This window comes from Mesorhizobium sp. B2-4-17 (genome assembly GCF_006441275.1).
GTDB lineage: Bacteria > Pseudomonadota > Alphaproteobacteria > Rhizobiales > Rhizobiaceae > Mesorhizobium.
On the sequence record NZ_VFUX01000008.1, the window covers coordinates 1 to 54,057 of the forward strand.

At 63.5% G+C, this 54,057-nt stretch carries 57 protein-coding genes and 2 pseudogenes (1 of these 59 only partly in view); 24 read left to right on the plus strand and 35 right to left on the minus strand.

The genetic code is table 11. From position 1 onward, the window contains the following. Both FJ548_RS08120 and FJ548_RS08125 read right to left on the minus strand, forming a co-directional pair. The coding region (locus FJ548_RS08120; protein WP_140777610.1) for a cation:proton antiporter at window positions 1–1,343 on the minus strand (1,343 nt) is incomplete at its 3' end. 216 nt (window positions 1,344–1,559) lie between these two features. Beyond that, complete coding sequence (locus tag FJ548_RS08125) at window positions 1,560–2,009, minus strand: host attachment family protein (protein ID WP_140609217.1); 450 nt, start codon at window positions 2,007–2,009, stop codon at window positions 1,560–1,562. A gap of 370 nt (window positions 2,010–2,379) precedes the next feature. Here FJ548_RS08125 and cysG point away from each other — a divergent pair, with 370 nt between their 5' ends. The 6 genes from cysG (at window position 2,380) to FJ548_RS08155 (ending at window position 8,115) form a co-directional block, all read left to right on the plus strand. Then, window positions 2,380–3,825, plus strand: a complete 1,446-nt coding sequence (gene cysG, locus FJ548_RS08130; protein WP_140764667.1) for a siroheme synthase CysG — start codon at window positions 2,380–2,382, stop codon at window positions 3,823–3,825. Next, window positions 3,822–4,115 (plus strand): DUF2849 domain-containing protein, encoded by a 294-nt coding sequence (locus FJ548_RS08135; RefSeq protein WP_140777611.1) that lies wholly within the window; start codon window positions 3,822–3,824, stop codon window positions 4,113–4,115. The genes cysG and FJ548_RS08135 overlap by 4 nt, the downstream gene beginning before the upstream one ends. 47 nt (window positions 4,116–4,162) lie before the next feature. Beyond that, window positions 4,163–5,833, plus strand: a complete 1,671-nt coding sequence (locus FJ548_RS08140) for a nitrite/sulfite reductase (RefSeq protein ID WP_140777612.1) — start codon at window positions 4,163–4,165, stop codon at window positions 5,831–5,833. Continuing rightward, a complete protein-coding gene (locus tag FJ548_RS08145; RefSeq protein ID WP_140777613.1) occupies window positions 5,808–6,572 on the plus strand; it encodes a phosphoadenylyl-sulfate reductase in 765 nt (254 codons plus the stop codon). The genes FJ548_RS08140 and FJ548_RS08145 overlap by 26 nt, the downstream gene beginning before the upstream one ends. A gap of 169 nt (window positions 6,573–6,741) precedes the next feature. After that, window positions 6,742–7,275 carry a DUF934 domain-containing protein gene (locus FJ548_RS08150; RefSeq protein WP_140695496.1) on the plus strand — a complete coding sequence of 178 codons (534 nt, stop codon included), beginning with the start codon at window positions 6,742–6,744 and terminating at the stop codon, window positions 7,273–7,275. 219 nt (window positions 7,276–7,494) lie between these two features. Continuing rightward, window positions 7,495–8,115, plus strand: a complete 621-nt coding sequence (locus FJ548_RS08155) for a DJ-1/PfpI family protein (RefSeq protein ID WP_140695498.1) — start codon at window positions 7,495–7,497, stop codon at window positions 8,113–8,115. 216 nt (window positions 8,116–8,331) lie between these two features. Here the strand turns inward: FJ548_RS08155 and FJ548_RS08160 are convergent, their stop codons facing one another. Continuing rightward, window positions 8,332–9,354 (minus strand): fatty acid desaturase, encoded by a 1,023-nt coding sequence (locus tag FJ548_RS08160; RefSeq protein WP_140777614.1) that lies wholly within the window; start codon window positions 9,352–9,354, stop codon window positions 8,332–8,334. A 93-nt stretch (window positions 9,355–9,447) separates the two neighbouring features. Further along, window positions 9,448–9,648 (minus strand): hypothetical protein, encoded by a 201-nt coding sequence (locus FJ548_RS08165; protein ID WP_140777615.1) that lies wholly within the window; start codon window positions 9,646–9,648, stop codon window positions 9,448–9,450. 236 nt (window positions 9,649–9,884) lie between these two features. Here FJ548_RS08165 and grpE point away from each other — a divergent pair, with 236 nt between their 5' ends. Beyond that, the gene (grpE, locus tag FJ548_RS08170; RefSeq protein ID WP_140777616.1) at window positions 9,885–10,517 is read left to right on the plus strand and encodes a nucleotide exchange factor GrpE; all 633 of its coding nucleotides are present in this window, start codon (window positions 9,885–9,887) and stop codon (window positions 10,515–10,517) included. Window positions 10,518–10,625: 108 nt separating this feature from the next. Further along, window positions 10,626–11,258, plus strand: coding sequence for a trimeric intracellular cation channel family protein (locus FJ548_RS08175; protein WP_140609342.1), 633 nt, complete (start codon window positions 10,626–10,628; stop codon window positions 11,256–11,258). 47 nt (window positions 11,259–11,305) lie between these two features. Here FJ548_RS08175 and FJ548_RS08180 read toward each other — a convergent pair whose 3' ends face one another. The 10 genes from FJ548_RS08180 to sppA form a co-directional block, all read right to left on the minus strand. After that, window positions 11,306–12,181: a GNAT family N-acetyltransferase gene (locus FJ548_RS08180; protein WP_181168741.1), complete on the minus strand. Its 876-nt coding sequence runs from the start codon at window positions 12,179–12,181 to the stop codon at window positions 11,306–11,308. 287 nt (window positions 12,182–12,468) lie between these two features. After that, the gene (locus tag FJ548_RS08185; protein ID WP_140777618.1) at window positions 12,469–14,763 is read right to left on the minus strand and encodes a PAS domain-containing hybrid sensor histidine kinase/response regulator; all 2,295 of its coding nucleotides are present in this window, start codon (window positions 14,761–14,763) and stop codon (window positions 12,469–12,471) included. A 143-nt stretch (window positions 14,764–14,906) separates the two neighbouring features. After that, window positions 14,907–15,896, minus strand: coding sequence for an MDR family oxidoreductase (locus FJ548_RS08190; RefSeq protein WP_140777619.1), 990 nt, complete (start codon window positions 15,894–15,896; stop codon window positions 14,907–14,909). A gap of 56 nt (window positions 15,897–15,952) precedes the next feature. Then, the gene (lspA, locus tag FJ548_RS08195) at window positions 15,953–16,435 is read right to left on the minus strand and encodes a signal peptidase II (protein WP_140777620.1); all 483 of its coding nucleotides are present in this window, start codon (window positions 16,433–16,435) and stop codon (window positions 15,953–15,955) included. Window positions 16,436–16,448: 13 nt separating this feature from the next. Continuing rightward, complete coding sequence (locus tag FJ548_RS08200; protein ID WP_140777621.1) at window positions 16,449–17,306, minus strand: RNA methyltransferase; 858 nt, start codon at window positions 17,304–17,306, stop codon at window positions 16,449–16,451. Next, entirely contained in the window at window positions 17,307–18,398 is a 1,092-nt protein-coding gene (locus tag FJ548_RS08205; protein ID WP_140777622.1) for a class I SAM-dependent rRNA methyltransferase, read from the minus strand. 113 nt (window positions 18,399–18,511) lie between these two features. Continuing rightward, entirely contained in the window at window positions 18,512–19,477 is a 966-nt protein-coding gene (locus FJ548_RS08210) for an ornithine cyclodeaminase family protein (protein ID WP_140777623.1), read from the minus strand. Window positions 19,478–19,514: 37 nt separating this feature from the next. Beyond that, window positions 19,515–19,847: a DUF1049 domain-containing protein gene (locus FJ548_RS08215; RefSeq protein WP_140609183.1), complete on the minus strand. Its 333-nt coding sequence runs from the start codon at window positions 19,845–19,847 to the stop codon at window positions 19,515–19,517. A 54-nt stretch (window positions 19,848–19,901) separates the two neighbouring features. Then, window positions 19,902–20,186: an integration host factor subunit beta gene (locus tag FJ548_RS08220; protein ID WP_006200394.1), complete on the minus strand. Its 285-nt coding sequence runs from the start codon at window positions 20,184–20,186 to the stop codon at window positions 19,902–19,904. A gap of 78 nt (window positions 20,187–20,264) precedes the next feature. Beyond that, entirely contained in the window at window positions 20,265–21,221 is a 957-nt protein-coding gene (gene sppA / locus FJ548_RS08225) for a signal peptide peptidase SppA (protein WP_140777624.1), read from the minus strand. A gap of 357 nt (window positions 21,222–21,578) precedes the next feature. On the opposite strand from sppA, the gene lptC reads away from it, so the two are divergent. The 6 genes from lptC to ptsN all read left to right on the plus strand — a co-directional run bounded on the left by lptC (window position 21,579) and on the right by ptsN (window position 26,803). Beyond that, complete coding sequence (gene lptC / locus FJ548_RS08230) at window positions 21,579–22,274, plus strand: LPS export ABC transporter periplasmic protein LptC (protein ID WP_140777625.1); 696 nt, start codon at window positions 21,579–21,581, stop codon at window positions 22,272–22,274. Window positions 22,275–22,278: 4 nt separating this feature from the next. After that, window positions 22,279–22,869, plus strand: coding sequence for an LptA/OstA family protein (locus tag FJ548_RS08235; RefSeq protein WP_140609177.1), 591 nt, complete (start codon window positions 22,279–22,281; stop codon window positions 22,867–22,869). Then, a complete protein-coding gene (lptB, locus tag FJ548_RS08240) occupies window positions 22,869–23,687 on the plus strand; it encodes an LPS export ABC transporter ATP-binding protein (protein ID WP_140609175.1) in 819 nt (272 codons plus the stop codon). Before FJ548_RS08235 ends, lptB begins: the two co-directional genes overlap by 1 nt. A 216-nt stretch (window positions 23,688–23,903) precedes the next feature. Then, window positions 23,904–25,430: an RNA polymerase factor sigma-54 gene (rpoN, locus tag FJ548_RS08245; RefSeq protein ID WP_140777626.1), complete on the plus strand. Its 1,527-nt coding sequence runs from the start codon at window positions 23,904–23,906 to the stop codon at window positions 25,428–25,430. 266 nt (window positions 25,431–25,696) lie between these two features. Then, window positions 25,697–26,281: a ribosome-associated translation inhibitor RaiA gene (raiA, locus tag FJ548_RS08250; protein ID WP_127279801.1), complete on the plus strand. Its 585-nt coding sequence runs from the start codon at window positions 25,697–25,699 to the stop codon at window positions 26,279–26,281. A 57-nt stretch (window positions 26,282–26,338) separates the two neighbouring features. Beyond that, on the plus strand, window positions 26,339–26,803 hold the full coding sequence (gene ptsN / locus FJ548_RS08255) for a PTS IIA-like nitrogen regulatory protein PtsN (RefSeq protein WP_010911486.1): 465 nt from the start codon (window positions 26,339–26,341) through the stop codon (window positions 26,801–26,803). A 51-nt stretch (window positions 26,804–26,854) separates the two neighbouring features. Here the strand turns inward: ptsN and FJ548_RS08260 are convergent, their stop codons facing one another. Then, a complete protein-coding gene (locus FJ548_RS08260) occupies window positions 26,855–27,112 on the minus strand; it encodes a DUF1150 family protein (RefSeq protein ID WP_140609171.1) in 258 nt (85 codons plus the stop codon). 121 nt (window positions 27,113–27,233) lie between these two features. Then, window positions 27,234–27,659: an Hsp20 family protein gene (locus tag FJ548_RS08265; RefSeq protein WP_096450220.1), complete on the minus strand. Its 426-nt coding sequence runs from the start codon at window positions 27,657–27,659 to the stop codon at window positions 27,234–27,236. A 338-nt stretch (window positions 27,660–27,997) separates the two neighbouring features. Here FJ548_RS08265 and FJ548_RS08270 point away from each other — a divergent pair, with 338 nt between their 5' ends. Then, window positions 27,998–28,942 carry a nucleoside hydrolase gene (locus tag FJ548_RS08270; protein ID WP_140777627.1) on the plus strand — a complete coding sequence of 315 codons (945 nt, stop codon included), beginning with the start codon at window positions 27,998–28,000 and terminating at the stop codon, window positions 28,940–28,942. Between the two features lie 29 nt (window positions 28,943–28,971). Here the strand turns inward: FJ548_RS08270 and FJ548_RS08275 are convergent, their stop codons facing one another. From FJ548_RS08275 to FJ548_RS08295, 5 genes and pseudogenes are all read right to left on the minus strand, one after another. Continuing rightward, window positions 28,972–29,286 carry a hypothetical protein gene (locus tag FJ548_RS08275; RefSeq protein ID WP_181168738.1) on the minus strand — a complete coding sequence of 105 codons (315 nt, stop codon included), beginning with the start codon at window positions 29,284–29,286 and terminating at the stop codon, window positions 28,972–28,974. Window positions 29,287–29,427: 141 nt separating this feature from the next. After that, window positions 29,428–30,042: pseudogene (locus FJ548_RS08280) on the minus strand (LysE family translocator). An 84-nt stretch (window positions 30,043–30,126) separates the two neighbouring features. Next, the gene (locus tag FJ548_RS08285; RefSeq protein ID WP_140777629.1) at window positions 30,127–31,569 is read right to left on the minus strand and encodes an amidase; all 1,443 of its coding nucleotides are present in this window, start codon (window positions 31,567–31,569) and stop codon (window positions 30,127–30,129) included. Between the two features lie 10 nt (window positions 31,570–31,579). After that, on the minus strand, window positions 31,580–32,482 hold the full coding sequence (locus FJ548_RS08290; protein ID WP_140777630.1) for a ribokinase: 903 nt from the start codon (window positions 32,480–32,482) through the stop codon (window positions 31,580–31,582). Window positions 32,483–32,750: 268 nt separating this feature from the next. Beyond that, a complete protein-coding gene (locus FJ548_RS08295; protein WP_140777631.1) occupies window positions 32,751–33,629 on the minus strand; it encodes a bifunctional helix-turn-helix domain-containing protein/methylated-DNA--[protein]-cysteine S-methyltransferase in 879 nt (292 codons plus the stop codon). Window positions 33,630–33,744: 115 nt separating this feature from the next. Here FJ548_RS08295 and FJ548_RS08300 point away from each other — a divergent pair, with 115 nt between their 5' ends. After that, complete coding sequence (locus FJ548_RS08300) at window positions 33,745–34,560, plus strand: class I SAM-dependent methyltransferase (protein ID WP_140699919.1); 816 nt, start codon at window positions 33,745–33,747, stop codon at window positions 34,558–34,560. A gap of 44 nt (window positions 34,561–34,604) precedes the next feature. Here the strand turns inward: FJ548_RS08300 and FJ548_RS08305 are convergent, their stop codons facing one another. Further along, the gene (locus tag FJ548_RS08305) at window positions 34,605–35,099 is read right to left on the minus strand and encodes a DUF2244 domain-containing protein (protein ID WP_140699917.1); all 495 of its coding nucleotides are present in this window, start codon (window positions 35,097–35,099) and stop codon (window positions 34,605–34,607) included. Window positions 35,100–35,121: 22 nt separating this feature from the next. Here FJ548_RS08305 and nth point away from each other — a divergent pair, with 22 nt between their 5' ends. Continuing rightward, complete coding sequence (nth, locus tag FJ548_RS08310; protein WP_140777632.1) at window positions 35,122–35,928, plus strand: endonuclease III; 807 nt, start codon at window positions 35,122–35,124, stop codon at window positions 35,926–35,928. On the opposite strand, the gene FJ548_RS08315 is transcribed toward nth, so the two are convergent. Next, window positions 35,922–36,377: a DUF2214 family protein gene (locus tag FJ548_RS08315; RefSeq protein WP_140764724.1), complete on the minus strand. Its 456-nt coding sequence runs from the start codon at window positions 36,375–36,377 to the stop codon at window positions 35,922–35,924. The genes nth and FJ548_RS08315 overlap by 7 nt on opposite strands. Window positions 36,378–36,663: 286 nt before the next feature. Here FJ548_RS08315 and FJ548_RS08320 point away from each other — a divergent pair, with 286 nt between their 5' ends. After that, a complete protein-coding gene (locus tag FJ548_RS08320; RefSeq protein ID WP_140764727.1) occupies window positions 36,664–37,203 on the plus strand; it encodes a GNAT family N-acetyltransferase in 540 nt (179 codons plus the stop codon). A 7-nt stretch (window positions 37,204–37,210) separates the two neighbouring features. Here the strand turns inward: FJ548_RS08320 and FJ548_RS08325 are convergent, their stop codons facing one another. Together FJ548_RS08325 and FJ548_RS08330 are read right to left on the minus strand one after the other, a co-directional pair. Then, the gene (locus FJ548_RS08325; RefSeq protein ID WP_140764729.1) at window positions 37,211–39,703 is read right to left on the minus strand and encodes an EAL domain-containing protein; all 2,493 of its coding nucleotides are present in this window, start codon (window positions 39,701–39,703) and stop codon (window positions 37,211–37,213) included. A gap of 266 nt (window positions 39,704–39,969) precedes the next feature. Further along, window positions 39,970–40,302 (minus strand): IclR family transcriptional regulator C-terminal domain-containing protein, encoded by a 333-nt coding sequence (locus tag FJ548_RS08330; protein WP_246678597.1) that lies wholly within the window; start codon window positions 40,300–40,302, stop codon window positions 39,970–39,972. A gap of 71 nt (window positions 40,303–40,373) precedes the next feature. On the opposite strand from FJ548_RS08330, the pseudogene FJ548_RS29790 reads away from it, so the two are divergent. Together FJ548_RS29790 and FJ548_RS08335 are read left to right on the plus strand one after the other, a co-directional pair. Beyond that, window positions 40,374–40,920, plus strand: a pseudogene (locus FJ548_RS29790) (tripartite tricarboxylate transporter permease); the annotation flags it as partial. Beyond that, a complete protein-coding gene (locus tag FJ548_RS08335) occupies window positions 40,806–41,180 on the plus strand; it encodes a citrate/2-methylcitrate synthase (RefSeq protein ID WP_246678589.1) in 375 nt (124 codons plus the stop codon). The pseudogene FJ548_RS29790 and the gene FJ548_RS08335, both read left to right, overlap by 115 nt. Window positions 41,181–41,282: 102 nt before the next feature. Here the strand turns inward: FJ548_RS08335 and FJ548_RS08340 are convergent, their stop codons facing one another. Next, the gene (locus FJ548_RS08340; RefSeq protein ID WP_140609145.1) at window positions 41,283–41,759 is read right to left on the minus strand and encodes an NUDIX hydrolase; all 477 of its coding nucleotides are present in this window, start codon (window positions 41,757–41,759) and stop codon (window positions 41,283–41,285) included. Window positions 41,760–41,887: 128 nt separating this feature from the next. Continuing rightward, window positions 41,888–42,175, minus strand: a complete 288-nt coding sequence (locus tag FJ548_RS08345) for a hypothetical protein (RefSeq protein ID WP_246678590.1) — start codon at window positions 42,173–42,175, stop codon at window positions 41,888–41,890. A gap of 2 nt (window positions 42,176–42,177) precedes the next feature. On the opposite strand from FJ548_RS08345, the gene FJ548_RS30340 reads away from it, so the two are divergent. Further along, window positions 42,178–43,122, plus strand: a complete 945-nt coding sequence (locus FJ548_RS30340) for an invasion associated locus B family protein (protein ID WP_246678592.1) — start codon at window positions 42,178–42,180, stop codon at window positions 43,120–43,122. Window positions 43,123–43,208: 86 nt separating this feature from the next. On the opposite strand, the gene coaBC is transcribed toward FJ548_RS30340, so the two are convergent. The 3 genes from coaBC to ubiE form a co-directional block, all read right to left on the minus strand. Continuing rightward, a complete protein-coding gene (coaBC, locus tag FJ548_RS08355; protein WP_210242654.1) occupies window positions 43,209–44,681 on the minus strand; it encodes a bifunctional phosphopantothenoylcysteine decarboxylase/phosphopantothenate--cysteine ligase CoaBC in 1,473 nt (490 codons plus the stop codon). A gap of 87 nt (window positions 44,682–44,768) precedes the next feature. Beyond that, entirely contained in the window at window positions 44,769–46,343 is a 1,575-nt protein-coding gene (gene ubiB, locus FJ548_RS08360; protein ID WP_140609572.1) for a 2-polyprenylphenol 6-hydroxylase, read from the minus strand. A gap of 70 nt (window positions 46,344–46,413) precedes the next feature. Then, entirely contained in the window at window positions 46,414–47,190 is a 777-nt protein-coding gene (gene ubiE / locus FJ548_RS08365) for a bifunctional demethylmenaquinone methyltransferase/2-methoxy-6-polyprenyl-1,4-benzoquinol methylase UbiE (protein ID WP_140766723.1), read from the minus strand. A 134-nt stretch (window positions 47,191–47,324) separates the two neighbouring features. Here ubiE and FJ548_RS08370 point away from each other — a divergent pair, with 134 nt between their 5' ends. The 3 genes from FJ548_RS08370 (at window position 47,325) to FJ548_RS08380 (ending at window position 49,866) form a co-directional block, all read left to right on the plus strand. Further along, the gene (locus FJ548_RS08370) at window positions 47,325–48,299 is read left to right on the plus strand and encodes an adenosine deaminase (protein WP_140777634.1); all 975 of its coding nucleotides are present in this window, start codon (window positions 47,325–47,327) and stop codon (window positions 48,297–48,299) included. A 157-nt stretch (window positions 48,300–48,456) separates the two neighbouring features. After that, the gene (gene upp, locus FJ548_RS08375; RefSeq protein ID WP_095199484.1) at window positions 48,457–49,086 is read left to right on the plus strand and encodes a uracil phosphoribosyltransferase; all 630 of its coding nucleotides are present in this window, start codon (window positions 48,457–48,459) and stop codon (window positions 49,084–49,086) included. A gap of 216 nt (window positions 49,087–49,302) precedes the next feature. Next, window positions 49,303–49,866, plus strand: a complete 564-nt coding sequence (locus FJ548_RS08380) for a TIGR02281 family clan AA aspartic protease (RefSeq protein ID WP_140777635.1) — start codon at window positions 49,303–49,305, stop codon at window positions 49,864–49,866. On the opposite strand, the gene deoA is transcribed toward FJ548_RS08380, so the two are convergent. The 5 genes in view from deoA to FJ548_RS08405 are tightly spaced (at most 58 nt apart) and all read right to left on the minus strand, a layout consistent with a single transcriptional unit that may run on beyond the window. Further along, the gene (gene deoA / locus FJ548_RS08385; RefSeq protein ID WP_140777636.1) at window positions 49,867–51,186 is read right to left on the minus strand and encodes a thymidine phosphorylase; all 1,320 of its coding nucleotides are present in this window, start codon (window positions 51,184–51,186) and stop codon (window positions 49,867–49,869) included. After that, window positions 51,186–51,995 carry a purine-nucleoside phosphorylase gene (locus FJ548_RS08390; protein ID WP_140777678.1) on the minus strand — a complete coding sequence of 270 codons (810 nt, stop codon included), beginning with the start codon at window positions 51,993–51,995 and terminating at the stop codon, window positions 51,186–51,188. The genes deoA and FJ548_RS08390 overlap by 1 nt, the downstream gene beginning before the upstream one ends. 46 nt (window positions 51,996–52,041) lie before the next feature. Next, window positions 52,042–52,434: a cytidine deaminase gene (gene cdd, locus FJ548_RS08395; protein WP_140690614.1), complete on the minus strand. Its 393-nt coding sequence runs from the start codon at window positions 52,432–52,434 to the stop codon at window positions 52,042–52,044. Window positions 52,435–52,492: 58 nt separating this feature from the next. Next, window positions 52,493–53,464, minus strand: coding sequence for an ABC transporter permease (locus FJ548_RS08400; protein ID WP_140609586.1), 972 nt, complete (start codon window positions 53,462–53,464; stop codon window positions 52,493–52,495). Window position 53,465: 1 nt separating this feature from the next. Then, window positions 53,466–54,057: the 3' portion of an ABC transporter permease gene (locus FJ548_RS08405; RefSeq protein ID WP_140766716.1), read on the minus strand. The gene runs 548 nt beyond the window's last position; 592 of the gene's 1,140 nt are visible here — the last part of the coding sequence; the start codon falls outside the window, past its right edge; the stop codon is at window positions 53,466–53,468.

Below are 54,057 nucleotides of genomic sequence, written 5' to 3' on the forward strand. Positions count from 1 at the left end.
GTCTTCGGTGGTGGGCCGTCTTCCTTTTGAAAAGTCGAGGCAACCGAGGCCACCTGGCCTGGTTCGGTCGCCGGACCGACCGGCTTTGTGTCCGCCGGCTCTGTCGTCCTGGCGGCACGAGCCTCCAGCCACGGCTTCATCCAGTCGATGACCAGGAACATCAGCGGATTGAGCACGATCGATAGGATCGCACCGGCCAGGATCAGGTCGCGCCCTTGTTCGGGCAACAGTTTCAGCCCGACGCCGAGTTCCGCCAGGATGAAGGAGAATTCGCCGATCTGGGCAAGGCTGGCCGAAATCATCAAGGCTGTGGCCAGGGGATAGCCGAAGGCGACGACGATGACGAACGCCGCCAGCGACTTGCCGATGACGATGATGGCGAGCGTGGCCAGGATCGGCAGTCCGTTGCTAATGAGGCTGAACGGATCGAACAGCATGCCGACGGAGACGAAGAACAGCACTGAAAAGGCATCGCGCAGCGGCAGCGATTCTTCCGCCGCACGGTGGCTGAGCTCCGATTCGCTCATGATCATGCCGGCGAAGAAGGCGCCCAATGCGAGCGACACACCGAACAGCTTGGCCGCGCCGAAGGCGACGCCGAGCGCAATGGCCAGCACCGAGAGACGGAACAGTTCGCGCGACCCGGTATGGGCGACATAGTGCAGGATCCAGGGAATGACCCGGCGGCCGACCACCAGCATGACGATGACGAAGGCGGCGACCTTGGCCAGCGTGATGCCAACGACGCCCCAGATGCCGTAGCTGGCCGGCAGCGACAGCAGGCCGCTCGAGTGCACATCCGCCTGCTCCTGGCCACCCAGTATACCGGCAAGGGCCGGCAGCAGCACCAGCGCCAGCACCATGGCCAGATCCTCGACGATCAGCCAGCCGACGGCGATGCGGCCGCGCTCGGTCTCGATCAGGCGGCGCTCCTGCAGGGCACGCAGCAGCACCACGGTGGAGGCCACCGACAGCGCCAGGCCGAACACCACACCCGCGCCCATCGGCCAGCCGAGCATCCAGGCAAGCCCGATGCCGAGCAGCGTGGCAAAGCCGATCTGAACGATCGCGCCCGGCACGGCGATGGCGCGGACCGACAAAAGATCCTTCAGCGAGAAGTGCAGGCCGACGCCGAACATCAGCAGGATGACGCCGATTTCGGCCAGTTCGTTGGCAAGACTGGCATCGGCGACGAAGCCGGGCGTGTTCGGCCCGACCAGCACACCGGCTACGAGATAGCCGACCAGCGGCGGAATGCGGAAACGGTTGGCGAGAGCGCCAAAGATGAAAGCGAGCCCCAGACCGGCGACGATGGTGGCGATAAGGGGCGTGTCATGCGGCATTGTGTTTTGCGCGCCTTTCAAGCTGACGATGTCGGATATGCGCCGCCCGGAGCCGCCGCCTCATGCGCAATATGGTGGAAGGGGCGACGGTGACGCAACCCGCAAGGGCGCGAAAAACGGCGGTGGGGCGACAAATACTCGAGCGGGCCGAAAGGCTGCCGGTCCGGTCGAATGCCAGCGCGGTGCGCGCCTCCCTGGCCGACGGACCGTCCGCGGTCAGACTGCCTGCAACAGAGCCTCGATCTCAGGGATGGCGTGGTTGGTCATCGTCTTTGGAATTTCCCCCGCGACCTTGTCCTCGACTTCCTTGTGCAGCTTCTTGCGCATGGCGCCGAGCACTATCGGCGGAGCGACGAGAACGATGCTGTCGAAGGCGCCGCCATGGGCGAGCTTGTAAAGCCGGCCGGCGATCTCGTCGGCGAAGCGTTCCTTGCCTATGCGGTGCCAGTCGGTATCCTCGACCGCGCTGCGGTGCACGGAGGGGCCGTCATTGTATCGGCCGGGGCTGTCGGTCCCTTGCTCGCGCGTGGGCGGGTTTTCCTGCTCCACCACCTGTATGACTTCAAGGTTGGGATACTTGCTGTCGCCGACATTCTTGAGGAAGAGCGCCTTTTCGCCGTCGGCCACCAAAACCCAGATACCGTGCTTCAACCTGATCGTATTCATGATAGCGCTCCTTCTTGAGTATGAGACTATTCGGAACGCGTTCCAGCCCGGCAACGTTCCAACCCAAGGTGAACCGAAAGCCGTGGCGGCGGACCCCAAGGATCGGCGGACATCTTTAATCTACAAAAATAGTAGAAATTGAAAAAAAGCTGTTTTGCGAGGCAGGACGCCGACGGCTAAAATCCGCTAAAATGAAGGCTCGAACCGGCTACTTGACGCCGCCCACGCCCACCGTGCGGAATATTTTTCTCCTGCCTTTCGCCGTTGCGGAAAAGCGATTGCCTGCCATCACCGGATGCGCGAGTGCTTTGCTTCTGGTTTTTCGCGCCCGGGCGTAAAACCGCGACACTGTTCCTGGATTGCGTTTCACATGCCGCAGGTCGATGCCAAGCTCAACGCCTTTCCCGTCTTCGTGCGGGTCGAGGGTGAAGCTGTGGCCGTTGTCGGCGGCGGTGATCAGGCGCTGGCCAAGGCGCGGCTGATCGGACAGTCGAGCGCGGTCCTGCGCATCATCGCCCAAAATGCCGAACCGGATCTGCTTGCCTTCATCGCCCAGTCCGGTGCCAGCCATATCGCGGCGGCCTACGATGTCTCACAACTTGACGGTGCGGTCATGGTGTTTGCCGCCAGCGGCGATGGGGAGCTTGACCGCCGCGTCGCAGCGGACGCGCGCCGGCTGGGTATTCCGGTCAATGCCGTCGACCGGCCGGAACTCTGCGATTTCTTCACCCCTGCGCTGGTCAATCGCGCGCCGGTCGCCATCGCCATCGGCACCGAAGGGGCAGGCCCGGTGCTTGCCCAGATGCTGCGCAGCCGCATCGACCGCATGCTGTCGCCGTCGTTCGGTGGGCTGGCGGCGCTCGCTGCTTCGTTCCGCGCCGCCGCCGAGAGACTGCCCAAAGGCAATATTCGTCGCCGGTTCTGGAGCGACTTCTTCGGCGGTGCGCCGGCGCGTGCCATAGAGGCTGGCGAGCTTTCGCGAGCGTATGAGGCGGCGACTGATCTGCTCCTGTCGAACGCGCCGGCATCAGGTCACATCGCGCTGGTTGGCGCCGGCCCGGGCGCCGAGGATCTGCTGACGCTGCGGGCGCATCGCCTGCTGATGGAGGCCGATGTCATCGTCCATGACGCGCTGGTGCCGGAGGCGGTTATCGCCATGGGCCGACGTGATGCCGAGCGCCTGGCGGTCGGAAAACGCAAGGGCTGCCATACCAAGAGCCAGGCCGAAATCAATGCGCTGCTGGTGGAACTTGGCCGCCAGGGCAAGCGGGTGGTGCGGCTGAAGTCGGGCGATCCGCTGGTGTTCGGCCGCGCCGGCGAGGAGATGGCGGCACTGCGTGACGCCGGCATCGCCTATGAGGTGGTTCCGGGTGTCACTGCGGCCTTTGCCGCCGCCGCCGATTTCGAGCTGCCGCTCACCTTGCGCGGTGTCTCCTCGTCGATGGTTTTCACCACCGGCCACGATCTGAAGGGCAATTCGCTGCCGGACTGGGCCAGGCTCGCCATTTCCGGCGCCACGGTCGCCGTCTATATGGGCCGCTCGGTCGCCGCCGAGGTTGCCGGCCGGCTGATCGAAGCCGGTCTTTCGCCGGATACGGCGGTCGCCGTGGTCGAGAATGCCAGCCTTGCCAACCGCCGCCGTTTCCATGGCACGCTGGCCGATCTGCCGTCGCTGGAAGCACGGGCCGATCTTTCCGGCCCGGTCATGACCATTATCGGCGATGCCGTCGCTGGGGCCAATTTCGAGCGATCCGAGCCGCTCGCGGCACACAGGGTTACAGGTGCGTCCGTCGCTGCCGAAGGAGTTCAGCCATGAAGATATTGACCGCCAATCGCCTCGGCGACGGCATTGCCGTCTGGTACGCCGATGGCGGCTGGGCCGAGACGGTGGATCAGGCGGACCTTGCCCACGACAAAGCTGCCGAGGATCGCCTGGAGGCGATCGGCGCCAGGGCGTTTGCCGCCAACGAGGTGGTCGACGTCAACCTGATCGACGCGGAAGTCGTTGACGGCGTGGTCGAGCCCGTGCGGCTGCGTGAGAAGATCCGCGCCGCGGGCCCGACGATCCGTGGCGACCTCGGCAAGCAGGCCGAGCGGACAGCCTAGCCAGAAATACCAAGTGAAACGGGCGGACGCGCCCTGAAAGACGAAGCATGTACCGTTACGATGAGTTCGACCACGATTTTGTCCAGGCCCGCGTCGCCGAGTTCAGCGACCAGGTCCAGCGCCGGCTGTCCGGCGAGATCACCGAGGACCAGTTCCGGCCGCTTCGGCTGATGAACGGCGTCTATCTGCAACTGCACGCCTATATGCTGCGCATCGCGGTGCCCTATGGCACGCTGAACGGCAAGCAGTTGCGCATGCTCGGCCACATCGCCCGCAAATACGACAAGGGCTACGGCCATTTCACCACGCGTCAGAACATCCAGTTCAACTGGCCGGCCCTGTCGGACATTCCGGCGATCCTGGGTGATCTGGCAAGCGTGGAGATGCACGCCATCCAGACCAGCGGCAATTGCATTCGCAACGTTACCGCCGACCATTTTGCCGGGGCTGCCGCCGACGAGGCCGCCGATCCGCGCCCCTATGCGGAGATCCTGCGGCAATGGTCGTCGGTGCATCCGGAATTCTCGTTCCTGCCCAGGAAATTCAAGATCGCGGTGACCGGTGCCGAGCGCGACCGCGCCGCCATCCAGACGCACGACATCGGCCTCCATTTGAAGAAGAATGCCGCCGGCGAACTCGGCTTTGCCGTCTATATCGGCGGTGGCCAGGGCCGCACGCCGATGGTGGCGCGAAAAATCCGTGACTTCCTGCCGGAAGCTGACCTTCTGTCCTACTGCACGGCGATCCTGCGCGTTTACAACCTCTACGGCCGCCGCGACAACAAGTACAAGGCGCGCATCAAGATTCTCGTCCATGAGACCGGCGTTGAGGAAATCACCCGGCAAGTCGAGGCCGAGTGGCAGGAGTTGAAGGACGCCGACCTTAAACTGCCGGATGCCGACATCCGCGCCATTGAGGCCTATTTCGCGCCGCCGGCACTGACCGGGCGGCCGGGTGGCGACGAGGCCGTGAAGCTGGCCCGCCTCGATTCCAGGGGCTTCTCGGAGTGGCTCGACCAGAATGTGGTGACGCACCGCCATCCCGACTACGCGGCGGTGACGATTTCGCTGAAGGGCATCGGCGACGTGCCGGGCGACGCCTCGGACAGCCAGATGGAGGCGGTGGCCGACATCGCCGAAAAATACGCCTTCGACGAGCTGCGCGTCAGCCATGAGCAGAATCTGATCCTGCCGCATGTGGCGCGCGCCGACCTCAAGGCGGTCTATGACGCCCTGGTCGCCATCGGCTTGGCGACAGCCAATTCCAACCTGATCTCGGACATCATCTCGTGCCCGGGCCTCGACTATTGCGCGCTGGCGACGGCGCGCTCGATCCCGATCGCCCAGGAAATCTCGCGCCGCTTCGCCTCGCTGGAGCGGCAGCGTGAGATCGGCGAACTGAAGCTGAAGATCTCAGGCTGCATCAATGCCTGCGGCCATCACCATGTCGGCCATATCGGCATCCTCGGCGTGGAGAAGAAGGGCTCCGAGCTCTATCAGGTGACGCTTGGCGGCTCCGCCGACGAGAACACGTCGGTCGGCGAGATCATAGGCCGCGGCTTCTCGTCCGATGAGATCACCGATGCCATCGAGACGATCGTCGACACCTATCTCGGCCTTCGGCTCGACCCACAGGAAAAATTCATCGACGCCTACCGCCGTGTCGGTCCCGCGCCGTTCAAGGAGGCGCTCTATGCTGGCGAAGCCAAGGCCGCTTGACCGTATAGTCGATGTCGATGACGGCGTCGCCGCCAAGGCGGCGGGGCTCGACGCGCTCTACGGCCATCTGAAGCCGCTCGAGATCATCGAACGCACGGCCGGCGAACTGTTCCGCGACGAAATCGCGGCCGTGTCGTCTTTCGGCGCTGATTCCGCCGTGCTGCTGCACATGATCGCCGAGATCGACCGGTCGCTGCCGGTCATCTTCCTCGACACCGGCAAGCATTTCGAGGAGACACTCGGCTACCGCGACGCGCTGGTCGCCGATTTCGGGCTGACCAACATCCAGGTCATCAAGCCGGAGGAGGCAGCACTCGAGCGGATCGACTCGACGGGCAATCTCCACCAGAGCGACACCGATGCCTGCTGCAATGTGCGCAAGATCGAGCCGCTGGCGCGTGGGGTCGCACCCTTCCGCGCCTGGTTGACCGGGCGCAAGCGTTTCCAGGCCTCGACACGGGCAGCACTTCCGGTGTTCGAGGCCGTCGGCCCGCGCATCCGCATCAATCCGCTGGCGCATTGGACGACATCGGATCAGGCGGACTATATGCGCGCGCATGTGCTGCGCGAAAATCCGCTCGTCGCCTATGGCTATCTGTCGATCGGCTGCTTCCCGTGCACGCAGCCGGTGCAGCCGGGCGAGGACGCGCGCAGCGGCCGCTGGGCAGGTCATGCCAAGACCGAGTGCGGCATTCACCTGTCGGGGCTGGAGAAGTCGCTGACCGACGCATCGCTATAGGGTATGTTGCCATTCAGGTGATGCCGGCCTGCAACCGGCGGCTTCCTGCGCTTCCGGTGCTCGCGTACTTCAAGTACGCTCCGCTCCGGTTCTCGGAAGCAGCCGTTTTCGACGTGGCCTGACCTGAATTTCAACACACCCTTGAGCTCTTCGAATTTTGGGAATTTTGATGACTGGACCGACGACACCGGAGACCCGGCTTTGGACACCGGAGGGTTTTCGCGAGGATGAGTGGGCCCATGCCGAAAACGCGGACGCGCTTTCCGGCAATGGCCGCTTCATCCTGCCGCTGCAGCCGTTCCTCGATCTTGATCCGGAGGTGCGCCTTTCCGCCAGGGAGCGGCTCGGCGTCCTGCTGCAGCCCGGCGACCAGCTCGAGAAGATCGCCGACTTGCTCGACCAACTGTCGCTGGTGGCGCTCGCTTTCCCGGCTTTCAGCGACGGTCGCTCCTTCTCCAAGGGCGAATTGCTGCGCAGCCGCCACCATTTCGAAGGCGCGGTGCGCGCGACCGGGCAGGTTCTTGTCGACCAGTTGCCGCATATGCTGCGGCTTGGCTTCGACGAATTCGAGATCTCGAACCCTGTGCTGTTGAAGCGCCTGGAAGAGGGCCGCACAGGCGGGTTGGGACTCTATTACCAGCCAGCCGCGGTGCCGGAGCCGAAGGGCCCGAAATATTCCTGGCGGCGCCTTCGCAATAGCTGATGCAGCAGTAATTCCGCGACCGCTTGGCCTCGGGTCTGGTCGAACCAGTAGTGCCCATATTCGTTTTTTACGAACCGGTCTTGTGGCGCCGTCGCCCATTGACGAAGAAACTGGTCGTACCAATTGTACGATTTGCGCTTCCCCTTTCATCATCCTGCCCTTAGGATAGGCTCTTTATTTCGTGACCCGAAATAAATGGCCGCAAGGGAGGAACCGGGAATGGCTGGCAAGAAGATACTGATGCTCGTTGGCGAGTTCAGCGAGGAATATGAGATTTTCGTTTTCGAACAGGCCATGCATGCCGTCGGACACACCGTCCACGTCGTGTGCCCGGACAAGAAGGCGGGCGATGTCCTGAAGACTTCGCTGCACGACTTTGAAGGCCACCAGACCTATACGGAAAAGCTCGGCCACGACTATATCCTCAACAAGACGTTTGCCGAGGTGGATCCGGCCAAATACGACGCCGTCTACGCGGCGGGCGGGCGCGGACCGGAATACATCCGCATCGACAAGCGGGTGCAGGCGCTGGTGCGGCATTTCCACGAGGCCGGCAAGCCGATCTTCACCATCTGCCATGGCGTGCAGATCCTGATCGCGGTCGATGGCGTGGTAAGGGGCAGGGAAGTGGCCGCGCTCCACTATTGCGAACCGGAAGTGACGCTGGCCGGCGGCATCTACATCGATGTCGCGCCGACCGGCGCCCATGTCGACGGTAATCTGGTGTCGGCCAAGGGGTGGCCCGGCCTGTCCAACTTCATCCGCGAATGCCTGAAGGTGCTGGGCACGGAAATCCGCCACGGCGAGATGCTGATGCGCGACGAGCGCCAGGCGGCCTGAGGCTTAGAGCAGTTCACCGTTTCACGGAAACGGCAATCTGCTCTAACTTCTTGTTTTGATGCAATTCCGGACAGAAAACCGTCTCACACTTTTCCTGGAATTGCTCTAAGCTACAGTATCGTTCGCCGCCGCTTTCAATCACGTGAAAGTCCGGCGCTGCCCCTCATCCGCCTGCCGGCACCTTCTCCCCGTATAGTGACGGGGAGAAGGTAAGCGCTATGCCGCCGCCCGTGCTTCACGGAACGACACCAGCTTGCGGCGGTTTTCGTCCCACAATGCCAGTTTGACGCAGCGCAAGCTCTCGAGCAGCGTGACGCGACCGATGCCGCGCAGCTCCGGATAATCGCGCAGCACTTCCTGCAGACGGTAGCCCGGCACCTTGGCGGAGAGGTGGTGTACGTGGTGGACGCCGATATTGCCGGTGAACCAGTTCAGCACCGGCGGCAAATCGTAATAGGACGAGCCATGCAAGGCGGCGCGCTGGAATTCCCATTCGTCATCCTTTGCCCATTCCGTCTCCTCGAACTGGTGCTGGACATAGAACAGCCAGATGCCGGCCGAACCGGCGAGAATGACGATCGGCAGATGGACAACTAGGAACGCACCGGGGCCAACGGCCCAGATGAGCAAGGCCGCCGCAAGCGCGATGGCGAGATTGGTGGTCATTGACGACACCCAGGGTGTCAGCCCGCCGCGCATCATGCCGACAGGCAGCCTTTGCGAGAAGATGAACAGCCAGATCGGCCCGAGACCGAACATCACCAGCGGATGGCGGTAAAGCCGATAGGCCAGGCGGCCACGCCAGGACATCCGCCGGTATTCGGCAACGGTCAGGGTCCGGATGTCGCCCATGCCGCGCTCGTCGAGATTGCCGGCGCCGGCATGATGTGTCGCGTGGGCACGGCGCCAGCAGTCGTAGGGCGTCAGCGTCAGGACGCCGAGCGCGCGGCCGATCCAGTCGTCGGCAACACGATTGGCGAAGAAGGAACCATGGCCGCAATCATGCTGGATCATGAAGATGCGCACCAGGAACCCGGCCGCCGGAAGGATGAGGACCAGCCCCCACCAATGGCCATAGGCATAGGCGGCCGAAGAGAGCGCCCAGAGCGTGGCAAATGGAATGAGGGTGATGGCGAGTTCGATGGCACTGCGCCGCCGGTCCGGCTTCTTGTAGCGCGCCAGAATCTTCAGCCAGGCGCGCTTGCTGTTAGCGGCCGCGTCGGGGGAAATCATGTTCATCACGAACCATAGGCGGGGCGTGCCGCCGCCGCAAGGCGACTATCACGCGAAATTACCGCGCGTAATTGTCGCGTAAGAATCCTGGCGAGAGCCTTACTGGCGTCGCCAGCTTACGTCCCCATCCTCCAATCGGTCGAGGCGGTCGAGCAATTGCCTGAAGCGGTCGGGAATGTCGGCCTCAGTGCGGAAAGCCGGCAAGGTGCGCAAAAAACGGGTCATCGCCTCGGCACCGAACTGGCGCCGGACCTCCGTGGCGAGCCGTTCTCCCTTTTCAGCCTTGTTGCGGGTCATCATTTCAAAATCCTATGTCGGTTCCGAAACTCCTCCAGCAAGGGAATGGTTCCCGCATCACGCCCTTGTGGCAAGCAAAGCCAGCAAGTACGGTAAAATTTGAATTAAAATCGAAGTATCACCGCGGTCACGGCTTAGTGCCGGCCAAAGGCCGAGGGGCGCTTACCCCTTGATTTTTGGCCGCCGAACCTCGATATCGGGCACAAAATCCAGACCATTCGAGATAACGGGAAACGGCGATGAGCGACCAGGCAAAAGACGAACGCGTGCCCAGTGAAGCGGAGGCGGCCGAGGCCAATGCCGTGCGCACGGAAGGCAGCATCGATGGCGACTATGAAGCGCTTGTGCGGCTACTGAAGGAAAATGAAGAGCTGAAGGACCGCGCTTTGCGTGTCGCGGCCGAGATGGAGAACCTGCGCCGCCGCACCGCGCGCGACGTGCACGACGCGCGCACCTATGCGGTTGCGAATTTCGCGCGCGACATGCTGTCGGTGTCGGACAATCTGCGCCGCGCGCTCGACGCCATTCCCGCCGAGGCCAAGGCATCTGGTGATGCCGGTTTCAAGGCACTGATCGAAGGCGTCGACCTGACCGAACGCGCCATGCTGTCGGCGCTGGAACGGCATGGGGTCAAGAAACTCGCTCCGGAGGGCGAGAAGTTCGATCCCAATTTCCACCAGGCGATGTTCGAAGTGCCCAATCCCGATGTGCCGGCCAATACGGTGGTCCAGGTCGTGCAGCCAGGCTATTCGATCGGGGAGCGCGTGCTGCGCCCGGCCATGGTCGGCGTCGCCAAGGGCGGACCCAAGATCGCCGCCGAGGCACCCGTCGAGCCGGGGCCGGTCAATGAGCAGGCCGAGAAGGACGCGTAGTAAGGGATAGGCAGTAGGCAGTAGGAAACTAAGGGGACGTATCAATCGCACGGCTTCGTGCTATTCATACGCCAATCTCCAATCCCCACTGCCTACTGCCTCATGTCTTTGAATCCCATCGCCCTTCTCGATTATGCCGGCGTTGCCGTTTTTGCGGCGACCGGGGCGTTGGCCGCGTCTCGCAAACAGCTCGACATTATCGGGTTCTTGTTTCTGGCCAGCATCACCGGGATCGGAGGCGGCACCTTTCGCGACCTCATCCTCAATGTGCCTGTCTTCTGGGTGGTGAACCGCGACTATGTGCTGATTTGCGCTATCGTGGCGGTCCTGGTCTTCTTCACCGCGCATCGGGTCGAGTCCCGTTACAAACTGCTGCTGTGGCTCGACGCCATCGGGCTTGCAGCCTTTTCGGTGATGGGCGCGGCGAAGGGGCTGGCAATCACCGGTTCGCCGGTGGTTTCGATCATCACCGGCATGCTGACCGCGACCTTCGGCGGCATATTGCGCGATCTCCTGGCAGGGGAACCTTCGGTGCTGCTGAGGCCGGAGATCTATGTCACGGCCGCTCTGGCGGGCGCCGCCATCTTCACCCTGGGCGATGTCGCCGGATTGCCGCAGATTGTCTCCGGTTTGGCCGGCTTCGCCGTGGCGTTCGCCGTGCGTGGTGGTGCGCTGCGCTTCGGCTGGGCGTTTGCGTCCTACAAGAGCCGGCCCGGCCGGCGGCCCGAAGACATTCCGTAAGGGTGACTAGGGATTGGTCAGTCAGTGCTAGTTATCACTGCTGCTCACTAGGCCGCGAAGCGCTGCGCCTCTCCGCCATAATAGTTGACGTAGCGGGCACCGATCTCCTTGACCGGCATCACCACGAAGACGTCGACCGTCGAGAATTCGCGATCGATGACGCAGCCGTCGCCGATGCGGGCGCCGACCCGCAGATAACCCTTGACCAAGGGCGGCATCGCCGCGATTGCCGCCTTGGCGTTGACCGCCTCGATCGGCATAAGGTCCATGGAGCAATAGCGCCCGGATACGGCGCGCACATCCCAGGCCGAGTTGGTCCGGCAGTGATGGGCAAGATAGGTGAGCGCCTCGGCATGCGCGGCCGGCACGGTGCCGTGGAAGGAAGCGCAGCCGGTCATCACGCCGATCTCGTAGTGATTGATGTAGGCCCAGATGCCCTGCCACAGCGCCTCGATGGTGCGCTTCGACCGGTACTCGGGCAAAACACAGGAACGGCCGAGTTCGAGAAAACGCTGGCCGGGATGACGGGCGATGAGCTTGGTCAGCTCGAATTCGCCTTCGGAATAGAAGCCTCCGGCAGCGGCCGCGATCTCTTGCCGCAGCAGGCGGTAGGTGCCGACGATGCGGCGGTGCTCGGGACCGGAAATCGAATTGTCGAAGACAAGCAAATGATCGCAGAGCGGATCGAACCGGTCGGCGTCACGCCGATCCTGCGCCTGGTACAGATCCTTCCTGGCGCCAAGCTCGTCGTAGAAAACACGGTAGCGCACTTCCTGCGCGGCCGCGATCTCGGCCTCGTTGCGGGCAAGCCGCACTTCGAGGTTGCCGATACGGCCGAGCGCTGCGCCCTTCATGACGGAATCGACGTTACGCCCGGCGAGCAAGGCGCTGCTGGCGTTCGGCCGAGTGTCACATTCCGGCATAACTGTATGCACGAGTGATTCTCCTTCGAGCCATCCCTCTTGGCACGGGGATACGGTGTAGGTGCAACAGGATTGTGACAGTACCGTGATACGCCGTCGCGGGCAATACTTCGTCGGCTGGCGAAAACGGTCAACCGGCTATGTTCGGTGAGCAGAGTCGAGGCGCCCCGCGTCCGCACGGATCGAGGCGACGCGCCTCAAGCCATTGTTTTCATGGATGTCATCCTCACGGAACCAGGGCGGCTTTAAGGCGACATGCATTCGCGGCGCGGCCGGAAAAAAACAGCTCAGGCGGCCACCTGGCTCTCGACAGCGGTGACCAGGGCGTCCGGGTCCAGCGGCTTGGTCACGAAGCCGCTGGCGCCATGGGCGAGCACGGCATGGCGGGTCTTTTCCTGACTGTCGGCCGACAGCACCATGATCGGCACGGGCGCCACGGCCGTTTCTTCCTCATGGCGGCGTATGGCCGCAATTGCGTCCAACCCGTCCATGATCGGCATATGCAGGTCCATCAGCACCACGTCGAAGCGGTGCTTATGTCCGGCGCTGGTGATGGCCTCGACGGCGGCCTTGCCGTTGCCGACCACCTTGACGCGATGCCCGGCCTTCAACAACGTGGCGCGCGCCAGCATGGCATTGATGTCGTTGTCTTCGGCGATCAGCACGGAAAGGCCCTGCTGGCGCTCGCCGGCGGCGCGAAGCGCCGGGATGCGGCGCATTTCCGGATGGGGCTGGGCCAGAGCCGACGCATGGTTGCTCAAAAGCACACGCAAAAGTGTTCCTCCGCGCACCGGCCGGGCCAGGAAGGTCGCGTAGCCGCTGGCGCGGAATTCGCCAAGCATGCCGCGGTCGGTCGGCGCGATCAGCGTGACGGCTTCGCAATCGGAAAGGCCGCTTTGGCGCAACCGCTTGAGCAGACGTCCGTCGCTCTCCTCCATGGCCGCGTCAACCAAAAGCACGTCGCAGGCATCGGCAAAGGACGCGGCCTGCGCCACGGTGGTGGCGATCCCGGCGGTGCCGCCATTGGCGCGGATGGTGCGAGCGATGGCGTCGGCTTCAACGGTGTTCTTCGACAGGATCACCGCGCGCCTGCCGGCAAGGGCATTGAGCCGGCCCTGTGGCGCCTCGGTGGCTGCTATGGCCGGGATTTCGAAGACGAATTCCGATCCCTGGCCAAGCCGGCTGGAGACCGAGATCGTGCCGCCCATGGCAGCCACCAGGCGCTTGGAGATGGCAAGTCCAAGACCGGCCCCGCCATGCGCGCGCGTCGACGTGCCGTCGGCCTGCTCGAATTCCTCGAAGATGCGCTCCATGTCCTCGTCGCGCAGGCCGGGACCGGTGTCGGCGATGGTGAAGCAGATGCGGTCGCTGGTCTCGGTGCGGGCACGCGCCACGCTGACCAGCACGCCGCCGCTGTCGGTGAACTTGATGGCGTTGCCGATGAGGTTGAGCAGCACCTGCCTGACCCGGCCCGGATCGGCGGTGATCATTTGCGGTACGTCCGGCTCGACGTGACAACCGAGGCCGATATCCTTGGCGAAGGCGCGCGCCGCCAGCAGTTCGATGATGTTCTCGGCGATCTCGCGCACCGACATGGGCTGCGGTTCCGGATCGAAGCGTCCGGCCTCGATCTTGGAATAGTCGAGCAGGTCCTCGATCAGGGCGAGCAGGGCGCTGGCGGAGGTCGAGATGGCGCCGACATAGGTCTGCTGCTCCGCCGACAGGCTGGTGTCGGCCAAGAGCCTCGCCATGCCCATGATGCCGTTCATCGGCGTGCGGATTTCATGGCTGACGGTGGCGAGGAAGCGCGATTTGGCCTGGCTGGCATATTCGGCTCGCTCGCGCGCTGTAATCAGCGAGGATTCGGCGCGCTTGCGGGCGGTGATGTCGCGGGCGATGGCGCGATGCGAAACCGCGCCGCTGTCCTTCTCGCGCACCGACAGCTCGATCCACGAGAACCAGCGCGGGCCGCTCGGCGTGCGGATGGCGACGTCGGTGGAGCTCAGGCACTCGTGATCGGAAAAGGCGGCATCGGGAACGATGCCGACTTCGATGCCGAGTTCGGCCAACGTCTTTCCGGCAAGGTCGCGCTGATCGGTACCGACCAGATCGGCGAACACCTTGTTGGCATAGACGATGTAACCGTCGCGATCGCGGTGGATGACGAGGTCGCCAAGCGCGTCGATGAGACCGCGAAAGCGCTCCTCGCTTTCCTGCATCTCCCACATGCGGTCGGCCAGCGTCTCGATCTCGGCGCGGCTGCGGGCAGTGGTCTCGTCAAACAGCACCGCGGTACGATGGACGCGACGTCTGGCGTGTAGATGCATGGCAAGGCCAGCGAGTCCGGTCGCCAGCAGCGCGAGGCTGATGAAGATCGGCGCGCCGGTCAGATGCGACAGGCCCGCCAGCGCCAGGATGACAACGAAGGTCAGGAGCGGCAGGCCTTGCTGCCTGGCCGATTGCTGTTCGGGTACCAGCGGTGGCGCGGCGACAAACCGCCGTGCCGCCATCGGCGCCGGCGCGGATACCGCATCGGCGTCGTCGCCAGTGTCCGCCCGTTGGCTGCCGGATTCCGCGATCATGCGAAATCCTTGCCAGACAGAGATTATGGAAAATTGCGGCGGATCGTTCGAATTTTAGCAGATAGGGCGTTTTTGTTCCCGCAGCGACGGGTTCTCCACCGGATTCGGCAATTCCGTCCGCCGCCAGCGATCGGCGAGGCCGGTCACATGTCGACGACGACGCGTCCGCGGATCTTGCCGTCGACGATATCGCGTGCCGCATCGATAATGCCATCGAAGCCGATGGCCGTGGACAGGTTGGCAAGCTTCTTCAAGTCGAGATCGGTGCCGATGCGACGCCAGGCCTCGAGGCGCACGGTCTTCGGCGCCATCACCGAATCGATGCCGAGCAGCGAGACGCCGCGCAGGATGAAGGGGGCGACACTTGCCGGCAGGTCCATGCCGCCGGCCAGGCCGCAGGCAGCGATGGCACCGCCATAGGAGGTCATCGAGAGAACGTTGGCCAGCGTGTGGCTGCCGACCGAATCGACGCCGCCGGCCCAGCGCTCCTTGGCCAGCGGTTTGGCGGGCTGGTTGAGCTCGTCGCGCGATATCACCTCGGCGGCGCCGAGGTTGATCAGATAGGGGCTTTCGGCATTGCGGCCCGTGGACGCAACGACATGGTAGCCGAGGCTGGACAGGATCGAGATCGCGACCGAACCGACGCCGCCGGCCGCGCCCGTCACCACCACGGGGCCGCGATCGGGCAGGATGCCGTGCCGTTCCAGCGCCATGACAGAAAGCATGGCGGTGTAGCCAGCGGTGCCGACCGCCATCGCATCGTGCGGGCTCATGCCTTTCGGCAGCGGCACCAGCCAGTCACCGTTGATACGGGCGCGCCCCGCATAGGCGCCGAAATGGGTCTCGCCGACGCCCCAGCCGTTCAGGATGACCTTGTCTCCCTTGCGCCAGTCGGGATTGGAAGAGGAGATGACGGTGCCGGCGAAGTCGATGCCCGGCACCAGCGGCCAGCGGCGGACCACCGGCGCCTTGCCGGTAATGGCCAGTCCATCCTTGTAGTTCACCGTCGTCGCCTCGACCGCGACGGTGACGTCGCCCTCCATCAGGTCGGCGTCGGTGAGGTCCGTCACGGCTACCGACTGCTTTTTGTCGGCGTCGCGCGAAACGAGGATGGCTTTGAAGGTTTCGGACATCTTTTTCTCCGCGAGCTTGCTTGTCGGGGTGACTGTGCGGCGATGGCCGCGTCGGGTCAATCGTTCGAAGGCGTGGGCTCGCGCCGCCAGCCGATGAGTTCGTCGAAGACGACGAGTGCCGCGCCCACCGAAATGAGGGCGTCGGCGAGGTTGAAGACGGCAAAGGACCAAACCGGCGTTTGAAACAGGATGTAATCGATGACGTGGCTGTAAACGGCGCGGTCGATCAAATTGCCCAGCGCACCGCCGATGATCAGTGCAAAGCCGGTGCGGGCGACGACATGACCTGACGGCGTACGGGTGGCGAGATAAAGTACGAAGGCGACGACCAGCACGGCGATGACCACCAGGCCAGTGTCGCCGAAGGAGGAGAACATCGAGAAGGCGATGCCGGTGTTGTAGGTGCGAAACAGCGCCAGGAACGGCAACAGATCGAGCTTTTCCTGGAAGGGCAGCCCGGCTTCGACCAGATGTTTTATCCATTGGTCGAGCGCGATGGCCACGACGACGAGCAGGGCGTAGGGGGACCACGATTTCAAGGTTGGATAGCCCTCACTTGGAGTCCGCGATGGGGTCGAGCTTCAGCGCACCGCGCCGGATCTCGAACAGCATGATGCCGGTGGCGACGGCGAGATTGAGCGAATCGGCGCGGCCGGCTTGCGGAATCCTGAGCAACCTGTCGCAACTGGCCGCCAGGCTTTCGGGCAGGCCCTGCTGCTCGTTGCCCATCATCAGCAGCACCGGTCCGCGGGAAAAGTCGACCGAGCGGTAGTCGACCGCGCCTTTCAGATGCGTGCCGGCGACGAGGCCTGAAAACCCGCCGCGCCAGGCAAGGAAGGCCTCGGTCGTTGCCTTCGCCACCGGCACGGCGAAGATCGAGCCCATGGTGGCGCGCACCGTCTCCACCGAAAAAGGATCGGTGGTGTCGCCGACCAAGATGACACCCTTGGCGCCGACGGCATCGACGGTGCGGATGACGGTGCCGAGATTGCCGGGGTCGCGCACCCGGTCGAGTGCCACCCAGACATCGCCATTGCCGGCGCGGATGTCCTTCAGTGTCTGGAATTTCTGCGAGAAGACGCCGACCACCATTTGCGGATTGTCGCGGCGAGTGATGGCGACAAGCACCTTTTCCGATACTTCGAGCACCGTGCCGCCGGCGGCAACCGTGCGCGCGGCGACCTTCTCCACCGCCGGGTTGCCGCGTCCGGCCTTGGCGAAGACCAGGGTCCTGATCTGCCAGCCCAGGTCGAGCGCATCGATGACCAGCCTCAGTCCCTCCGCCATGAAGGCGTTCTGCTGGTCACGGAATTTCTTCAAGGCGAGTGCCTTGATGTCCTTGACGAGCGGATTGGCGAGGCTGGTGACTTCCTTCACCTGGCCGGGTGCGCCCGCGTGCCGCTCGTTCATTCAGGCCACCCAACGCGAAAACAGTGATGTCGAAAGCGCCCGGCCGGCGGACTTTTCACGGATGATCAGCTCACCCGATTCGACCCTGCCGCCCATGCCGGCAAAGGTGTCGCGCATCAAGGCATGGATGGCAAAGAAAGAGGCGCGGATCGAATAGGCGGTCAGCACCACGGCAAGCGGCTTCGGCGTCAGGATCGCGCGGCAGAGATCGGTCAATGCCGGCAGGTCCTCGAACAATTGCCAGACCTCGCCCTTGGGACCACGGCCATAGGCGGGCGGATCGAAGAGAATGATGTCATAGCGGCTGCCGCGGCGCTCCTCGCGTTCGGCGAATTTCACCGCGTCGTCGACGATCCAGCGGATCGGCTTGTTGTCGAGCCCCGCCATCTCCTGGTTTTCGCGCGCCCAGCCGATCGCCTTCTTCGAGGCGTCGACATGGGTGACCTCGGCGCCCGCGAGGGCTGCTACGAGAGACGCGAGGCCCGTATAGCCGAACAGGTTCAGCACCTTGACCGGCCGCTTCGCCGCCGCGATCAGCCCGGCCATGTGGTCCCAGTGCGAGGCCTGCTCCGGAAAAACGCCGACATGGCGAAACGAGGTGAAACGGCCGAGATAATCAATGCCGTCATGCTTCATCGGCCAGGTTTCGCCGAGTGGCGTCCTGGGAAAGCGCCAGCGGCCAATGCCTTCCTCGTCGGTATCGCCGGTGAAGATGGCGTCGGCGCGTTCCCAGTCCTTTGCCGGCAAGGCCTTCTGCCAGATCGCCTGGCCCTCGGGCCGCACGATGCGGTAGGGGCCGTATTGTTCAAGCTTCTGGCCGGAGCCGCTGTCGAGCAGCGCATAATCGGCGTTGGGCACCACTTCGAGGATCAGCGGAAGCTGCTCGGCCGGCAGGGCGCCATCGCGACGGGTAAGGATGCGCGGCGCGGACCTCGGTTCAAGCTGGTTATCCGGTTTCAAGTCACGCGGTTCGCGCGGCCTGGCGTCTGTTTTGACCGCTGGCCGATTCTCCTGCGGGCGCGGCTGTGCGGCCCCACCCTTCGCCGGCTGGTGCGGGCGGCCGTCGCGGCGTTTGTCGCGAAAAGACTTCAAGAGGCAGCATCTCCGGCGGTTCGGCCCGCTTCTGCCACAGCTATGCCCTTGTGCGCAACAAACGGCGATTGTGGAACGGCTGGCGACTGGGGCCGCGAAGAAGCTCGCAGATGTTACGGCTTGAGCGCCGTGTAAACGGCAATGCCGGCGGCAAGGTCCTCGAGCGCGGCGCCGACCGACTTGAACAGCGTGATCTCGTCAGTGCTCTCGCGGCCCTTCTTCTGATTGCGTGCGAGTTCGTGCAGGTCGGCGATGATGGCTTCCGGTTTCAGGATGCCGGAGGCCAGTGGCTGGACGATGTCGCCGGCCTCCTTGGTGGCGCCGGCGCGGGTGTCGACATAGACACGGGCGCGTGCAATCGCGTCGTCATCGCTTTCGCGCATCGTCGGGGTGAAGCTGCCGACCAGGTCGACATGGGTTCCCGGCCGCAACAGCGCGCCCTTGATAAGCGGGGTGGTGGTGATCGTCGCGGAGGAGACGATATCTGCCTGGCCAAGCTCAGCATCGAGATCGATCGCGGCGCTGGCGGCGAAGCCCTCGGCGCGCAGATCGGCCGCGACTTTCTCGGCATTGGCCGGGGTACGGTTCCAGATGCGGATGATTTTGATCCGCCGCACCGCCGAATGCGCCTTGGCGAGGAACGGCGACAGGGCGCCGGCGCCGACTACAAGCAGGCGTGAAGCATCGTCACGAGCGAGATAGGACGCCGCGAGCGCCGAGGCGCAGGCCGTCCGCCACTGCGTCAGCCGCTGGCCGTCGATCAGGGCTTCCGGTTCGCCGGTGCTGCCGTTGAGCAGAAGATAGAGTCCCATCACGGCGGGCTTGCCGATGGTGTTGTTATCGGGCGAGACGGTAACGATCTTGACACCGATGTGCCCCCCCGCCGAAGTGCCGGCGGAGTTGAAATCGGTCCATGCCGGCATCAGCAGCAAGGTCGAGGCCGCACCATCGGGCCGTTCGACCGCGTGATGATGCCTGACGGGCTGCACCGCACCCTCTCGAAACGCGGTGCGCAACGTTTCGACGAGTCCAGGAAAGGTCAGCGCACGGTCGACCTCGGCGGCCGAAATGGTCAGCATGAAAAGCTCCGTGAAACGAAAGGCGCCGGCCGGCGGTTCAATTGCTCGGCTTCGGCAGCACCGGTCCCTGCGGCGCCGCAGGCGTGCGGCTGACCGCCTGGCGCAGGTTTTCCGCCTCGACGCCACGCTGACGCGCCAGCTTGCGGTAGCGGCCCTGCTTGACCCAGGTTGCCAGGCTGCCGACGATCATGCCGATGGCCAGCGCCAGGAACAGGAAGATGAACAGCGGCAAGGTGAGCGTCAGCTTCGGATTGCCGGGGTTGAACGGGTCCAGCGTGAAGGCGACGAGTTCGCGGTTGGCGACGGCCAAAGCGATCAGGATGATCGCTAGAGGCACGAAGACCACGATGAGCATGAAGCGATTGAGCATGATATCTTCCGTCGCAAGCGGGCCCGACAAGGCCGTCTGGCGCTGATGTTGCGCCTACTTGCCGCCGTTCAGCCTTTCGCGCAATTCCTTGCCGGTCTTGAAGAACGGCACCCATTTCTCCTCGACCTCGACCGATTCACCGGTGCGCGGATTGCGGCCGGTGCGCGCGGGGCGGTTTTTCACTGAAAAGGCGCCGAAGCCGCGCAGTTCGACCCGGTTGCCTTCGGCAAGGGCGTCGGTGATTTCATCGAAGATCGCGCCGACGATGTTTTCGACGTCGCGCAGGAAAAGATGCGGATTGCGCGTGGCAATAATCTGCACAAGTTCGGACTTGATCATCAGACGGGTCCCCGTGAAAGCCGTGCGGCCAAAATTATCAGGATGATTTTGTTTGTTTTTTCAGTCCCAAGCGGCGTCTCAAGGGTGCCAGACGGAAACGAGACCGTCAAGAAACAAGCGGTCGGCGCCGAGTTCGTGGATGACGTCGCCGCTGTAGTCAGGCAGGCCGAGCGCGCTGCCGATCGTTTTCACCATGGCCTTTGACCAGAAGAAGCCTCCGCGCCGTTCGGTGTTCTTCCACTCGACCACCTTGAGTTTGGCATCGACCCCCTTGGTCGCCAGCCAGTCGATGGCCTCGGTCTCGCCGCCGACGGAGTCGATCAGGCCGTTGGCGACACCCTGGCGGCCGGTGAAGATCGAACCGTCGGCAAGCGCCAACGCTTGTTCATGGGTCATCTTGCGGCGCTCGGCGACGATCCCGACGAACCAGTCATAGCTGTCGAGGATGAGCTTGCGGACCATGGCACGCTCGTCGTCATTGGTCGGCTTGAAGGGAGACGGCGAGGCCTTGAGCGGCGAGGATTTCACCTCCTCCAGCTTGACGCCGAGCTTGTCCATCAGGCCGCTGACGTCGGGATACTGGATCAGCACGCCGATCGAACCGACGATCGAGGTCTTGCGGGCGACAATGTGGTCGGCGGCACTGGCGATCATATAGCCCGCCGAGGCGGCGAGCGTGCCGACTTCGGCCACTACAGGCTTGTCGGCGGCCACCTTGCGCACCTCCTCAAAGATCGATTCGCCGCCGACAGTGGTGCCGCCGGGCGAATCGATCGCAAGGATCACGCCTTTTACCTTCGACGACTGGCGGATGGTCTCCAGCCGCTTGATCAGTTCGTCATCCTCGGTGATGGTGCCTTCGATCCTGACCTTGGCGATATGGTCGACAGTCGACCCGCCGAAATCGTCGCGGTACAGCCAGGCCGAGAGCATAATCACCCCAAGCGCCACGATGCCGAAGGCCGCGACACGCCAGAAAGTCAGCTTGCGCCGCAAACGGCGGCGGTCGATCAGGTCGTCGGCTCTCATTGCCATGGTCAGCCTCACAATCGGCGGGAAGAGATGCTTTTAGACCATGATGCCCACATCGGGAAGCAGTTCCGTCTTCCCGATGGCGCGGCAATCCGCGCGCGCCGATCCTCAGGCTGTCCATTTTGTGACTGGCCTGGGCAACGGACCCAAGGTAAAGGGAGGAACAGCAGCGATGAAAAACGACGCAACGGCGTCCATTTCTGCTATGAAGTACCGGTTGTTGTGCTGACCTGGTTTTCGTTTGTACAACGGCAGTTGTCACATTTTTGCGCGTTTCGTCGGCTTGTGCTTGCTTGAGGGCGCTGGCATCCCACCTATAGGCGGTGCTCCGGGCGGGCAGGGTTTTAGAAGAAAGCAGTCATGTTAGCGCGACCGAATGAACCGACCAGCCCCGAGACGGAGTTGGCTCCCCCGGCGGATGGCCGGACACGGAGCGATGCGTTCGACCGCGCCCAGCGTCATTCGCGCCGCGTGCGGGTGCTCAAATTCGCGGTGCCCTTGGCTGCGGCGTTGATCGCCGTCGCCTTCCCCGTCTATTCCTATCTTGCGGCGCCCGTCTCCGTCGCGGTGCAGGCCGAAGGCACCGCTTTTTCCAACGGCAAGCTGGTGATGGCCAATCCCAAGCTCAACGGTTTCACCAAACAGAAGCAGCCCTATTCGATGACGGCCCTGCGGGCGATACAGGATGTCAGCACGCAAGGCATCATCGAACTCGAAGGCATAGACGCCAAGGTTCCGGTCGGGCCAGACAATGTCGCGGCGGTCAAGGCCTCGCAGGGCACCTACGATCGCAACGGCAATACCATGAAATTGACCAGTGACGTCTCGATAACCACGACCGATGGTATGCAAGCCAAGTTCAAATCGGTCTTCCTCGACATGGGCAAAGGCACTATGAAGACGGATGATCCCGTCGATGTCAGTCGTGGCGGGTCGCAGATCACGGCGGATTCCTTGTCGGTCCAGGACAATGGCAAGATTCTGGTGTTCGAGAACAGGGTGCGCGTCAACATCGATCCCGCCAGTCTGAAGGCGGCTGAGGCAAAGGGCGAATAGGCGAATGTGGCTCAACAGTTCGACACGGCTTGCGGCCGCAACTTCGGCGCTGCTCCTGCTTAGCCTGACGCCGTCGCTGGCGCAGTCCAGTGCCACCAGTCAGGTGTCAGGCCTCAAACTGGCCGGCGATAAGCCTATCCAGATCGAGAGCGACAAGCTTGAAGTGCGGCAGGCCGAGAATGTCGCCATCTTCACGGGCAATGTCACGGTCGCCCAAGGGCCGACGCTGATGAAGGCCGGCAAGATGATGGTCTATTACGTCAAGGATCCCAACGCAGCGGCCAAGGGCACGGAAGCCGCGGGGGCGGCGATGACCGGCTCTGCCAACATCGACCACCTGGAAATCTACGACAAGGTCTACATCAAGTCGGATCAGCAGGTCGCGACCGGCGATCAGGGTAGCTTCGACATGAAGAGCCAGGTGCTGGTGCTTTCGGGCAAAAAGGTCGTTCTGTCGCAAAACGACAATGTCCTGGTCGGCTGCAAGCTGACCGTGCAGATGAAAAGCGGGCTGGCTCAGGTCGACCCATGCGCTGGGCAGCGTGTCCAGATGTCGATCACGCCGCCGCCGAAATCGGGAGCGACGAACCCCTGATGGCCAGCCTGTCGTCGCTGACGGCGCGTCTTCCGGGACGGGCCGCAGGCAAGGTTTCGGCTCCGGCCACAATCACTGCCGACAAGGCCAAGTTCAAGGGAACCTTGATCGCCAAGGGCCTGACCAAGAGCTATAAGGGCCGCAAGGTCGTCAGCGGCGTCACGCTGGGCGTGCGTGCCGGCGAGGCCGTCGGGCTGCTCGGCCCCAACGGCGCCGGCAAGACAACCTGTTTCTACATGGTCACCGGCCTGGTGCCGGTGGATGAAGGCACGATCGAGATCGACGGCTTCGACGTCACCTCGATGCCGATGTACCGTCGCGCGCGCCTCGGCATCGGCTATCTGCCGCAGGAGGCCTCGATTTTCCGTGGCCTCAACGTCGAGCAGAATATCCGCGCCGTGCTGGAAGTGGTCGAAAAGGACCGCAAGGTGCGCGAACGCAATCTCGACGAACTGCTCGAGGAATTCCACATCAGCCATCTGCGCAAGGCGCCATCCATGTCGCTCTCCGGCGGCGAGCGGCGCCGCCTGGAAATCGCGCGCGCTCTGGCGACGCGCCCGGCCTACATGCTGCTCGACGAGCCTTTTGCCGGCATCGATCCGATCGCTGTCGCGGATATCCAGCAATTGGTGCGCCATCTGACGGCACGCGGCATCGGCGTCCTCATCACCGACCACAATGTGCGCGAGACGCTCGGTCTGATCGACCGCGCCTATATCATCCATGCCGGCCAGGTGCTGACCCATGGCCGCGCCGACGAGGTGGTGGCGAACCCCGACGTGCGGCGGCTTTATCTGGGCGAGGGTTTTACGCTTTAGGGCTGTTCAGCATCGGTAGAATCGATGAACCGCTCCTGGTCACGATTTTGCGTGTGACCGCCTGTATTTCCGCGATTTTCGCCAGGCTAACCGTCCGGTAAGCGGGTTTTGCTAGCCTTCGCCTTGACAAGCAAAAGCCGGGCCAGTTTCTATGGCCGGCCGCGAAATTCATTTCCGGCAGTCCGGACGCGTAGAGGAGGCGTTTGAAACCGAACTATGGCGTTGGCGGCGAAACTACAGCTCCGACAGTCGCAGTCGCTGGTGATGACGCCGCAGCTGATGCAGTCGATTCGGCTGCTGCAGTTCACCCATGTCGAACTCGAGCATTTCATCGACGAGGAGATCGAACGCAACCCGCTGCTGGAGCGCGCGGAGCCGCAGGACGATGCTGTCAGCGACCAGGCGCAGAAAACCGAGGTGGAGCCGCAAGCGGCCGCCGACGGCGACTGGTTCGAGAACGAGGCGGGATGGAGCGCCGAGGCGATCTCGGAAAAACTCGATACCTCACTTGAGAACCTGTTTCCCGACGATCCCGGCACCAGCGAGCGGCTCGGACCCGACCTGACGGCACAATGGAAATCGGCCTCGGGCAATGGCGGCGGCTCCTCGTCCGAGGGGCTCGACGTCGGCGACATGGCGGCGAGTGCCGTCACCTTGCGCGACCATGTCGGCGAGCAGATCGCGCTCGCCTTCGCCGGTCCCGCAGCGCGGCTGATCGCCGGGGAACTCGCCGACAGCCTGGACGAGAGCGGCTATGCCAGGGCCGATTTTGCGGAAATCGCTAGGCGTCTGGGCACTGACGACACCGCCGTGGGCAGGGTCCTGGCGGTGTGCCAGACCTTCGAGCCGGCCGGCCTGTTCGCCCGCGATCTTGCCGAATGCTTGTCGCTGCAGCTTGCCGTTCGTGATCGCCTCGACCCGGCGATGCAGGCCCTGGTGGCCAATCTCGAACTCCTGGCGCGGCGCGATTTCCAGGCGCTGAAGCGGATCTGTGGCGTCGACGAGGAGGATTTGCTCGATATGCTGGCCGAGATCCGGGCACTCGATCCGCGCCCGGGCATGGCTTTTTCAGGCGGCGCCAGCGACGCCATTGTCGCCGATGTCGAGGTGCGCGCGGCCAATGACGGCAGCTGGACGGTCGAGCTCAACGCCGAAACGCTGCCGCGCGTGCTGGTCGACCATATCTATTTCGCCCAGGTCTCGCCGCACGCCAAGAATCAGGCGGAAAAGGACTTTCTGGCCGAGTGCCTGCAAAACGCCAACTGGCTGACGCGCAGCCTCGACCAGCGGGCAAAGACGATCCTCAAAGTGGCCTCGGAGATCGTGCGCCAGCAGGATGCCTTCCTGGTCCATGGCGTGCGCCACCTGAAACCGCTCAACCTGCGCACGGTGGCTGATGCCATCGGCATGCACGAATCGACGGTCAGCCGGGTCACCGCGAACAAATACATGCTGACCCCGCGTGGCGTGTTCGAGCTGCGCTATTTCTTCACCGCCTCGATCGCCGCGTCGGGCGGCGGCGACGCGCATTCCTCGGAAGCGGTACGTGACCGCATCAAGCAACTGATCGACGAGGAGAAATCTGTCGACGTGCTGTCCGACGACGCGATCGTCGACATGCTCAGAGAAAGCGGCGTCGATATCGCCCGGCGCACGGTCGCCAAGTACCGGGAAGGCATGAATATTCCGTCTTCCGTGCAGCGCCGGCGCGAGAAGCGGGCACGCGCCAGCGCCGGCCGTTAGGCCCTTGCGATTTTCCACAGCTCTCGAGCTTTATTGACAAGGCGCGGTGAAGTGGCTAGAAGCCCGCCCGCATGAGACGGGCTTGATGCCCGCTAGCGGATGGTCCGTCACGACAATGGCCCCGGGATGGTCAAGAAGGCGGCTTGTGATCAACCGGAAAGTTCGGATTTAAATCGGCGCGAGTGACGCCGCAAAGCTTGTGCGCACGGATCACGAGTATAAACTCGGGCCAGTTTGAAGCCTGAGCAAGGAAGGTCAGTTTTCAGATGAATCTGCGCATATCGGGAAAGCACATGGATATCGGTGATGCGTTCCGCACACGCATCAACGATCGTGTCGGTGAAGCGATCGGCAAATATTTCGATCGCGGCTTCGCGGGGCACGTCACCGTCATCAAATCGGGCTCGCGCTATTCGGCGGATTGCATGATCCGGCTGGATTCCGGCGCCTCGCTGCAGGCCACCGGCGATGCCCAGGATCCGACGCTGGCCTTCGAGGCCGCGGCCGATCGGCTGGAGACCCGGCTTCGGCGCTACAAGCGCCGTCTGAAATCGCACAATTCGGGCAATGGCAATGGCGAGTTGACCGACATTGCCTATACCGTGATGGCACCGCTTGCCGATGACGACGAGGAAATCCCGGAGGATTTCGCACCGGCCATCGTCGCCGAATCGACCATGACGCTGAAGACCATGTCGGTGGCCTCGGCCGTCATCGAGCTCGATACCAAGGACAGTCCGGTGGTTGTTTTCCGCAATGCCGGAACCGACCATCTCAACATCGTCTATCGCCGGCCCGACGGAAACATCGGCTGGATCGATCCGTCCACGACCAAAGTCGCACAGGGATAAAAGCCAGCCGCACGAGGGGTGGGGACTGGCGCGGCAGGCGAACAAGGATTTTCAAGCATGGATCTGAGCGATCTTATCAGCGTTCCGGCGATTTTGCCGGCGTTGAAGGCGAACTCCAAGAAGCAGCTTCTGCAATTGCTGTCCGAGCGGGCGGCGGCGATCTCGGGCATTCCGGAACGGGAGGTGTTCGACACCATCCTGCAGCGTGAGCGCCTGGGTTCGACCGGCGTCGGCAACGGCATCGCCATCCCGCACGGCAAGCTCGCCGGCGTGAAGCGCATCGCCGGCGTTTTCGCCCGGCTGGAAACGCCGGTCGATTTCGAATCACTGGATGACCAACCGGTCGATCTGGTGTTTCTGCTGCTGGCGCCTGAAGGGGCGGGTGCCGATCACCTCAAGGCGCTGTCGCGCATCGCGCGCGTGCTGCGCGACGCCGACACGGTGGCCAAGATCAGGGGGACGCGAGATGCCACGGCGATCCACGCGCTTTTGTCGGACACGCAAGCCTCGCACGCGGCCTGAAGCCATTTTGGATGAGGGCCGCCGTGAGCGGCCCTTTTTTTATCGGCCGCCTTAATGAATGGCGACCGTGGTCAGGTCGTTTTCCATGGCGCCGGCCAGCGCGCGGTCACGCGCGTCGGAAAGCAGGATCGGCTGGCCGTTGGCGGCAAACAGGGCCCACAGCTCGAGGCCGGGCGCGATTTCACCGATGTTGGGGAAGCGGCCGAGCAGTTCGTCGCTCGAGACCTTGCGCAGGTAAGCGACAGAGCCTTCGCCGAGATGGGCGAATTCGCCGCTGGTCATGGTGATGGTTTCGTCAGTTCTGGTCATTTCAAGCCTCCTTGGCGCGAGGACGCCGCTAAAGGCCATCCCGCATGAGAGCCATTCAAGTTGGTGCATCGTGCTTTCGCAAAATCGGTGCCGACTTTTTCGGCCGATGCAGTGGTAAGGATCAGTCTTTCACCGATATATTTATTTTCCGTACCAGCCGTTCGGACTCCGGCCGATCGAGGTCGATCGACAAAAGGCCGTTTTTCAGCTCCGCCGCGATCACCCGCATGCCGTCGGCCAGCACGAAACAGCGCTGGAACTGGCGCGCGGCGATGCCGCGGTGAAGGAATTCGCGCTCGGTGTCGTCGGTTTGACGGCCGCGCACGACCAACTGGTTTTCCTCCGTTGTCACATCGAGATCGCTTTCGGCGAAACCGGCGACGGCGAGCGTGATACGCAGCCTTTCGGCCTTGCCGTCGGTGCCGCTGAGGCGCTCGATGTTGTAGGGAGGGTAGCTGTCACCGGATTTCGCCAGGCGCTCCAAGGTCTTTTCCATGGCGTCGAAACCCAGGAGAAGCGGGCTGGAGAAAGGCGTCATTCGGCTCATGTTACACTGTCCTCTCAAGAGCGACATAAACTGGAAAAACCCTGATGGCATTTTTCCCGATGGCCTTGATATGGTCCGCCTCGCGACCAAGTTCAAGCCATCGAAAGACCCGCCCAAAAGACCAGGTCGTGAGCTCGCAGGAACAGCCCAAAAGGATCAGCGTCCTGGACTCACAGGAATAATCGATATGGCGCTTGAAACGACGCGCGGATGCAAGGAGAAGCGCCAAGGTCGGGACCATTCCCGGTCAAGCGGTTCGGCAGCTTGCAGTCGGTTCGGCGTCTCTCTGGCGTGCGATCGGTCCAATGAGCTCATGGCCAGCCAAACAAGGAATTGAAATGCCGCAACCACGCAAGATCATCATCGACACGGATCCCGGCCAGGACGACGCCGTCGCCATTCTGCTGGCGCTTGGCAGCCCCGAACTGGAGGTGGTCGGCATATCCGCCGTCGCCGGCAACGTGCCACTGAAGCTTACCGAAAAGAACGCCCGCAAGATCTGCGAACTGGCCGGGCGGCCGGAGATCAAGGTTTATGCCGGTGCCATCCGTCCCCTGGCGCGCGAACTGGTCACCGCCGAGGAAGTGCATGGCGAGACCGGCCTCAACGGGCCGGAATTGCCCAAACCGACGATGAAGCTGCAGGAGCTGTATGGCGTCGACTTCATCGTCGAGACGCTGATGAGGGAAGAGAGCGGCACCATCACGCTCTGCCTGCTCGGGCCGCTGACCAACATCGCGCTGGCTTTGATCCGCGAACCGCGGATCGCATCGCGCATCAAGGAAATCGTGCTGATGGGCGGCGGCTTTTTCGAAGGCGGCAACGTCACCCCGGCGGCCGAGTTCAACATCTATGTCGATCCGCAAGCCGCCGATCTGGTGTTCAAGTCCGGCATCCCGATCGTGATGATGCCGCTCGACGTCACCCACAAGGCGCTGACCACCGCCAAGCGCATCAAGGCCATTCGTGATCTGGGCAGCAAGGTTGGCATTGCCACCGCCGAGATGCTGGAATTCTTCGAGCGCTACGACGAGGGCAAATACGGCACCGACGGCGGTCCGCTGCACGACCCCTGCGTCATCGCCTATCTGTTGAAGCCGGACCTATTCAACGGCCGCAACTGCAACGTCAGCGTGGAGACCGCCTCGGAGTTGACCATGGGCATGACCGTCATCGACTGGTGGGGCGTGAGCAAGCGGCAGAAGAACGCCATGGTGATGCGCGACATCGATCATGACGGCTTTTTCGCGCTGCTGGTGGAAAGGCTGGGGCGGCTGAACTGACGTTTGGAGCAGCCGGTACGTGCGCGGCATCACCTATTGAGCAATCGATAGGTGTCGACGCCGTGCTTGTGGTGTTGCCGCTCGATGGGAATGAGCGAGCCGACAAGATGCGGCCGCTCGACATCGTCATCGATCCATATCCGTGTGTTGTCGTCATTGAGGCGCACATCGTAGGTGTAGTATAAATTGTGACCTACCATGGCGTACGGGCTAATAGGTTTCACTCTGATATATTCGACCACGCCCATTACATGTTGAGTGGCTACGACCGGGTTGATTTGAAGCTCCATGACCGCGATGGATTTGATCAGTGCCAAGGCGCAAAAGAAAGTGACGCCGATCACTGCGTCGCTGTACTCGTATTGCCAAATAAGCAAGCGATTCCGAAAGGAAACGTTTGACTTTTTCATATTGAAGAGTTGTGCAGCAATGCACAACTCTTCAATATGTCACTGCAAAAAATTTCAAAAGAAGGCGCTTCGCCATCATTTCGACCGTGAAAACGCCAGCCACAGGCCGCCGCCGACCATGAAGCTGCCGCTGATCCTGGACAGGAGCTTGATGCGGCTGGCCGACAGCATGCGTCCGGCGCGGCCGGCGGCCAATGCATAGGTCGAGTCCGACATGGCGGCGAAGATCATGGCGGTGAGGCCCATGATGACGATCTGAAGCGGGTAGTTGCCGGCTGGAGAGATGAACTACGGAAAGAAGGCGCCGAAGAAGATCAGCGTCTTGGGGTTGCTGAGCGCCACCAGCAGGCCCTGCATGAAGAACCCGCCGCGCGGCTTTCTGGCGGTTCCGTCCGCGTTCAGCGTGCCCTTGGAGCGGAACATCTGCACGCCCATCCAGATCAGATAGGCGGCGCCGATCAATCGCACCCACTCGAACCAGTGGCCCATGCCCGAAATCAGCGTGTTGAGACCGATACCGACGATGGCGATCATGACGGCAAGGCCGGCCTGCGTGCCAGCGACATTGGCGAGGCCGGCGCGGGAGCCATGGCGGATGCTGTTGGCGATGATCAGCGTGACCGTGGGTCCGGGCACCAGGATGATGACGATGCAAGCGACGACATAGGCTGCGTAGAGTTCGAGCGACATGTTTTCCTCGATCAGAGCGCCGGCTGCGCAGCGCGGTGAACGACAATCAATGCATGGCGGCGGTAGCGGCGCAAGCCGTGCAACTCAGGCGCCAGCCTGCCACGGCAGCGTTGCCTCGTAGGCCGCGGCAGCCCTCAACACGTCCACGTCGCCGCGCGGCCGTCCGATCAGCTGCATGCCCATCGACCTCCCCTTGTCGTCGAAGCCGACCGGCACATTGACCGCCGGGCAGCCGCCAAGCGTGGCGAAGGCGGAAACCTGCATCCAGCGGTGATAGCTGTCCATCGCGCATCCCGCGACCTCGCGCGGCCAGTGCATGCCGACTGCGAAGGGGAAGACCTGTGCGGTCGGCAGCGCGATCAGGTCGAAGCGGTCGAAGATCGACAGGAGCGTGCGATGCCAGGAGGTGCGGACGACCGAGGCGGCGCGAATCTGCGGCGCCGTCAGCCGCATCGCGTTTTCCACCTCCCAAATGGCTTCCGGCTTCAGCAGGCCGCGCTTCGAGGGATCGTCGTAATGGGTCTTGAGAGCGCAGCCGCTGCTGGCCTGGCGCAGCGTCACGAAAGCCTGCCACAGCGCCTCGAAATCGAAATCCGGCCGCAAGGGTTCAGCCGGGAAGGATGCTTCGACGAACCGGCCGAGCGCGGCCTCGCAGAGATCGAGAATGCCGGGCTCGATCGGCAGGTGGCCGCCGAGATCGCCGAACCAGGCGATGCGGCCGCCGGTTGCTGGTTCTGCGAGCCCTTCGAGGAACGAGCCAGGTTTTTCATAGGATAGCGGTGCCTGCGGATGATACCCCGCCTGTACGTCCAGCAGCAGCGCCATGTCGGCGACGTTGCGGCCCATCGGCCCGTCGACGCCCATCTGCGCGTGGAAGACCTCGAGGTCCGGCCCGCCGGGCACCAGCCCCTGGGACGGGCGGAAGCCGTAGACATTGTTCCAGGCCGCCGGATTGCGCAGCGAGCCGCCGAAGTCGCTGCCGTCGGCGACGGGCACCATGTCGAGCGCCAGCGCCACCGCCGCGCCGCCACTCGACCCGCCGGCGGAGAGCGCCGGATCGAAGGCGTTCAGCGTCGGCCCGAATACGTTGTTGTAAGTGTTTGAGCCGAGCCCGAATTCGGGGACATTGGTCTTGCCGATGATGATGGCGCCGGCGTTGCGGATACGCTCGACGAAGAAGTCATCTTCCTGCGGCACGAAATCGGCGAAGATCGGCGAGCCGAAAGAGGTGCGGAGACCCGTCGTCGAGGCGAGATCCTTGATGGCGATCGGCAGGCCGAAGAGCGTTTCGGTTTCGGCCGCTTGCCGGCTATCGGCTGCATCGGCCTCGCGCAGTATATCCGCGCGCTCACGCAACGAGACGATGGCGTTGACCAGCGGGTTGACCGCTTCGATGCGGTCGAGGAAGGCCGTCACCACCTCGCGCACGGAAAGTTTCTTGCGGCGGATCGCGTCGGCGAGGTCGACAGCCGACAGCCGGCAGATGTCGCCGGCTGGCGGCACGGCATGTTTGGTCCGGGGGCGCATTTTTCTTATCTCAATGGGATTTCAGGGCTTGGTCGACATCGGCGGCCAACGGGATCGCCGGCTGGCCGCCAGGCTTCAGGCAGGCCAGCGAGCCGGCCGCGCCGGCGCGTGCCAGCGCCTTGTCGAGCGCAAGGCCGGACGAGAGACAGGCAGCGAAGTACCCGCAGAAGGTGTCGCCGGCGCCGACCGTGTCGACAGGTGTGATCTTCATTGCCGGGACGGTCAGGAAGTCGGTCGGCGTTGCTGCCATCACGCCGTCGCCACCGAGTGTGACGACGATGGTGCGCCCCGTCCTGCCGGCAAAATCGCGCATGCGTGCCGCCCGGTCGCGACCGCCGAGCGCCAGCGCCTCGCCATAGAGGTCGAACTCCGTCTCGTTGGCTACGACGTAGTCAGCCTTGCCGAGCAAGGCCGCCGCCTCGGCGTGAAACGGAGCGGTGTTGAGCACCGTGACGGCGCCGGCCGCGCTTGCCTGGTCGAGTGCGGCTTCGATGGTCGCCAGCGGAATCTCGTGCTGCAGGAGCACGACGTCCCCCTCTTTCACAAAGGTCTTGGAAAGGTCGCCGGGCACGACGGAGGCGTTGGCGCCGGGCACCACGGCGATGATGTTCTCGCCGTCGTCGCCGACCATGATCAGGGCCGTGCCGGTGGACGCAAAGGTTTCACCCACGCCCGACAGGTCGACCTTGGCGTCGCGCAGCAGTGCCAGCGCCTCGGCGGCGAAATTGTCCTTGCCGACGGCGCCGACCATGCGCACCGCGACACCGGCGCGCGCGGCGGCCAGCGCCTGGTTGGCGCCCTTGCCGCCGGGCGCCGTGGTGAAGCTGGAACCGCTCACCGTTTCGCCGGGGCTCGGCAAGCGGTCGACATTGGCGATAAGGTCGAGGTTGATCGAGCCGACAACGATAATCAAGAAGTGCCTCCCTGCTGAATGCGGGAAGCTATCCTGCCAAGCCGTTCGACGCCAGACCACGCGAATGGTCCAGCACTATTTGCCGCGTCACTCACACAGCACTGTGACCATGCCCTGATAGTTGCCGGCTGGGAAGATGCCGCTCGACCTGGTGGCGGTGAGGTCGACCTGAACGGTATGAGTGCCGTTGACGATTCCGGCTGACCCGAACGAATACTATCGCCGGGTATATCTCTGTGGAAGCAAAGTGGAAGCAAAAATCGATATTTCAGGACGACACTTGCCCGGCTTCCCAGCCCAGGATGGCGCGCTTGCGGGTCAGGCCCCAGTGATAGCCGGTGAGGTCGCCTGACTTGCCGATGGCGCGGTGGCAGGGAACGACGAAAGATAGCGGGTTGGCGCCATTGGCGGCGCCGACGGCCCGGCTGGCGCTCGGCGCGCCGATGCTCGCGGCGATGGAGGAATAGGTGCGAGCCTTGCCCATGGGTATCCGGAGCAGCGCCTCCCAGACACGAACCTGGAAGTCGGTGCCGATCATCACGACATGCAGCGGCTGGTCGGGGCGCCACAACGTCGGATCGAAAATGCGGGCGGCGTAGGGACCGGTCGCGGCCATATCCTCGACATAGAGGGCGTTCGGCCAGCGGCTGGACATGTCTGCGAAAGCGGCGCGCTCCTCGCCGGGGTCGCTGAAGGCAAGCCCGGCAAGGCCGCGATCGGTGGCCATGATCAGGGCGGTGCCGAAAGGCGAGGGGTGATAGCCGTAACGGATAGTCAGGCCCGCGCCGCGCGTCTTGTAGTCGCCGGGCGACATCGCTTCATGGGTGACGAACAGGTCATGCAGCCGGCCGGGACCGGACATGCCCAGTTCGAACGAGGTTTCGAGCAGCGGCATGCCGGAATCGAGCAGTCGGCGCGCGTGGTCCAGCGTTACCGCCTGCAGGAAGGCCTTTGGCGAAAGGCCCGCCCAGCGGGTGAAGAGTTTTTGCAGGCCGGTCGGCGTCTCGCCGACCTCTTCAGCCAGTTCTTCCAGCGATGGCTGATCACGGTAGTCGAGGCTGATCTTCTCGATGGCACGGCGAACGATCTCATAATCGTTGCCTTCGGGCGTGATGTCCTTTTTGAGGACTGCTGTCTGTGTGCTCATGGAACTGTCTCCTTGGCCTGGAATATCGCCCTTTGGGGCGCCGATCGCCACCCGAAACTTGCCTTCTCGCCTCGCATGCCCAGATAGACTCGCATTTCGTGCCCAAGAGGCGGCGATGGCTGGCGAAAAAGCAGATCTCACCGGGGCAAAGGAAACCTTGCTGATGACGCTCTACGGCAAGGCGCTGGAGAGCCGGCTGCCCAATTCCCTGCTGGAAGATCATTTCGCCGACGAGGCGGTGCGCAAGATCGATTATGATTTCTCCAGGCTCAAGGTCGATGACAATCTCGGCATCGGCCTGGCGATCCGGGCCAAGACATTGGACGTCCGTGTCGAGGATTTTCTGGCCAGAAATCCTGGTGCCATCGTGCTGCATCTGGGCTGCGGGCTTGACACGCGCATCTTCCGTGTCGCCCCGCCAGTCGGCGTGGACTGGTTCGATGTCGACTATCCGGAGGTCATCGAACTCAGGCGGAAACTCTACCCGTCCCGAAACCACTATCATCTCATCGCTTCGTCGGTGATCGAACCCGGCTGGCTGGCCGAAGTGCCCCGCAACCGTCCGGCCATGGTGGTGGCAGAGGGGCTGACGCCCTATCTCCCCGCCGACGAAGGGCTCCACCTGCTTTCGCGGCTTGTTTGGCATCTTGCCAGTGGCGAACTGATGTTCGATGCCTACAGCAGTTTCGGGCTGAAGCTGCTTCGGCTCCATCCAGCCCTGAGGGTGACTGGCGCCGAGGTCCACTGGTCCATAGAGGATCCGCACGAGTTGGAACGGGCGGTCCCGAAGCTGCGGTTCGTCGAGGATATTTCCGCCTACAAGCCCGAACACGCCGCCCGCATGGGCTGGTCAGCCAAACTGTTCGTCCGCCTTTGGAAACACATTCCGGCGTTGCGCAAGATCGGCAGACTCCTGCGGTATCGCTTTTAGGGCGTGATCCCGAAATACGGGAACCGGTTTCGGAAAAGGTCGGTTCAGCGCGTCTTGGCGGTCGCCAGCGCCCGCGAAAAGGCGGTGGCAAAGGTTTCGCGGGAGTCGGGATCGAGAAAGCCGCCGATCGCCACGTTCTGGCCTTGTGCTTCCACCGTCATCCTGGTGATGCCGATTTCCGCATGACGGGCGACCGAAAACCGCGCCCAGAACGGGTTGAAGCGATGCGCTTCCGATTTCCCCGAAGGATCCGTCTTGCGGATATCGAGGCTGGTGCGGGAGACCGAAACCTCTTCGCGGGCGCGGGCGGCCCGGTAGTTGACACGAAAGGCGATGTAGACGGCGACCACGTCGAGGCCGAAGAAGCCGAACACCGGCCAGGCACCGCGTGATAGGAAAAACGCGCCTGTCACCAGCCAGCCGAACAGCAGGGCGCCCATCAGAACGAAGAAGCCTGTCCTGCCCAGCGACCGGTGTGGTGTCAGCAACGCATGAAAGAATGGCTCGTCGGCCTGAAATGAGGCGTTTGTTTCGCTCATGACTGAATATTATAGGAAGGGAATGGCGAGCCCCAAGTCCAAAGAGTCTTCAATGCCCAAAAAAGAGCAGCCGGCCGGACGGCGTGACGGCTCGAACGCCAAGCCGCGCCCCAGGCCAATGCGGTGCAGGTCGCTCTATAGCCCGGCCGAGGTGCATGAGATTTTCCGGCGCTTTTCGGTGCAGCGGCCGGAGCCGAAGGGCGAACTCGAACACATCAACGCCTTCACGCTTCTGGTGGCGGTGGTGCTTTCGGCGCAAGCCACCGATGCCGGCGTCAACAAGGCGACGCGGGCGCTGTTCAAGCTTGCCGACACGCCGCAAAAGATGCTGGCGCTCGGTGAAGCCAAGGTCGGCGACCATATCAGGACCATCGGGCTCTGGCGCAACAAGGCCAAGAACGTCCTCGCACTGTCGGAGGCGCTGATCCGTGACCATGGCGGCGAGGTGCCTGATAACCGCGATGAACTGGTCAAGCTGCCGGGGGTCGGGCGCAAGACCGCCAATGTCGTGCTCAACATGGCGTTCGGCCAGCACACGATGGCGGTCGACACGCATATTTTCCGCATCGGCAACCGGCTTGGCCTGGCGCCCGGCAAGACGCCGGAACAGGTCGAGCAGGGCCTGCTGAAGATCATCCCGGAGGAATATATGCGCCACGCGCATCACTGGCTGATCCTGCATGGCCGCTACGTCTGCAAGGCGCGCAAGCCGGATTGCCCAGCCTGCGTCATCGCCGATATCTGCAAGGCGCAGGAGAAGACCACCAGCATTCCGGCACCCCTGGTGCCGATCGCTCCGCTGGAGACAGTGGCCGTCGAGGATCAATAGCCGTAACCGCGCGCCATCGCAGCCGCGAAGACCGGGATCAGCAGGAAGACCGACGCCTCGGCGCGGACATAGGTCTTCACCGAGGCCAGTTCGCTCGCCGGCACGGCAAAGGAAGGGTTGGCGCTGGCTTGCCTGTTCCAGGAAATGAAGCGCACGGTGGGAATGATCGACAGCAGGCCGACGATCGCAAACGCCGCCATCTTGGCCCAGAACACCCAGTTGTGGACGTAGAATTCCCAGCCCTTGAGGCCCCAGACGACGCGGCCGATGCCGACGATGATGATGAGTGCGGCGATGGCGCCGTAGTGGCGGTCGATGCCGGCGAGCCGCTTGAGCGTCGCGGCGGGCAAGTCGCCACGGATCAGCACGAATTCTGCGCCGATGATCCCCGCCAGGGAAAACACCAGCAGATGATGGACGATTGCCAGCACGAGATCGGTCGTGTCCATACTCTTTCCCTTTGCTCGAACGGCGCCGCTTGCGAGAGAGATCCGCCGGCCGCATAGCTAAATCGGTATGCCGCGACGGTACCATCCTTGACGGGAAATCCCATGCCAAAGCAGGCTGGACGAATTGCAGCGCGCCGGCGTCTCCACGAATATGGCCTGGCACGGCTGAAGTTCGGCTCAGGTCACCGTGGAATATTGCACGCCCCTGGATGATGGCGCGTGTCGCGCTGGCCCTTGCACACCGGGGGCGATTTGCTAAGCGCGGGCAACATCAGCGAGGCAATTCATGGACAATCCGCAAGCGACCGTTGCCCCCGTGATCGAGACGCAGCGAACCATTCTAAGGGCACACCGGCTGGAGGATTTCGACGCCTATGCGGCGATGTGGGTCGACCCGGTCGTCACCCGCTTCATCGGCGGCAAGCCGCGCACACGCGAGGAAAGCTGGATGCGCTTCCTGCGTCACGCTGGCCTGTGGTCGCTGCTCGGCTACGGCTTCTGGGCCGTCGAGGAGAAGGCGACCGGCCGTTTCATAGGCGAGGCCGGGTTCCACGACCTGAAGCGTGATATCGAACCGTCGATCGAAGGCATTCCCGAAGCGGGGTGGGCATTGGCTCCGGCCGCCCATGGCACCGGCCTTGCCACCGAAATCGTCAGCCGCGTGCACGGCTGGGGTGAGGAGACGTTCGGACGGGCCAAGACCGTCTGCATCATCGATCCAGAAAACACCGCCTCGTTGAACGTCGCGAGGAAGTGCGGCTACCGTGAAGTGACGCGTACCGCCTATCACGACGCGGCGACAATTTTGCTGGAGCGGCTGCCCTGAGGCGGTTTCAGCCGGCTCTGCGGTGCAGTTTCTGCGCTAGATCGGCCCACGGATCTGCCGCAGCCGCCGCGGCTGAAGCGATGTCCGGGCCGCGCAGCACCGTCGAGCTGTCGAAAGGCTGTGGCCTGGCGATCCCATAGCCCTGGGCATAGTCGACGCCGATCGTCCTCAGGGCCGCGACGATGCCGTCGCTTTCGACGAACTCGGCGATGGTGCGCTTGCCCATGACCTTGCCGATGTGATGGATCATCTCGACCATGGCGCGGTCGATGCGGTCGTCTAGCATGTCCTTGACGAAGCTGCCGTCGATCTTGAGATAGTCGACCGGCAGGTGCTTCAGATAGGCGAAGGACGACATGCCGGAGCCGAAATCGTCGAGCGCGAAACGGCAGCCCAGACCGCGCAGATCGGCAATGAAGCGCATGGCATTGGTGAGATTGGCGATGGCGCTGGTTTCGGTGATCTCCAGGCAGATCATCGCAGGCGAAATGCGATGGACGAGGAACTGCTCGCGCAGGAAATCGAGGAACGTTTCGTCGCCGAACGTCGCTCCGGAAAGGTTGATGGCGCATGTAGTGATCGGCGCCATGCGCGCATCGGCTTGCCGTGCGGCCAGAATGCGGAACGTGTTGCGCACCACCCAGCGGTCGATCGACGGCATCAGGCCGTAGCGCTCGGCCGCGGGAATGAAGCTCTGCGGGGTGACGAAGCTGCCGTCTTCGTCGGTCAGCCGCAACAGGATCTCGATATGCGCGCCAGCCTCGGCGACGTCGTCGTTGAGCGGCCAGATCTCCTGGGCATGAAGCCTGAAGCGATTTTGCTCCAGGGCGATGTGCAGGCGCTGCACCCAGGCCATCTCGCCAAAACGCTCGCGCAAGGCCATGTCGCCGTCGCTGTGGATCTGGACACGGTTGCGGCCTTTCTCCTTGGCCATGTAGCAGGCGACATCTGCGGCCCGCAGAACCTCCTCGATCGTCGCTTGCGCATTGGCGATCTGCACCATGCCGACACTGACACTGGTGTTGAAGGGCCTGTTATCCCAGGAAAAATGCAGATCCTGCACGGCCGCGCGCAGCCTTTCGGCGATGTCGGCCGCAGTGCCGGCCTCGCAATCGATCAGCAGCACGCCGAATTCGTCGCCGCCCAGCCGGGCCAGCACATCGCCGGACCGCAATTCGTTGGTCAACACCGAGGAAATATGGCGCAGCAACTGGTCGCCGGCGGCATGGCCACAGGTATCGTTGACCAGCTTGAACTGGTCGAGATCGAGATACATCAAGGCGTGCTGCCGGGCCTGCCCCTGCAAGTCGACGATCGTCCTTTCCAGCCGGCTTTCAAAAGCGCGCCGGTTGGCGAGCCCGGTCAGCGCGTCATGCGAGGCCTGCCATGAAAGCCGCTCGATATAATCCTCTTCCCGCGTCATGTCGTGGAAGGCGAGCACCGCGCCGACCACTTCGCCGGAAACGAGCAGGGGCGCGCCGGTCAGCGCGACGGGAACAATGGAGCCGTCCGGCCGCCGCAGCAATTGCGGACGGGCGCTGGAACGACGCGGGTCGCCGGCCAGAAGGTGCTCGACCAGTTGCGATTCTTCAAAGCTGGTGTCCTTGTCCACCAGGCGAAACAAGGATGCGATCGGCTTGCCCCTGGCTGTGCCCAACGGGCAAGCCAGCAGCTTCTCGGCAACCGCGTTCATGTAATCCAGCCGCCCGTCAGGGCCGGTGCTGATGACGGCCTGGCCAATCGAAGCCAGGGTGATCTGGGCGCGCTCGCGTTCGGTATTGAGCGCCAGCTGGAAGGCCTGACGCTGCGCGAGCAGTTTGCGCGTGCGCCACACGGCAAGCAGTATCAACAAGGCGGCGGTGACGAGATTGGCAAAGGTGAGCAGCATCTTGATGAAGCGCGAACCTTCGCCGAGGCTTTCCGAGAAGGCCTTGGAAAGCGGGCTGATCTCACGGTCGAGCTGGTGGATCTGCGTTTTCCAGGCGCTGATCTCGGCCAAAGATGCCGGCCCCTTGCTCAGCGTCTCGTGCATCGTGCCGCCGAGCCGCTGGATGGCGAGGATCATGGCGTCGGCGGCCGTCCAATGGCGGATGGCGGCATCGAGATAGCTGAAACCACGGAAATCCCGGAACAGCCAGATCATTCCGGGGACATCGTCGACGTGATTTCCACCCTGCAGGAAACCGATGCTCGCGGCTTCGATATCGGGCTGAGATTGCTCGAGTGCCAGGCGGGCCGACCGATCAGCCAGCGGAACGGCGATCGCCGCGCGATACTCGCTGAAGAAGTCCTCGTTGCCGGTGTCGGCATAGAGGCTGAGAAAATAGATAGCGTGCTTTTGGCCCTTCGACCACTGGCTCTCGCCGCCGACATAAGCACGAACCGCCGAAAGGGTGTAGAGGCTGAGGCTGGCCACCAGCGCCTGGATGAGGACGACGGCGACGAAGGGCCATACGAGTCCGAGAAGACGGGAACTCGCATCAATGGGTGACAGCTTCATCGAATCCTCATGGGCTTGCCATGATCCTGTCAGCGCGTCTGTCCGATTGTTTCATTCACCGGTTGAGACGATGTTGTTTCCCGCATGTCGTTCGGCTGGCGACAACGATCCGGGTATCATGGCGGGCTTAACAGCAAATAAATACTTTCCCCTATTTGTGACGGCGAATCTTGCCACGGCGGCCGAATATTACGCAACGTCAGGCAACTGCTTCGAATTTGTATTTGAGGCTTATCGGCCATCTTGCCTGGGTCGCAACCGAACGACTAGGGCTGAGCCTCCGCCGCGAGGCTGGCTTGCTCCAGCATGGAGGCATCCTCGAAGGCACGGGTGGCGCGAGCCGCCGCCTGGAGCAACGGACGTCTCATGCGTTGAAGAAACGCAGCGTCGACGCGCGTGCTGGGGCCGGCCAGCGTCAAGGCGCCCAGCAAAACGCGTCCCGGTCCGAATACCGGCGCCGAGACGCCCGCCGTCTCGGGGTCTCGGTCGCCGACGGCGAGACAGCAACAGGTTCCGCGGATGGTCTCGTAGGGTTCGCCGGGCTGGCCGGAAAATGCCGCGAGCACGCGTCCGCCCGATCCGGCCAGCAAAGGCAACACGTCACCTTCGCCTATGGTGTAGCGAATCGGATGCTTGGATTCGACGCGGTAGAGACAGGTGCGGACGTCGCATCGTCACCGCTCTGGAAGGCAACAAGATGGCGCGGTCCGGGCGCGGCGGTGCTGCGCTCGCCACCTCGGCGATTGGCTCTTTCGTCGCCGGCACCCTTGGCACGCTGGGCGTCGCCTTCCTCGCGCCGGTGGTGGTCAAGTTCGCGCTTGCCTTCGGCTCGGCCGTATATTTCTCGCTGATGGTGCTGGCCTTCATCACGCGGTCTGACCAGCCTGTTTGCCGGCTTCGTAATCGGCATGATCGGCGTCGACCTGCAGACGGGTCAGCCGCGCTTCACCTTCGGCATGACCGAAACCTTCGGCATGACCGAACTGCTTGACGGCGTCGATGTGATCATTGCCGCCGTCGGCCTGTTCGCCGTCGGCGACGTGCTCGGCGATGTGCATGGCGGCGCTGGCGAACAGGCGCTTTCTTCTATGGCGACATCGCGGTGGCGCTCGATGGTGAGGCGACGCTCCAAGATGCCGTCTCGTTACGGCTCGACCGCTTCTTCGCCGAGGAGAAGGGCTATGTGCCGGGCTTCGGCCATCGCTTCCATCCGGTAGATCCACGCGCGCCGCGCCTGCTGGAACTGACCCGCGACTTTGCCGCGCGTGGTGTCGTCAAGGGGCGTTTCGCCGAGATTGCCGAGGCCATCGAGGCTGATGTCGCGCGGCGCAAAGGCAAAAGAATACCGCTCAACATCGACGGCGCCACGGCCGTCATCTATGGCGAACTCGGCTTGCCGCCGCCGCTGACGCGCGGGCTCTTCGTGCTGTCGCGCTCTGTCGGCATCCTGGCGCATGCCTGGGAACAATCGCAGTAAGCCGAGCGCAAAAAGGGCCCGTTGCCGCGCGAATGGCTGTGGGCTTATGCAGGCACACCGGCGCGGCCGTTTCCGGGGGAGGATGAGACTGGCGCGTGAAGCCTATACCTGGTCGAGTGGCGCGGGCTCGGGAAGCTTCAAGGTCTTCACCAGCGTCGACAGATCCGGTTCGTCGATGAGCATCGCCGCGTCGGCCGGCGCCAGCCATGCCCGCTGCCGCCGCTTGGCCTCCTGCCAGTGGGCAAGCTCTTCCGTCACTTCAAGCAGGTAGACGATGACGTCGACCCGGACAAAGTGGCTGGCCAGCCGCTTCCAGTAGGAATAGGAGCCTGCCGGCTCTCTCAGCGTCTTGCCAAGCACGCCGGCTTCCTCCTGCGCCTCGATGGTAGCTGCCTTGCGTCCGCTCTTGCCTTTCATCGGCCAACCCTTGGGCACGATGAAGCGTCTCGTCGTTCTCGACGTGACCAGCATCACCTCGATATCGCCGTGCGCGTTCCGCCGAAAGGGGACCGCGGCGACCTGGCGGATTCTCTCGCCTTTCTTGGCCTTGCGCACGGCCTTTTTCTTGGTGGCTGCCATTCGTAAAATCCAGTCGGTGCAGTGCCCCCATAGCGTGATGCGGCGCCTTTGCAAAACCTAAACCGCCGCAGGGGCACTAGAACGCCCCTATCATGTAAGTCGGCTAAATAAAAGGAGATGCCGGCCCGTCAGCGGCAAGTGCTCACAGCTGTGTTGCCGATTATCTGCGTCTGGCAGGTCGGCCTGACCTTCGGCACTACCGGCGGCGGCTGCTGGACGATCACGCGGTCCTGGGCCCGATACTGCTGTTGCTGCTGCTGAAATTGCTCCCGCTGAACCCGGTTCTGCAAAGTCTGCAGATCGTTCTGCTGGATTAGCGCGTTGCCGTTGACAGCGGGGTTCAGTGCTTGCGCGGAAGCAGGCACAGCAACGCCGGCCAACACCACCGCCGCCAGCACCGCCGATGCAAAAACCATCGATGGTCGATGTACTGACATCCGCTCATTCCTGCCAAAAATGCTATTCATCCCTCGTATATAGGACGTTTGTCCGGCGATGCCATGGCCGGGGTGGAGTTCTCGAACAAGGCATGGGAGATCGAGGCCGCTTTGCCGCGGCGGAGAATCTGCCCGGCAACCCTGCATTGCACTTGACGGAAGCGGTCGATTCGCCGCTCTATCGGGTCGGCGCCGGCCTCGAGCTGAATGGCGTCAATGGCGTCGGCCTGTCTGTCAGATACAACGGCGTCTTCGGCGAAACGGTGAAACAGAACGCAGTCAGCGCGTGTCTCAAGGTCAGTTTCCAGGCTGGCTCGAGACGGGGCCGGGCGGGAGGGGTCTTGATGAGAAAGTACGCGTATCTTGTGGCGATGCTGGGTGCGGCCTGCATCGCCGGTCTGCCGGCCATGGCGGCGCAAACGAAGGGCGACAAGGCAGCTCCGGCCGCAAATGCCGCCGCCAGTGCGCCGCAACTGCCTGGCGGCGCGTCGGCCTTGTCTGAAACCCATGGCGACTGGACGGTCAATTGCCAGGTATCGGGCACTGCCAAAGTATGCAGCCTGTCGCATCAGCAGTTCAACAAGCAGAGCAACCAGCGTCTGCTGGCGATCGAGCTGTCGAGCAAGAGCGGCGACGACGCGAGCGGAACCCTTGCCCTGCCGTTTGGCCTCGCGCTCGCCAAGGGCGTCACCCTGACCGTCGACGACCAGAAACTCGATGGCAGCCTGCCGTTCAACACCTGTCAGGTGGTCGGCTGCCTCGTGCCTGTGGCATTCGATGCCAACGTCACGCCGCTGCTCAAGTCGGGCACGACGCTCAAGATCGACGCTTTCGCGGCCGACACGGGACAGCAGGTGAGTTTTTCCGTTCCGCTCAACGGCTTCGGCGGGGCTCTTGCCCGCACGGCGGAGCTTTTGGCCAATTGACGGGGAGAGGGTCTCCGGACCGGCGAAGCCGAAGCATCGCCTGGCCACCGTCGAGCGGCAGGCGGTGCGTGCGTTGCGCGTCCTGGTTAGACGACGATCGTTTTGAGGCGCTCGGCGATCAGGGTGGCGAGCCGTGCCGCCACCTCGTCCTTGGTCATTTCGGGCCACTCTTCGACGCCGGTCTTCGAGATGATCCGGACCCGGTTGCGATCGCCGCCCATGACGCCTGAAGGGCCGATGCCGCTTTCGTGCGAGACGTCGTTGGCGACGATAAAATCGGCGCCTTTCTTCTTCAGCTTGGCCTCGGCATTGCGCAAAAGGTCCTGCGTCTCGGCGGCGAAGCCGACGACCAGGCCGGGTCGCTGCTTGTGGTGGCCGACCCCGGCAAGGATGTCAGGGTTCTCCACCATACGAAGCACCGGTGGCCCTTCGCCCGCCACCTTCTTGATCTTTTCGCCGGCTGAGCTTTCGGTGCGCCAGTCGGCAACGGCGGCGACGAAGACGGCTGCGTCCGCGGGCAAAAGCTGCTCCACCGCATCGCGCATCTCTTGCGCGCGCTCGACGTGAATGGTCTTCACGCCGGCCGGATCGGCAATGCCGACCGGGCCGGAGACCAGTCGCACATCGGCGCCCAATCTTGCCAGTGCCGCCGCGATGGCGTGGCCCTGCTTGCCGGACGAACGGTTGGCGATGTAGCGCACCGGGTCGATCGGCTCATGCGTCGGGCCGGAAGTGACGATGATTTTCTTGCCAGCCAAAGGTTTCGGACTGAGATCGAGCAGCGCCTCGATCGCGGCGACGATCTCCAGCGGTTCGGCCATGCGGCCTTCGCCCGCCTCGTTGCTCTCAGCCATCTCGCCTTTGGCAGGGCCGACAAAGGCAACGCCGTCCTTGGCCAGCGTGGCGCGGTTGCGCCGCGTCGCAGGATGCGCCCACATCCTCGGGTTCATGGCCGGTGCCATCAGCACCGGTTTGTCGGTGGCGATCAGCACGGTGGATGCGAGGTCGTTGGCGTGGCCATAGGCAAGCTTGGCCATCAGGTCGGCGGTCGCGGGCGCCACCACCAGCAGGTCGGCCTCGCGTGACAGGCTGATGTGGCCGACATCGTGCTCGTCATTGCGGTCGAACAGTTCGGTGAAGACATGATCTGCCGAAAGCGCGCCGACCGACAGCGTGGTGACGAACTCCCGCGCGGCTGACGTCATCACCACCCGCACCGCGGCACCGCGCTCGCGCAGCCGCCGGATCAGGTCCAGCGCCTTGTAGGCTGCAATGCCGCCGCCGATGATGAGCAGGATGCGCTTGCCGGAGAGACTGCCTTGGGCAGAAATCCTGGCTGCCGTTGCAATGGCGGGGGCCGTCGAGCCCTGTGAGACGGCCAGGGCATGCAGGGCTTTCTCAATCTGGTCGAGGCGACCGGTCGGCAGGGCCTGCCCGTCAACCGCGGCCCGGATCATGACCCGTGCCTGCTCTTCCATGGAACGGTCGTTTTCCGCCGCCAGTCGGCGCAGCAGTTCCTTGACCTCATCGCCGAGGTTGCGAATGGTGATGCTTGCCATGTGATTGCGCTCTGCTCATCTTCCGATAGCAATGATAGCAATGCAATCATATCGCAGCAAGCTACGGACAGTGCTGACGCGGCGGAGCTAGATCAGCTTCCAGGCAATATAGACCAGTGTCAACGCGATCACCCACAGCGCCACCCGGCCGGAACGGCTGTACCGGGCCTCGGCCTTGCCGATGGCGCGGGCGGTGGTTTCGTCGAAGCGCAGCCCGTGCTCGGCCATCAGATCGATCTCTCGCGACAGCCGATCAGTGCGCGCCGCAAGCTCCGGCGCCTGGCGGGCGAGCGTCAGCAGCGCCTTGGCGCCATCACGCGCATCGATCATCATGCCGCGCGGGCCGAGATTCCCGGCGATCCAGCCGCTGACCACCGGCTCGGCCGTCTTCCACATGTTGAAGACCGGATCGAGCGTACGCGCCACGCCCTCGACCACCACCATGGTCTTCTGCAGCAGGATCAGTTCCGGTCTTGTCGCCATGTCGAAGAGTTCGGTCACCTCGAACAGCAGCGTCAAAAGCTTGGCCATCGAAATGGTCTCGGCCGGCTGGCCGTGGATCGGCTCGCCGATGGCGCGGATCGCCTGTGCGAAGGCCGCGACATTGTGCTGGCGCGGCACATAGCCGGCCTCGAAATGCACCTCAGCGACGCGCAGATAGTCGCGCGTGATGAAGCCGTAGAGGATTTCGGCGAGGAAGCGGCGCTCCTTCTTGCCGAGCCTGCCGGCAATGCCGAGATCGACGGCGACGATGGTGCCATTCGCTTCGACGAACAGATTGCCGGGATGCATGTCGGCATGGAAGAAGCCGTCGCGCAGCGTATGGCGCAGGAACGACTGGACGAGATTGGCGGCGATCGCCTTCAGGTCGTGGCCGGCGGCTTCGAGGCCGGCGATGTTGTTCATCTTGACGCCTTCGACCCATTCCATGGTCAGCACGTCACGGCCGGTGCGTTCCCAGTCGACATAGGGTACGCGGAAGCCGGGATCATCCCTGGTGTTTTCGCCCAGTTCGGAGAGCGCCGCGGCTTCGAGGCGCAGGTCCATCTCGATCTTGGTGGTTTGCGCCAGCGTTTCGGTGACCTGAACCGGCCGCAGCCGGCGTGATGAGGGGATGTATCTTTCCTGCAGGCGGGCGGCGAGGAAATAGCTTTCCAAGTCGTGAAAAAAGCGGCGGCGCACGCCCGGCCGGATCACCTTCACCGCCACCTTGCTGGCAGCACCTTCGTGGAGGGTTTCGGCGGCGTGGACTTGGGCGATGGAAGCGGCAGCGACCGGGTCGCCGAATTGCGCGTAGAGATCGGCCACCTTGCGCCCGAGCGACGCTTCGATGGCCGCGATCGCCTCGGCCCTCGGGAAGGTGTGCATCTTGTCCTGCAGCATGGCAAGATCGAGCGCCATGTCATTGCCGACGACGTCGGGCCGCGTCGCCAGAAATTGGCCAAGCTTCACATAGGACGGGCCGAGCCGAACCACGGCCTTGGCCAGCCGGTCACTGCGCTGATAGGCGAGTGCGCGGCGACGGGTGAACAGCCGCGCCAGCCGCCAGCCGAATTTCGGCAGGCCGGACAACTCCTCGCCGGGCAAGGCGGCGACGACGCCCTCGCGCACCAGCACCCAGCCGGCCCGCATGAGCCGAAATCCTGCGCTGACCGTGCTCATGGCTGCGCTCGCCCCGCCGATCCGTTGAACCGGCACAGAGCGCATCGAGCGGGGTAGATATGCGACGGCCTCAAAGCTTCCAGCCCGAATGCAGGGCCGCTATGCCGCCGGAATAGTTGCGGAAGGAAACACGCTCGAAGCCGGCGCGGGAAATCATTGCCGCGAAGTTCGGCTGGTTGGGGAATTTCGCGATCGATTCGACCAGGTAGGAATAGGGCTCGCCGTCGCCGGTGACCATCTTGCCGATCCTGGGAATGGCGTTGAACGACCAGGCTTCGTAAGCCTTGTCGAGCAGCGGCATCTCGACCTCGGAAAATTCCAGGCACAGGAACCGGCCGCCAGGCTTCAGCACGCGGAACGCTTCGCCGAGGGCGACATCGATGCGCGGCACGTTGCGGATGCCGAAAGCAATGGTGTAGGCGTCGAACGTGGCATCCGCGAAGGGCAGTTCCTCGGCATTGGCCTCGACGAAATCGGTGTTGCCGGACAGGCCTTTCTTCTCGGCCCGGTCGCGGCCGACGGCGAGCATCGAACCGTTGATGTCGAGCACGGTGGCATGGGCGTGGCCGTGGCTGGCATCGACGATGCGGAAAGCGATGTCGCCGGTGCCGCCGGCGACATCGAGCACACGCCAGCCCGGCCGCTTGGGCGGATTGAGCCAGGTGACCATGGCATCCTTCCACAGCCGGTGCAGGCCGCCCGACATCAGGTCGTTCATCAGGTCGTAGCGGTTGGCGACCTTGTGGAAAACATCGTTGACCAGGGACTGCTTCTCGCCTTCCCCTACACGTTTGAAACCATAGGAGGTTTCCATGCCGCCCGCGGCCGTGGTTCTCTCAACTGACATTTTTTTGATCCGTCATAAAACCGGCGGGACCATAGCCGATCGATGGTGCGGGCGCTATTGTTTAAGGCGCGGTGTTCAGCCGCGCTTCCAGGTGGTGGGTTTTCAACACCTGGACTGACCGACGGGATGTTTGAATGCCTTTGAAAGCGGAACTGCACTGCCACATTGAAGGGGCAGCGGCGCCCGAACTCGTCATCCGCCAAGCGCAGAAATATGGCAAGGATACCTCGCCCTATATCGAGAACGGTTCCTTCGTCTGGCACGATTTCACCTCCTTTCTCGCTGCTTACGATTTCTCCTCCGATCTGTTCCGGACCGAGGAGGACTATGCGCGGCTGGCCGACCACTATCTGACCAGCCTCGCCCGCGACGGGGCGATCTATTCCGAGGTCTTCACCTCGCCCGACCATGCGACGAAAGCCGGGCTGTCGCCCAAGGCCTATACGGACGCGCTCGGCGAAGGCATGCTGCGCGCCAAGGCCAAGACCGGCATAGAGGGCCGCATGATCGTCACCGGCGTGCGCCATGTTGGCGTCGAGTCGATCGAACAGGCGGCGCGTTTCGCGGCGCGCTGCGGGCATCCGCTGGTCACTGGCTTCGGCGTCGCCGGCGATGAGCGGATAGGCGACATGGAAGACTATGTCAGGGCTTTCGAGATCGCTCGCGAAGCAGGGCTCGGCATAACCGTCCACGCCGGCGAACTGACAGGCTGGGAGACCGTACAGGCCGCGCTCGACCACATCCGCCCCTCCCGTATCGGCCACGGCGTGCGCGCCATCGAGAACCCGGAGCTTGTCCGGCGCATCGCCGACGAGGGCGTCGTGCTGGAATGCTGCCCCGGTTCCAACGTTGCGCTCAAGGTGTTCGACAGTTTTGCCGACCATCCGTTTCCCGCCCTGAAGGCGGCCGGCTGCAAGGTGACGCTCAATTCCGATGACCCGCCCTATTTCTGGACCTCGCTGAAGCGCGAATACGATATCGCCGCCGAGCATTTTTCAATGAGCGAAAAGGCGCTGGCGGCGGTCACCAGAACCGCTATCGAAGCGGCCTTCGTCGACAGGAAGACCAAGGCGATGCTGCTGGGTCGGCTGGACGCGAAGGTTCGGTGATCGCGATAGTGAGTAGTCAGTAGCGGGCAGTTTGGCCATGCACGCATGGAGCGGTTGAAGGCCGGCGCTTTCCCTCAGGCGGGGACTCGCAAATCGGCTCACTATTCACTACTCACTATTCAACCACTCACCGCGAACCACCACGTCGGAGCACATCATGAAGGGCGTCACCGTCGTCGATCATCCGCTTGTCCAGCACAAGCTGACCATCATGCGCAAGAAGGAGACCTCGACGGCCGGCTTCAGGCGGCTGCTGCGCGAGATATCACTGTTGCTCGGCTACGAGGTCACCCGCAACCTTGAACTGACCACCACCACCATCGAGACCCCGATCGAGGAGATGGAAGCGCCGACGCTGGAGGGCAAGAAGCTGGTCTTTGCCTCGGTGCTGCGAGCCGGCAACGGCTTGCTGGAAGGCCTGCTCGACCTGGTGCCCGCGGCTCGCGTCGCCCATATCGGCCTCTACCGCGACCACGAAACGCTGGAAGCGGTTGAGTATTTCTTCAAGGCGCCGAGCGATCTCGCCGACCGGCTGGTGATCGTCGTCGATCCGATGCTGGCGACCGCCAATTCGGCAATCGCGGCGATCGACAAGTTGAAGGGGCGCGGCGCCACCAACATCCGCTTCCTGTGCCTGCTGGCGGCGCCCGAAGGCATCGAGCGCTTCACCAAGGCGCATCCGGACGTCCCGGTCTTCACCGCCTCCATCGACCGCCAGCTGAACGAGAAGGGCTATATCATGCCTGGGCTCGGCGACGCCGGCGACCGCATGTACGGGACGAAATAGCACCTGTCGAAGCGATTCAGCGTTCGATTGAATCGTTGACCCGCTTTTGCCTTCGATTTCTCAATTCCGGACGGAAAACCGCTGTGCACTTTTCCTGGAATTGCTCAAAGCCGCAACCAGGTTTACCGATTGTTTACGCAAGGATGCGGTTTCGGAGAGCGTTAAAGCGCCAAACACCATGTCCGGACTAAGGATCAGCCCTTAAAAGGTTGACCCATGCTGCGAACACTTCTCATTCTTGGTGCGTCCGCCGGGATAGCCGCATCCATCCCGATGATCTATCAGTCAAATCCCCAGCTTATCGAGGGATTGGTGAAATCGGCGATTACCGCCAAGCCGGCCACGGAGACCCAGCCGGACCTGAAACTGGCGGCGATGCCGGACAAGCCGGCTGCAGCGCAACCGCTGGGCCGCAAGTTCATGGTCGAGGCGGACGCGCGCGGACACTTCACATCGCAGTTCAAGCTCAATGGTCGTCAGGTCGACGGCATGATCGATACCGGTGCGACGCTGGTTGCCATCAACACCTCGACGGCCCGCCGGATCGGCCTGTCGCTGAGTCCTTCCGATTTCACGCGCCAGGTCAACACCGCCAACGGCACGATCAAGGCTGCCGTGGTCACGGTCGATCGGCTGCAGATCGGCGCCATCCAGGTGGAAGACGTCCAGGCGGTCGTGCTCGACGACAAGGCGCTTCAAACCAATCTCATAGGCATGAGTTTCCTCACGCGGCTCCAGAAATACCAGGTCGAAAACGGCTCACTGCTCCTCGTCCAGTAGTTAGCCGCGAGGCAATATCCGCCGGATGACGGTTTTGTCCGCCGGCGGTTTCGAAGCGCCGATCGCATAGGCCGAAAGCACGGCCGCTGCTGCCGCTTCGGCATCGATCGGGGAGCGGGCATGGATCAGCGCCAGCGCATCTCCGGCTTGTACTTCCGCGCCAATGGGCAGCAGCCTGGTGATGCCGACGGCGGGATCGATCTTGTTGTCGGGCCGGGTGCGCCCGCCACCCAGACCAACCACCGCAAGGCCGATATCGCGGGCGGCTATGCTTGTGACGAAACCCTGTGTCGTCGCCTTGACCGCGAATTCCGTTGCCGCTTCCGGCAAATATTTTTCCGGCCTCTCGATGAAATCCGCGGGGCCGCCGAGTACCGTCACCATGCGGGCGAAGGTGGCGGCGGCGCGCCCGCTGGCGAGCGTCTCGGTGGCGCGCCGCATGCCATCCTGGTTGGACGACACCAGTCCCGCCGACTGCAGCATTTCGGCCGCCAGCGCCAGGGTCACGTCCTCCAGCCGCCGGTCGCGAAGACGGCCGGTCAGGAAGTCGACGGCGTTGCGCACCTCGACGGCGTTGCCGGCAGCCGAGGCCAGTGGCTCGTTCATGCCGGTGATCAGGGCGGACACTTTCAGCCCGGCGCCGCTGGCGACCTCGACCAGGCTGTTGGCGAGCGCGGTCGCATCGCGCGATTTCTCCATGAAGGCGCCATTGCCGACCTTGACGTCGAGCACCAGGGAGCCCAGGCCGGCGGCCAGCTTCTTCGACAGGATCGAGGCGGTGATCAGCGGCACCGATTCCACGGTGGCGGTCACGTCGCGTATCGCATAGAGCCGGCGGTCGGCCGGCGCGAGGTCGGCGGTCTGGCCGATGATGGCACAGCCCGTTTCCAGTACCGCCTGGCGAAACAATGCAATGTCGGGCTGGCTGATATAGCCGGGGATCGCATCCATCTTGTCCAGCGTGCCGCCGGTATGGCCAAGGCCACGCCCCGAGATCATCGGTACATAGGCGCCGCAGGCGGCGACGATCGGCGCCAGCATCAACGAGACATTGTCGCCGACACCTCCGGTCGAATGCTTGTCGGTGACCGGGCCGGGCAGGTCCGACCAGTCGAGCACATCGCCGGAATCGCGCATGGCCAGTGTCAATGCCACGGCCTCGTCCCGGTTCATGCCGTTGAAGAACACCGCCATGGCAAAAGCCGCGGCCTGGCCATCGGTGACGGCACCTGACGTCACGCCGTCGATGAAGGCCGCGATTTCGCGAGCAGGCAGCCTCTGGCCGTCTCGCTTGTGGCGGATGATTTCCTGCGGAAGCATCAGTTCTCCAGGAGCCTGTCGCGGAACACGCGCTGAAGGACCGTTGCCAGCCGTGACCCGCCAACCGGGGCCATGTCCTTGGTCTCCTGGTGCGAAAGTTCGGCTCCGGTCATGCCGGCGGCAAGGTTGGTGATGACCGAGCAGGCGGCGACCCGCAGCCCAAGGAAGCGGGCCAGAATGACTTCCGGCACGGTCGACATGCCGACCGCGTTGGCGCCCATGATGCGCGCCATGCGGATTTCGGCCGGTGTTTCGAAACACGGCCCGGAAAACCACATATAGACGCCCTTGTGCAGAGCGGTGCCGGTCGCGTCCGCCGCGCGCTCGATCGCCTTGCGGATGCCGGCATCATAGGCTTCGGTCAGGCCGACGAAGCGGCGGTCGCTCGGCTCGCCGATCAGCGGGTTGGTGCCGGAGAAGTTGATGTGGTCCGTGATCAACATGACAGAGCCCGGCGGCATGTCCGGATCGACCGAGCCGGCGGCATTGGTGAGGATCAGTTTTGTGATGCCGATGCCGGCAAGCACTTCCAGCACCGGCCGCATCGCCGCTGCGTTGCCATGTTCGTAGTAGTGAGCGCGGCCGGACAGCATCAGCACCGGCGTGCCGGCAAACAGTCCCGCCACCACTTCACCGGCATGGCCGCTGACGCCGCTCCTGGGAAAGCCGGGCAGGTCGGCATAGGAGACGCGGATCGGGTTCTCGATCCGTTCGACAAGGACGCCGAGCCCCGAACCCAGCACCAGCGCGGTCGACGGCGCCAGGCCGTCCAGCCTTTCGATGAGATGGTCCAGCGCCTTTTCCGTCATTTCAGCCAGCCCGTGGTTCAGCAGATGCTTCATTTCAGCCAGCGCTTCACTTCAAAATGTCGCCGCGGAAGCCGTAGGGGAACATGTCGCCCATGGTCACGGTCTCGGCCACACCCGTGTCGTCGCAGAGATAGAGCTTGGTTTCAGGGCGGCAGAATTCGGCCAGCCGCTGGCGGCAGCCACCGCAAGGCGTGCATTTGGCTATGCGTTCGGCAAGGACGGCGATTTCGACGATCTTGCCGCCGCCGCCCATGATGTAGTGGCCAAGCGCGGTCGTCTCGGCGCACCAGCCCTCCGGATAGGAGGCGACCTCGACGTTGGCGCCGGTGAAGATGCGTCCGTCCTCGGTACGCAAGGCGGCGCCCACGGGAAACTTGGAATAGGGCGCGTAGGCCTTGGCCATGGCGGTCTTGGCCGCTTCGAACAGATCATGCGACATTCAGTTGTTCTCTCCCACGATCTCGTTCAAAAGCCGCCCGCCAGTGGATTCCGTCCGCTCAGCGCTCCTTGACATAGGGCACGCCGCCGGCGCGGGGCGGGATCGCCTTGCCGATGAAGCCGGCGAGCAGGACGACGGTGAGGATATAGGGCAGGGCTTGCATGAACTGCACCGGCACCTTGCCGATGATGGGCAGCGGCGAGCCCTGCAAGCGGATCGACAGCGCGTCGAGGAAGCCGAACAGAAGGCAGGCGAACATGGCGTTGACCGGCTTCCACTTGGCGAAGATCAGCGCGGCCAGCGCGATGTAGCCCTTGCCGGCGGTCATGTCCTTCACGAAACCGCCATTCTGCACCATCGACAGATAGGCGCCGGCGACGCCGGTGAGGATGCCGGTGCAGATGAGCGCCCTGTAGCGCAGCCAGGCGACGGAAATGCCGGCGGTGTCGACGGCGGCGGGATTTTCGCCGACGGCGCGCAGCCTGAGGCCGAAGCGGGTGCGAAACAGCACCCACCAGGTGAAGGGCACCATAAGGAAGGCGAGGTAGACCAGCAGCGAATGACCGGAGATCAACTCCGCGTAGATCGGGCCGATGATCGGCACATCCCTGACGGCATCGGCGCCAGGCCAGATGATCGCTTCGAACCGTTCGCCCGGCTGCAGCGCCGGCGTGCGTCCGCCCTGCTGGAACCAGGCCTGGCCGAGGATGATGGTCGATCCGGCGGCGATGAAATTGATCGCCACGCCCGAAACGATCTGGTTGCCGCGATGGGTGATCGAGGCGAAGCCGTGCACCATGGCAAACGCGACCGAGATCAGGATGGCCATGCCGAGGCCGAGCAAGGCCGAGTGGAAGACCGACGCCGCGGCCGCCCCCGCGAATGCGCCAACCAGCATCTTGCCTTCGAGCCCTATGTCGAAGATGCCGGCGCGTTCCGAATAGAGGCCGGCAAGGCACGCCAGCAGCAGCGGCACCGAGAGGCGGATGGTCGAGTCCAATGTCTGGACGATCGCATTGAACACGTCCATCTCAGGCGCCCTTTCCCTTGACCGCTTCCATGCCGACCGACCGTGGGCTGAACGAGGCGAACAGCGCCTGGATGTAAGGCCTGAACATATGTTCGAGCGCGCCGGCGAACAGGATGACCAACCCCTGAATGATGACGATCATGTCGCGGCTGATCGCCGGCATCTCGAAGGCGAGTTCGGCGCCGCCCTGATAGAGCATGCCGAACAGGATCGCCGCCAGCACGATGCCGACCGGGTGCAGGCGCCCCATCAGCGCCACGGCGATGCCGACGAAGCCGGCGCCGGAGACGAAGTCGATCGCGACATTGTGCTGGTCGCCCATCACCGGATTGAGCGCCATCATGCCGGCGAGCGCGCCTGAGATCATCATCGCGGTGATGATGATGCGGGTCTCCGAAATGCCGGCATAGCGCGCCGCCTTCGGGCTGTGACCATAGGTGCGCATCTCATAGCCGAGCCTGGTGCGCCAGATCAGCAGCCAGACCAGGAAGGCCATGACCAAGGCCAGCAGGAAGGTGACGTTGAGCGGGGCCGAACGGATCTTGGCGCCGAACAGCTCGATGATCCAGTTGAGTTTGGGCAGTTCGGCTCCG

Excerpts from the sequence above, each read along its gene's own strand:
- FJ548_RS08340 (WP_140609145.1), bottom strand. The coding sequence starts at position 41,759 with ATGGCAGCCACCAAGAAAAAGGCCGTGCGCAAGGCCAAGAAAGGCGAG.
- FJ548_RS08135 (WP_140777611.1), top strand. The coding sequence starts at position 3,822 with ATGAAGATATTGACCGCCAATCGCCTCGGCGACGGCATTGCCGTCTGG.
- cdd (WP_140690614.1), bottom strand. The coding sequence starts at position 52,434 with ATGTCGCATGATCTGTTCGAAGCGGCCAAGACCGCCATGGCCAAGGCC.
- FJ548_RS08295 (WP_140777631.1), bottom strand. The coding sequence starts at position 33,629 with ATGAGCACACAGACAGCAGTCCTCAAAAAGGACATCACGCCCGAAGGC.
- FJ548_RS08235 (WP_140609177.1), top strand. The coding sequence starts at position 22,279 with ATGTGGCTCAACAGTTCGACACGGCTTGCGGCCGCAACTTCGGCGCTG.
- ubiB (WP_140609572.1), bottom strand. The coding sequence starts at position 46,343 with ATGAGCACGGTCAGCGCAGGATTTCGGCTCATGCGGGCCGGCTGGGTG.
- FJ548_RS08140 (WP_140777612.1), top strand. The coding sequence starts at position 4,163 with ATGTACCGTTACGATGAGTTCGACCACGATTTTGTCCAGGCCCGCGTC.
- FJ548_RS08325 (WP_140764729.1), bottom strand. The coding sequence starts at position 39,703 with ATGAAGCTGTCACCCATTGATGCGAGTTCCCGTCTTCTCGGACTCGTA.
- FJ548_RS08215 (WP_140609183.1), bottom strand. The coding sequence starts at position 19,847 with ATGCTCAATCGCTTCATGCTCATCGTGGTCTTCGTGCCTCTAGCGATC.
- FJ548_RS08270 (WP_140777627.1), top strand. The coding sequence starts at position 27,998 with ATGCCGCAACCACGCAAGATCATCATCGACACGGATCCCGGCCAGGAC.
- FJ548_RS08315 (WP_140764724.1), bottom strand. The coding sequence starts at position 36,377 with ATGGACACGACCGATCTCGTGCTGGCAATCGTCCATCATCTGCTGGTG.
- FJ548_RS08180 (WP_181168741.1), bottom strand. The coding sequence starts at position 12,181 with ATGCCGGAATGTGACACTCGGCCGAACGCCAGCAGCGCCTTGCTCGCC.
- FJ548_RS08305 (WP_140699917.1), bottom strand. The coding sequence starts at position 35,099 with ATGAGCGAAACAAACGCCTCATTTCAGGCCGACGAGCCATTCTTTCAT.
- FJ548_RS08380 (WP_140777635.1), top strand. The coding sequence starts at position 49,303 with ATGCTGCGAACACTTCTCATTCTTGGTGCGTCCGCCGGGATAGCCGCA.
- FJ548_RS08125 (WP_140609217.1), bottom strand. The coding sequence starts at position 2,009 with ATGAATACGATCAGGTTGAAGCACGGTATCTGGGTTTTGGTGGCCGAC.
- grpE (WP_140777616.1), top strand. The coding sequence starts at position 9,885 with ATGAGCGACCAGGCAAAAGACGAACGCGTGCCCAGTGAAGCGGAGGCG.
- nth (WP_140777632.1), top strand. The coding sequence starts at position 35,122 with ATGGCGAGCCCCAAGTCCAAAGAGTCTTCAATGCCCAAAAAAGAGCAG.
- ptsN (WP_010911486.1), top strand. The coding sequence starts at position 26,339 with ATGGATCTGAGCGATCTTATCAGCGTTCCGGCGATTTTGCCGGCGTTG.
- FJ548_RS08265 (WP_096450220.1), bottom strand. The coding sequence starts at position 27,659 with ATGAGCCGAATGACGCCTTTCTCCAGCCCGCTTCTCCTGGGTTTCGAC.
- FJ548_RS08185 (WP_140777618.1), bottom strand. The coding sequence starts at position 14,763 with ATGATCGCGGAATCCGGCAGCCAACGGGCGGACACTGGCGACGACGCC.
- coaBC (WP_210242654.1), bottom strand. The coding sequence starts at position 44,681 with ATGGCAAGCATCACCATTCGCAACCTCGGCGATGAGGTCAAGGAACTG.
- FJ548_RS08220 (WP_006200394.1), bottom strand. The coding sequence starts at position 20,186 with ATGATCAAGTCCGAACTTGTGCAGATTATTGCCACGCGCAATCCGCAT.
- FJ548_RS08200 (WP_140777621.1), bottom strand. The coding sequence starts at position 17,306 with ATGAACGAGCGGCACGCGGGCGCACCCGGCCAGGTGAAGGAAGTCACC.
- deoA (WP_140777636.1), bottom strand. The coding sequence starts at position 51,186 with ATGCTTCCGCAGGAAATCATCCGCCACAAGCGAGACGGCCAGAGGCTG.
- FJ548_RS30340 (WP_246678592.1), top strand. The coding sequence starts at position 42,178 with ATGGTCGATGTACTGACATCCGCTCATTCCTGCCAAAAATGCTATTCA.
- FJ548_RS08370 (WP_140777634.1), top strand. The coding sequence starts at position 47,325 with ATGCCTTTGAAAGCGGAACTGCACTGCCACATTGAAGGGGCAGCGGCG.
- FJ548_RS08165 (WP_140777615.1), bottom strand. The coding sequence starts at position 9,648 with ATGATGACCCGCAACAAGGCTGAAAAGGGAGAACGGCTCGCCACGGAG.
- FJ548_RS08345 (WP_246678590.1), bottom strand. The coding sequence starts at position 42,175 with ATGGTTTTTGCATCGGCGGTGCTGGCGGCGGTGGTGTTGGCCGGCGTT.
- raiA (WP_127279801.1), top strand. The coding sequence starts at position 25,697 with ATGAATCTGCGCATATCGGGAAAGCACATGGATATCGGTGATGCGTTC.
- FJ548_RS08300 (WP_140699919.1), top strand. The coding sequence starts at position 33,745 with ATGGCTGGCGAAAAAGCAGATCTCACCGGGGCAAAGGAAACCTTGCTG.
- cysG (WP_140764667.1), top strand. The coding sequence starts at position 2,380 with ATGCCGCAGGTCGATGCCAAGCTCAACGCCTTTCCCGTCTTCGTGCGG.
- FJ548_RS08190 (WP_140777619.1), bottom strand. The coding sequence starts at position 15,896 with ATGTCCGAAACCTTCAAAGCCATCCTCGTTTCGCGCGACGCCGACAAA.
- lptC (WP_140777625.1), top strand. The coding sequence starts at position 21,579 with ATGTTAGCGCGACCGAATGAACCGACCAGCCCCGAGACGGAGTTGGCT.
- FJ548_RS08210 (WP_140777623.1), bottom strand. The coding sequence starts at position 19,477 with ATGCTGACCATTTCGGCCGCCGAGGTCGACCGTGCGCTGACCTTTCCT.
- FJ548_RS08160 (WP_140777614.1), bottom strand. The coding sequence starts at position 9,354 with ATGAACATGATTTCCCCCGACGCGGCCGCTAACAGCAAGCGCGCCTGG.
- lptB (WP_140609175.1), top strand. The coding sequence starts at position 22,869 with ATGGCCAGCCTGTCGTCGCTGACGGCGCGTCTTCCGGGACGGGCCGCA.
- FJ548_RS08145 (WP_140777613.1), top strand. The coding sequence starts at position 5,808 with ATGCTGGCGAAGCCAAGGCCGCTTGACCGTATAGTCGATGTCGATGAC.
- FJ548_RS08260 (WP_140609171.1), bottom strand. The coding sequence starts at position 27,112 with ATGACCAGAACTGACGAAACCATCACCATGACCAGCGGCGAATTCGCC.
- rpoN (WP_140777626.1), top strand. The coding sequence starts at position 23,904 with ATGGCGTTGGCGGCGAAACTACAGCTCCGACAGTCGCAGTCGCTGGTG.
- FJ548_RS08150 (WP_140695496.1), top strand. The coding sequence starts at position 6,742 with ATGACTGGACCGACGACACCGGAGACCCGGCTTTGGACACCGGAGGGT.
- FJ548_RS08400 (WP_140609586.1), bottom strand. The coding sequence starts at position 53,464 with ATGGACGTGTTCAATGCGATCGTCCAGACATTGGACTCGACCATCCGC.
- sppA (WP_140777624.1), bottom strand. The coding sequence starts at position 21,221 with ATGGCAATGAGAGCCGACGACCTGATCGACCGCCGCCGTTTGCGGCGC.
- FJ548_RS08390 (WP_140777678.1), bottom strand. The coding sequence starts at position 51,995 with ATGACGGAAAAGGCGCTGGACCATCTCATCGAAAGGCTGGACGGCCTG.
- FJ548_RS08320 (WP_140764727.1), top strand. The coding sequence starts at position 36,664 with ATGGACAATCCGCAAGCGACCGTTGCCCCCGTGATCGAGACGCAGCGA.
- upp (WP_095199484.1), top strand. The coding sequence starts at position 48,457 with ATGAAGGGCGTCACCGTCGTCGATCATCCGCTTGTCCAGCACAAGCTG.
- FJ548_RS08155 (WP_140695498.1), top strand. The coding sequence starts at position 7,495 with ATGGCTGGCAAGAAGATACTGATGCTCGTTGGCGAGTTCAGCGAGGAA.
- ubiE (WP_140766723.1), bottom strand. The coding sequence starts at position 47,190 with ATGTCAGTTGAGAGAACCACGGCCGCGGGCGGCATGGAAACCTCCTAT.
- FJ548_RS08285 (WP_140777629.1), bottom strand. The coding sequence starts at position 31,569 with ATGCGCCCCCGGACCAAACATGCCGTGCCGCCAGCCGGCGACATCTGC.